Source organism: Candidatus Pelagibacter sp. PS_11 (genome assembly GCF_059417975.1).
The window spans coordinates 1,202,182-1,258,119 of the sequence record NZ_CM182075.1 but is presented as its reverse complement, the minus strand read 5'-3'; the positions used below and the strand labels follow the sequence as shown (position 1 = coordinate 1,258,119).

Here is a 55,938-nt window from a genome sequence, read left to right as displayed (position 1 = left end):
TTAAATATCTGCCATCAACCTTTTCAAAATTGGAAATCTTTCCTAAACAACCAACCTCATATAAATCGAACTTATCAGTATTTTTTTTTTGTTTTGGTTGAATTAAACCAATTAATTTATTAGTTTCCATACTATCTTTGACCATATCTAAGTACCTTGGTTCAAATATATTTAAAGGAACAGATGTTTTCGGAAAAAGTATAAAGTTTGATAATGGAAAAACAGGAATAATATTTGGCAGTTTATTCATTTATGTTTAATAGTATTTAAATAAGGTGTTTGCAACAATGAATAATCAAGATGTTAAAATAAAAAAAGCTTTTGAATTGTTTAATAATAAAAAATTTGAAGACTCTAAACTTATATTTTTAGATCTTATCAAAAATCAGCAATTCGATAAAAAAATATATTATATGCTTTATGAAATATATTTACAATTAAATGATAACAAAAATGCTAAAAAGTACTTAATAAGTTTTTTAAAATTTGATAATAAAAATTATGTTGCATTAAATCAGTTAGCAAATTTATACCTAAAAGAGGGTACCATTAAATTAGCAGAAGAAAATTATATAAAAGCTATAAATCTAAAAAAGGATTATTTAATAGCAATTACAAATCTAGCTGTTCTTTATCAAGGAATAGGAGATAAGGATAATGCAGAAAAGTATTATTTAGAAGGAATTAATCTATCACCTTACGATTTATCTATTTATTACAATTTAAGTAGAGTTAGTCTAAATTTAATAAATGATAAAAAAATTGAATTTATATCTAAAGTTCTTAAAAAAAAAAAATTAGAACCCTTTAATATGGCGGCTGGTTTTTTTTTATTAGCAGAAGATAATAAAAGAAAAAAAAATATTGAAGAAGAAATTAAAAGCTTAAAGTTGGCACACAAATATGCTTTTGAAGACAAAATAAATACTAATCAACAATCAAAAAATTATTGGTTTAACATTATACCAAAAAATTATAAAAATATTAACTTTCAATTTGAGAAAGATATTAATGAAAATTTAAAAAATTTAGAACCTATTTTTATTGTTGGACTTCCAAGATCAGGCTCAACAGTCGTAGAGGCGATCTTATCTTCAGGAAAAAAAAAAATTTCAAATCTTGGCGAAACTAATTTGATTAATTGGTCAGTTATTACCACCCCAAATAAAACAATGTCATTGCTGAATGCTAAATTAATTTGTAATAAACTTGAAATGAAATTAGATAATTTAGGAGTGTCTAATTTAAAAGATAATATTTTTATAGAAAAATCATTAGAAAATTTTTTTTATATTGAGTTAATTTTGAAAATTTTTCCTAAAGCTAAATTTATTAATACATATAGAAATGTATCAGATAATGTTTTTGCTATTTTTCAGCAGTTTTTATCAAAAATATCTTGGTCTCATTCTTTAGAAGATATTTTAGAGTATACAAACAATTATTTAACAGTAATCAATTTCTTTAAAAAAAAATATCCAAATAAAATACTTTCAGTAAAGCTTGAAGATTTGACTAGCAATAGAGAAGAATTAGCAAAAAATATTTATAAATTTTGTGGATTAGAATGGGATAAAAAAGCATTAGAGTTTTATAAAAGAAAAGATCTATTTTCTTCTACTGCAAGCAATCTTCAAATTAGAAATGGACTACATAACCATGATAAAAATAAGTATAAGCCGTATTATTACTTACTAAAAAATTTTAAAGATAAGTATGAATGGCTTAATCAATAATTAATTATTGCTTGAATTATAAAAAACGTCTATTTATAATATTTTATAAGCGGGTCTAGCTCATTGGTAGAGCGAATCGTTGCCAACGATTAGGTAGAGGGTTCGATTCCCTTGACCCGCTCCAAAATTTTAAAACATATTAATCAATGAGTGATTTACTTAATAAGAAATGTGTACCATGTGAGGGTGGAATTTTACCTTTTGATATTAGTGAAATTCATAAATATCAAAAAAAAGTTGATGGTTGGGATGTTAAAAAAAATACAAAAGAAATATATTTTTTAGAGAAAAATTTTATTTTTAAGAATTTTGTTAATAGTCAAAATTTTATAAATAAAGTTGGTGAAATATCGGAAAATGAAAATCATCATCCAGATATTTCTTTTGGTTGGGGATATGCTAAAATTGTAATTACTACTCACGCGATTGAAGGACTGTCAGAAAATGATTTTATTTTGGCAGCTAAAATTGATCAAATTTTTAATGTCTAAAATGTCTTGTTTTGGAGAAAACTAAAATAGTACTAGTTTGGTTTGCAAATTTTATTATCTCTTTATCTCTAATTGATCCAGAAGGCTGTATTACAGCTGAAACTCCTGATTGTACTAATTTTTCAATCCCATCAACAAATGGAAAAAATGCATCAGAGGCTGCCACAACATCTTCTTTTAAGTTTTGGAATTTATTCATTTTATCTATAGCAATTTGACAGCTATCAAGTCTACTAGGTTGCCCTGAGCCAATACCAACGGTTGCCTCTTGACTTGCAAGAACAATTGCATTTGATTTTACATATCTACAAACATTAAATGCAAAAATTAAATTTTTTAATTGAGATTTATTTGGTCTTAGTTTTGAAACAACTTTGAAATCTTTAGGTTCAAAAACTTTTAAATCCTCAGATTGTGTTAATATAGATTCATTTACAGAACTAAATCTTATTAAATCTTTCATCATAAATTCTGATGCATCAATAATTCTTATATTTTTTTTCTTTTTTAAAATTTTTAAAGCATCAGCTTGAAAACCATTAGCAATGATAACCTCTAAGAAAATTTTATTAAGCTCCAATGCTAGAGTTTTATTTATTTTGAAATTACAAGAAACTATTCCTCCAAAAGCGCTAACCGGATCAGAAGCAAGAGCCAATTTATAACTTTTCAAACTATTTTTATTAATTGAAACACCACAAGGATTAGCGTGTTTAACTATAACGGTTCCGGAGTTTTTTGGTAAAGATTTTGATATTGTTAATGCAGAAAAAATATCATTATAATTATTATAACTTAACTGCTTACCATGAATTTGTTTAATATTAAGATTTTGAGTTTTAGAATAAATTGCAGCTTCCTGATGTGGATTTTCACCATACCTTAATTTTTCAATTAAATTTCCATAAATAATTTTTTTTTTGGGAAAATTGTTTTTTTTAATTTTATTAAAATAGTTAGAAATTACAGCATCATAATAAGCTGTTTCAGAAAAGGCCTCTAAAGACATCTTTTCTCTAAATTCAATAGATGTTGATCCTTTATTATTTTCCAATTCATTAATTAAGGTTTCATATTGATCTGAGGATGTAATAACAGTAACATCGTTATAGTTTTTGGCAGCTGCCCTAACCATAGTGGGACCTCCAACATCAATATTCTCTATTATTTTTGAATGATTGGTTGTTCGATCTAAAGTTTTTTCAAAAGGATAAAAGTTAACAATAACAAGGTCAATTTCATCATATTGATTAGCTTTTAGTTCTTTAGTGTGAGATTTGTCGTTTCTTTTACTTAATATACCAGCATGAATTTTTGGGTGTAATGTTTTAACTCTTCCACCAAGAATTTCTGGTGAACCAGTATACTCTGAAACTTCTTGGCATTTAAATTTAAGTTTCTTTATTTCTTTAAAGGTGCCTCCAGAGCTAATTAATTCAATTTTGTATTTCGCTAAAACTTTTAAAAGACTGCCTAAATCTTTTTTATCAGATACTGAAATAAGAGCTTTTTTTATTTTTTTCATTATAATTTTGTGATTTCCCATCTTATAGTTTGATTTTCTTCATTAGTCATTCCTGAAATAAATATATTTTGATTATTTGTAAAAGAATTTTTTTCTCCAAAATATAACCCTTCTTCAATATTTATCTTAGAATTTTCTGAGCTAAATTTCCAACCTTCTCCATCAAGATCAATAAGTATTGATTTTTCATCTTGGGTTTTCATTAATCGAATATTTGGCTCCAAGTGAAATCTAATATCAAATTTTAAGTTTTTAATACCTTTGTTAGAAATAATTTTATCATAGCCAATGAATTTTAATTGTTCTGGGTAAAATTCTATTTCTCGATCATGAACAATACCATGTGGTTTTAAATAGCCATCATGAGAAGCATTAATTTTCCAATAATTTTTTTCAAATACTACTTTTTTTTTTAATATTCTTAATTCTTGATTAATTTTAGATTTTTTACCTCTTATTTTGCTAAAATTACAAGAGGACTTGTCATCTAAAATTAGTGTGCTATGGACTGCGCTTGACTTAGATATTTCATTTAATTGATGATCAATTTTTTGAAAATAACCACAATTACTAATTAATTTTTTACTATTTGATATAATCTCAAAAGATAAAGCACCAGCTTGATAATCTGAAGATAATTTTTTATTTGGGCTCGATCCAACATCCATTATTAAAGAATTTTTTTTACTATTAAGGACCACATAGCCACCCAGCTCATTATTTTGATTTTTAAAATTGTATCCAAGTCTTTTTAAATAAAGGTCAAAATTATGATTATTTGTTTTATGATTACCATTAAAGAGAAAATCTATTTTATTGTTTTGCCAAATAAAAGCGTAAGCCTGACCTAAATAATATATATTTTCATTTATAAAATCTGGTATTTCATTTTGAGATTCTTTGAACCATTCCCTAATTAATATAAAATATTTTAAGTAAAAACTTAACTGTCTAATATTCCTTGATTTTGGAAAGCCATCATTATCCAATGAATATTTGGCTAATTTTTTTAGTAAACTTAACCCAGTATTTAAATAATTATTATTTTGAGGGTACGATAGACCAGTTAAAATGATAGCTGTACACCCTATAATTTTATTATCGATTAATTCAGAGGTTTCAATTTCATTAATAAGGTGATTGATCTGCTTCTTTATAATGCCGTTAAACTTGTCTTTATAATCTAAATTACCATCTTCATAAGTAAGCCTAGAATTTGAAATCCAAGCTATTATTCTTTTTCCAATTATATCAATCTTCCAATTTTTAGAGTTGTATCTGTCATTTGTATTAATCCATTGATTAATGACATTTTGAGTATCTTTTTTTGAAGATCTAAGATCTAGGCTAAATAGCCAAAAAAAACTGTTTAAATTTTGTTGGTCTTTTTCTTTTAAATTTGGGTTATCCCAAATTTCATTTAACGAATAATTTTCTATGTTAATCTTTTTTTTATCGTATTTTATAAGGCCATCTAATAAGTTAGGGCTTGGCTGATATTCGAGTAACTCAATAGAAGAGGGTGTAATTTTTTTATTATATAGATAGGAGTTTAAATAAAAGTGACGAATTTTTTTTTTAATAAGTCTAAATGAATTGTTTAAAATCATTATTCTAACTTGATTTTAAAAGGTCTATATTTTTTTTTATATCTCCATTGTTATTTTTAAATATAGTTGTCCCAGAAACTAAAATATTTGCACCAGCTTCTATTGCTAGTTTATTATTGTCAAAATTGATCCCACCATCAATCTCGATATCAAAATCTATATTCTTTTGATCTCTTATTTTTTTTAATTCTTTAATTTTTTCTAAAACTTCTGGCATAAACTTTTGTCCTCCAAATCCAGGGTTTACACTCATAATTAGAACTAAATCTATCTCATTTAATAAGTCAGTTATTAAATTAATTTTACTTTCTGGATTTAAAGAAACCCCTACTTTTTTTCCTAAACTTTTAATATGGTCAATAGAGACTGCTAAATTTTCAGTTGCTTCTGGGTGTATAGTAATAATATCTGCACCTGCATCTGCATAATCTTTGATATACTTATGCACGGGTGAAATCATTAAATGAACATCAAATGGTAGTTTTGTGAATTTTCTTAATGATTTTATGATAGGTGGACCCATGGTTAAATTAGGAACAAAATGACCATCCATCACATCCACATGGATCATATCTGCACCACCTTCTTCAAGTCTTTTTATTTCATTTCCTAATTGACTAAAGTCAGCAGATAAAATTGAAGGGGATATTTGTATTTTTTTCATTGATTGCCAGCTCTACTAGTATCAATTTTTAAAATTTAATTGAATTAAATAATTGATAAATTTGTTTAGAAATTTCACTTTCTAGAGGAAATGATAACATTCCCATTACAGAATAACCTAAGACCCATGGCATAAAGTAAAATCTAATCATATAAAAGAACCATGCTACATATAATGGAACCAGAGGTCCTATAATGAAAGAAGGGGTTATTGGTTTAAAAATTTTTATTAGTGGATCGGTATATTTGACAAAAATTTTCATAAAAAAGAATTCTGAGTCTTCTTTTTGAAAAATATTCATCGCAACTCTTCCTATTAAAGTCCACATAATCATACCAAATAAGTAATCTATAAAATAAATTAAGGGATGGAAGTTTGCTGACATTTAATGACTTATATTAGAAATGAGATTAAATTAAAAGGGGCGAAATTAATCGCCCCTTAAAATTAAAGTTTATTAGTTCTACTTACCAGTAACAGTTTTACCACTTGGTATACGAACTTCATCAACCATTTTTTGAATTGCTTTATCTGGTTCTTGAGTCATTAAACTCACTACAACCATTGAAACAAAACTAACAGCTGCTCCGAAGATACCAAATGTTAGTTGAGTAAGTCCTAAGAACCCACTTCCACCATTTCTTACCCATACAAGGTACCAAATAGCAGAACCAAGACCTAAAACCATACCAGCAACAGCACCTTCTCTATTAGCTCTCTTCCACCATACACCAAGTACAAGTGGGAAGAACAATCCAGACATCGCAAAGTCAAAAGCCCAGATTACTGAACCTAAGATACCTTGGATCTCCATTGCCGCAATAGTTGCTCCAGCAAAACCAATTATTACAAGTAATACCCTTGCAACAAGAAGTCTTTTTGCAGTCTCTGCTTTTGGATCAATCATTTTGTAATAAACGTCATGAGAGATCGCATTTGCAATTGCTAGAATCAAACCATCAGCTGTTGACATGGCAGCAGCCATACCTCCAGCAGCAACCAGTCCTGAGATTACATATGGTAATCCAGCTATTTCTGGTGTTGCCAACACAACCGCTTTACCACCCATGAAAAACTCGTTTAACTCAAGAGTTCCATTGCCGTTAAAGTCACTGATGAACATCAAGTTTGCTTGATTCCAGTTTTGGAACCAATCTATTGATTGAACTTCAGCAAATGATTTACCAATAATACCTGTTGGTAGTGTTGGATCGATCAACGATAGTTTAGATAGTGTTGCTAACATTGGTGCAGAAGAATACAGAAGGAAGATAAAGAATAACGACCAACCAACTGATTTTCTAGCTGCTTTTACACTTGGAGTAGTAAAGTATCTCATCATCACGTGCGGTAATGAAGCTGTTCCCATCATCATCGCCAATGCTAATGAAATAAATGCCCAAGGCGTTGCATTTACTGCAGAGTGTGCTTTAGTTATTCCAGCTAACCCTTTAGGTACCGTTGCTAGATCAGCAGCAGAGTTTTTTACAAAACCAAACTGTTGTTCTAACTCACCAATTCTAGCTACTTCATCAGCTAACATAAAGTGAGGGAAGAAACCTGCACCCATTTTGTTACTGATCCAAAAAATTGGAAGCAAGTAAGCTATAATTAGTACGATATATTGTGCAACCTGTGTCCAAGTTACCGCTCTCATACCCCCTAACATTGAACAAAGTAAAATACTTATTAGTCCAATATATACAGCGTATTTAAAGTCGATATCTAGAGCAACAGATGCAATAGTACCTGTAGCGTTTATCTGTGCAGTCACATACGTAAATGAAGCAACAGTTAAAACTATTACCGCACATAGTCTCGCTAAATTACCACCGTATCTTGTACCTACAAAATCTGGAACTGTGTAACAGCCAAATTTTCTTAAGTATGGTGCTAATAAAGTTGCAACTAATATGTAACCACCAGTCCAACCGACAAGTAGAGCCATATATCCATAGCCTTTGAAGTAAATACCACCTGCCATTGCAACGAATGAGGCACCAGACATCCAGTCTGCTGCTGTCGCCATTCCATTGAATACAGTGGGCACTTGTCTTCCAGCCACGTAATATGCGTCTGCTTGAGCTGTTCTTGATAGATAACCGATCAATGCATAGATGAATATTGTAAAGGCTACAAAAGCAACACCTATTGCTTTAGCAGTCATACCCATCTGCTCACCAATTGCCATTAAGATTATGAAACCTATAAAACCTCCTGTATAGATTCCGTAAACTTTTGGCAAATTGTCTATAAATTTACCTTTAATCATTATTGATCTCCCCTTTCGTTGAAGCCAAATTCTTCATCGATTTTCTCTTGCCTATTAGCAAACCAGAAACATAAAATTACAAAAATTCCAAGAGATCCTTGACATGTAAACCAGTATGTCCATGGATAACCGAAAGGTCCTGTAACCTCATTCATTTCAGCTGCAAAAAGGAAGATGCCGATTGAGAAAACAAACCAAATAGCCAGTGTTACGAATAACAATGATCTAGTCTTTTCCCAGTGTTTTGTTGCGTTTGACATTTATACCTCTCTATTTTTAGTTATAACTACCCTAAACCATAACCATTCTGTAAGTTTTTAAAAGACTTAAAATTGTTCATATTAGGTGCTTATTTACTTACCTTTTTAAGGTATAATGACCATATATATGAATTTTTATGCAAAAATATAAACTCTCTTGGAAAGACATATCGTTTGATGATTTTAAAGTTTACTTGTTTGCCATGTTTAGGGCTTTTATTCCAAAGAAAAAAATTAAGAATTTAGATGAGCTTGAGCACTTTATTCAAACAAAATCTGCTTGGGTAACACAAGTAACTTTATATAGTTATTTAAAAACCAGGATGGGAACAAGGTATGTTCTTCATTTTGACAATGACGTGTTCATGGCATCTCTTGATATTGCTAGATGGAATATTTATTCTGTTGCTTTACAGGATCTGACATTATTTACGTTTTCTTATTTAAAAGTTAATTTTAATTATCAAAACATCAACCAGTCTAAAGAGATTTTTTCTAAAATTTTAGATGATGAGATTTCTAATAAGATGCCACTTGATATTATTGAGGAAGCAAAAAAAACTTTTAATGAAAGACTTCAAAATATAAACTGGGAAATTTATTATAAAGATTTACCCTTTAATCCTAGTGCTTTGTCATTATACAAATGGGCCCCAATAGCTGAAGAGCTTAAAACTTTAGATCGAAAAATCGTATTGAATTCTATGATATTGAAATGGGATATTATTAAAAAAGAATTTGAGAAATTAATAGAATTTTAAATATTCTTTCTATTATCCACCAAACTTTGCACAACACTTGGGTCTGCTAAAGTTGTTGTATCCCCTAATTGGTCATGTTCATTAGCTGCAATTTTTCTTAAAATTCTTCTCATAATTTTTCCAGACCTTGTTTTTGGAAGACCAGGTGAGAAATGAATAATGTCAGGTGTCGCTAGTGCACCGATTTGTTTTCTTACCCAAAGTTTTAAATCTCTCTCAAGATCTAGGTCAGCTATCTCCCCAACATTTAAAGTGACATAGCAGTATAAGCCATTACCTTTAATGTCATGTGGGTATCCAACTACAGCAGCTTCGGCAACCTTTGGATGAGCAACAAATGCACTCTCAATTTCAGCAGTTCCAAGGTTATGACCAGAGACAATAATCACATCATCTACACGACCAGTTATCCAGTAGTAGCCATCCTTGTCTCTTCTAGCCCCATCCCCAGTAAAGTATTTGCCATCAAATTGAGAAAAATAAGTATCAATAAATCTTTGATGATCACCGTACACAGTTCTCATTTGTCCAGGCCAAGATTGAGAAATGCACAGTCTTCCCTCACCAGCTCCTTTAATTTCTTTTCCGTCCTTATCGACTATTGAAGGTTTAATTCCATAGAATGGTTTAGTAGCCGACCCTGGTTTTAAATTTATAGCACCTGTTTGTGGACTAATTAATATTCCACCTGTCTCAGTTTGCCACCATGTATCAACTATTGGGCATTTAGAATTTCCTATTGTTTTATAATACCACATCCAAGCTTCAGGATTTATTGGCTCTCCAACAGTACCTAATAGTTTCAAAGATTTTCTTGAGGTTTTTTTAACAGGTTTATCTCCCTCTCTCATTAAAGCTCTAATAGCAGTGGGAGCTGTATAAAAAATATTAACTTTATATTTATCAATGATTTCCCACCATCTTGAGCTGTCAGGGTAGGTTGGAATTCCTTCAAACATTATTGTTGTGGCACCATTAGCAAGAGGACCATAAATTATATAACTATGGCCAGTAACCCAACCAATATCAGCTGTACACCAATAAATATCTTTTGGTTTGTAGTTAAAGACATATTGATGGGTCATAGATGCATAAACCATATAACCACCCGTTGTATGCAAAACCCCCTTTGGTTTTCCAGTAGAACCAGATGTGTAGAGAATAAACAAAGGATCTTCCGCATTCATTTCTTCTGGCTCACAATGTTTTGGAACATCTTTAATTAAATCGTCAAACCAAACATCTCTTCCTTTAACCCAATTAACTTTATTTCCAGTTCTTTTAACAACTATACATTTTTTAACATTAGGACAACTTCTTAAAGCCTCATCTGTAATTTGTTTTAATGGAATAGTTTTTCCACCTCTAACTCCTTCGTCAGCTGTAATAATATATTCTGACTCACAATCATTAACTCTGCCAGAAATAGAGTCTGCCGAAAAACCACCAAAAATAATAGAGTGAACCGCACCAATTCTAGCACAAGCAAGCATTGTTACTGCCAGTTCTGGAATCATAGTTAAATAAATTGTAACTCGATCACCTTTTTTAATTCCTAGTTTTCTTAAACCATTTGCAGCTTTAGAAACTTCATTATGTAATTGTTTGTACGAAATTTTTTTAGTATCTTTTGGATCATCACCCACCCAAATAATAGCAGTTTTATCTTTTTTATCTTTAAGGTGACGGTCTATACAATTGGCAGAAGCATTTAAAGTCCCATCTTCATACCATTTAATTCTAACTTCTTTTTTACTGTACTTAACGTCTTTAATTTTTTTATATGGTTTAATCCAAGTAATTCTTTTCCCCTCATTCTTCCAAAAGTCATTGTTATTTTTAATCGAGTCTGAGTATTTTTTTTGATATTTAGCTTTATTTACTAGAGCACTTTTTACCCACTCAGGTTTAGTTTTTATGATTAATTCTTTTTCTTCAATTTTTTTTAAAACCTTTTTCTTAAAAGGCTTTACTTTCTTTTTAGCCTTAGTTTTTTTAGAAACTTTTTTAACTTTTGATATTGATTTTTTTTTTGGCATATATTTCTAAATATTACTCATCTTGTTTAAAATTTTCCAGCTTTTAGAGTCTATGGGCATAACAGATAATCTGCTTTGTCTAATAAGTGATAAATGGCTAAGAGACTTAGTTTTTTTAACCTCTTCTAGAGTTACACTTTTCTTTAATTTTTCTTTAAACTTTACTTGAACAGCTACAAATCGTCCATCTTTGTCAGTTGCATCTAAAAAAGCTTCTTTAATAACCTCAACTATGCCAACAATTTCTTTGCCTATATTTGAGTGATAAAAAAAACAAAGGTCTCCTTTTTTCATTGCTCTTAAATTTTTTGCAGCTTGATAATTTCTTACTCCATCCCAAGGAGCACCTTTAGCGCCAGCTTTTTTTTGCTGATCAATTGACCAAACATCAGGTTCTGATTTCATTAACCAATACTGCATTACAATCTTACTCCAGCACCCTTCAAAAAAGCAGCATCTGCATCTAGAGGCCACCTAGGTTTTGCAGGACTATCTAATTCACTAAACTGTTTTAACTTAAATTTTTCTAATCCAACCATTGCAATCATTGCCGCATTATCTCCACACAAATTAATAGGTGGAAATATTGCTTCAAATTCCTCTTCTTTGCAAAGATTAGTTAGAACTTCTCTAATTCTCTTGTTTGCAGCAACACCACCTGCAACTACAAATTTATTTTTAATTGTTGTGTTCATTTTTTTAAATTCTTCAAAAGCAATTTTACTTTTCTTATATAGTATTTCTTCAATTGTTTTTTGAAAAGATGCTGCAAGATCATATTTTTCTTGTTCAGTTTTTATTTGTTTTGATATTTTTAAAACAGCAGTCTTTAAACCCGCAAATGATAAATTACACCCTCCTTTATGAAAAATCGGCTTTGGTAGCTCATATTTATTGGGATCACCTTTTTTTGCATACACTTCAATTTGTGGCCCACCTGGAAATTCTATTCCTAATAATTTTGCTGTTTTATCAAAGGCTTCACCTACAGCATCATCAATAGTTGTTCCTAATCTTTTATAATTTCCTAAGCCTTGCACACTTAAAAATTGAGTGTGACCTCCAGAGATTAAAAGTAATAAATAAGGATAATTTAATTCAGAATTTAGTTTTGGGCTTAATGCATGTCCTTCTAAATGATTAACAGCTATAAAAGGTTTATTTAGCGAGGAGGCCATTGCTTTTCCAAAACTTAAACCAACAGACAGACAGACCATAAGACCAGGTCCTGCTGTGGCTGCTATTGCATCCAGTTCTTCCATTTTTACTCCACTTTCATCAAATGCTTTTTTTGTGATTAAATCTATTTTTTCCATATGGGATCTTGCGGCAAGTTCTGGCACAACACCGCCAAACTCTTTATGAACATCCACCTGACTTGAAACAATACTTGATAAAATTGTTGGCATACCTTGCTCATTTTCAGTTATGATAGAGGCCGCTGTTTCATCACAGCTTGATTCAATTCCTAAGATTATGGGTTTTTTATTCATTAAATTAGTTTTTATTAATAATACATTCTCAATATAAGTATGAAGTATAAAGCAATTAAATGAAAAATAGAAAAATTATTATAGGCTCTAGAGGAAGCAAATTAGCACTAATCTATGCTGAAAAGGCTAGAGAAAAAATTCTCAAACATTCAAAAGATTTTGGAATTGAAGAAGTAATCATTAAAGAAATTGTAACTAAAGGTGATCAAGTTCAAGACAAAAGATTATCGGAAGTAGGGGGTAAGGGACTTTTCTCAAAAACTATAGAGGTTGAATTATTAGAAAAAAAAATAGATATAGCGGTACATGCATTAAAAGATATGCCTTCTGAAGAAACTAAAGGATTATTAACAGATTGTTTTTTAGAAAGAAATGATCCAAGAGAAATTTTAATCAGCAAAGACAATAAACATCTAAAAGATTTAACTTCAAATTCAATTATTGGAACATCCTCATATAGAAGAGAATTTCAGATTAAAAAAATAAGAGATGATCTTAATTGTAAATTAATTAGAGGAAACGTTGATACAAGAATAAGAAAACTTAATGAAAACTTATATGATGCAATTATCTTATCTTATGCTGGAATCAATTCTTTAGGATTAAATCAAAATATCTCTCAAACTTTTTCTACTTCAGAAATTATACCTTGTGCTGGACAAGGAGTTATTGCCTTGCAGTGTAGAGATAACGATGAAGATTTAATTGAATTATTAAAACAAGTTGATCATCAATCAACACATAGCGCAATAAAAGCTGAAAGAAATGTTTTAAAGGTTTTAGAAGGAGACTGTGAAACAGCAGTAGGAGCATTTGCAAACATTAAAGAGAATAAAATTAATCTTGAAGTAGAGCTTTTTTCGTTAGATGGAAGTAAAAGATTTTATTTAAAATCATCTGAAAGTGTAGATAAAGCAGAAAAATTGGGAATAGAGATGGGAAAAACTCTTAAAAAGATGTCTAATAATTCCTACAAAAAATAATATGCATATTTTATTCACAAGACCTCTAGAAGATTGTCATGAAATGATATTAAAATTTCAATCATTGGGTCATGAAATATCTCATTTACCTTTAATTAATATTGAAGGCTTAAAATACGAAGCACCAAACTATTTGGAGTTTAAAGCAATTATTTTTACCAGTACTAATGCTGTTAAATTTTTGGATATAAAGAACATTGATAAAAAATTAAAATGCTTTTGTGTTGGAAGTGCTACTGAAAAAAAAGCTAGAAGTTTTGGTTTTCAAAATGTTTTTGCAGCCGAAGGAAATGTTAGTAATCTTAAGGAATTAATCTTACAAAATTTTAAACCTTCTGATGGAAAGCTAATTTATATAAGTGGAGAAATAATCTCTAGTGATTTGGACAAAGAGCTTATTTCGAGTGGGTATACGATAGAACGATTAATTAATTACAGAGCTAACCCAATTGAAAAATACGATGAAAGCTTTATCGAAAAATTAAAATTAAAAATGCCTGAAATTACTTACATTTATTCGCAAAATAGTGCGATTAATTTTTTAAAAGTAATTAAAAGTTATCAGTTAGAAACCCTATGGATGAATACTAATTTAATGTGCATTGGAGAAAAAACCTCTTCAATTCTTAATGAAATAAAGTGGAAAAAAATTTTTCTTTTTAACCCTGGAGAAGAGGAATTTTTGCTATATAAAATTTAGCTATGGATATTTTTAACAATTTTAGTGACTTATTTTTTTCAGTTTGGTCAAAGGGAATTCACGGTATTGATATTTTTCAAATATTAATTGGAATTGGGATTTTTTTTATTTTTTTAATTTTTAGAGGAATTATCAGTAAAGTAATTATTAAAAGATTAGAAAGTATCTCTAAAAGAACAACCAATAAACTAGATGACACTTTCGTCCATGCAATGGTTGGGCCAGCAAGATTTCTTCCCATTGTTCTAGGTTTTTTTATTGCAAGTTATTACATGTCTTTTGGAGAAGATGGCAAAGTAGCTATTGATACAATTAATAGAACTTTAATAACTATTTTTATTTTTTGGGTGATACATCAAATTGTTGAACCCATCTCTTATATTTTAAGTGGTTTAGATAAAATGTTAACTAGAGAGTTAATTGGCTGGATTATTAAATCATTAAAAATTTTGATTTTCATTCTAGGTTTAGCGGCTGTTCTTGAACTTTGGGGAATAAAAATTGGACCAATTATTGCTGGACTGGGTTTATTTGGTGTTGCAGTTGCTTTAGGTGCGCAAGACTTATTTAAAAATTTAATATCAGGAATTTTAGTTTTAGTTGAAAAAAGATTTAAAATTGGAGATTGGATTTTAGTTGAAGGAACAATTGAAGGTATTGTTGAAAAAATTGGATTTAGATCAACAGTGATTAGAAAATTTGATAAATCTTTAGCAATAATTCCAAACTTTCAATTTGCTGAAAACTCAGTAGTTAATATTAGTGAAACAACCAATTGGAGAATAAGATGGTCCATTACTCTTCAATACGATACCACTGTTGCACAGTTAAAAAAAGTAAGAGAAGAAATAGAAAACTATATTAATAAAAGCGAGGACTTCAGTCAAAGTGTTGGTGTTGCGGTAAGAATTGAAAAGTTTTCTGATAGCTCAATAGATTTATTAGTTAGATGTTTTACGGCCAGCAACAGTTGGAGCGACTCTCTTTTAGTTAAAGAAAGATTAGCGATTGCAATTAAAGAAATAGTAGAAGGAAACAAAGCTTCATTTGCATTCCCAAGTCAGTCAATTTATATCGAGAAAAAATGATAGCAATTTTTTATTTGGTTCTTCAAATATTAAAGCTCTATTCTTATGTGGTAATTGCAAATGTAGTTACAAGTTGGCTTGTTGCATTTAATGTTTTAAATACTCAAAATAGATTTGTTTATTCTATTTTAGAGGTGACTTATCGATTAACAAATCCTGCACTTAATAAAATAAGAAGTTTTTTACCTAATTTAGGATCAATAGATATTTCACCAGTTATATTACTTTTATTGATTTGGTTTATAGAAATGTGTATGAAGTTGTACATCGCGCCAATGATTTTTTAGGGGAACATATGATTTTAATAGATGGAAAAAAAATAGCAGCTGAACTTAGAGAAGAATTAAGACAAGAGGTCGTAGAGCTAAAAGCTAAACACAATAAAATTCCCGGACTTACAGTCATTTTAATTGGAGAAATGGCCCCTAGTCAAATTTATGTTCGTATGAAAGAAAAAGCTGCGAACGAGGTAGGGTTAAAATCTGAAGTAATTAGATACCCTGAAGCTGTGGAAGAAAAAACAGTATTAGATAAAATTGAAGAATTAAATAAAGATGAAAGTATTTCAGGAATTTTAGTTCAACTACCTTTACCAAAACATATCGATAAGCAAAAAGTTATTGAAACTATTTTACCAGGAAAAGATGTTGATGGGTTTCACCCAATGAATGTTGGAAATCTTTCTTCAGGCTATGAAAGTTCAGTTCCTTGTACTCCTTTAGGATGTTATTTAATGATTAAAAAAATTGAACCAAATTTGAGTGGAAAAAAAGTGGTTATGATTGGCAGATCAAATCTAAACGGTAAGCCAATGGCACAGTTACTTTTAAAAGAAAATTGTACAGTAACAATTACTCATTCAAAAACTAAAGATTTAAAAGCTGAATGCTTGGAGGCAGATATTATTGTTGCGGCAGTCGGCATTCCAGAGCTTGTAAAAGCGGACTGGGTTAAAAAAGATGCAATTGTAATAGATGTTGGGATCAATAAAACTGAAAACGGCATAGTTGGAGATGTTGCATTTGAAGAAGTCTCAAAAGTTGCAAAAGCCTTAACCCCTGTACCAGGTGGAGTAGGACCAATGACTATTGCTTGTTTATTAAAAAATACTATTGAGTGCTTTAAAAGATCACAAAAATAAGTGTTAAAAAAAATATTCAAAAAACTTCATATACTTCACAGTATTTACATTAAGCATAAATTTTTTATTAAAAAAAAATCTTATGCAATGAATAATGAAGACACCGCCATTTTAAACTATTTTAAAGACAGAAAAAATGGTTTTTATGTAGATGTTGGCTGCTATCATCCTATACATAGAAATAATACTCACCTATTACATATGCAGAATTGGAGTGGAGTTAACATAGATACAAGTAAATTTTCTATTGACCTTTTTAATTTTATGAGACCAAAGGATCTTAACTATAATTGTGCAATTTCAGATAAAAATAAAAATATAAAACTATTTTATCAAAAAGAACTTAGTCAGTTAAGCACGATAGAAAAGGGTCAGGCAGAAAGTGTGTTCCAAGGCGAGATTAAAGAAAAAGAAATAGAAGCTTTTACTTTGGATGAAATATTGAGCAGAGATAAATATAAAGATTCTAAAATTGATCTTTTAGATATTGATGTAGAGGGGGCTGACCTAAAAGTTCTAAGGGGACTATCTTTTGATAAGTTTAAACCAGAATTAGTGTGTGTTGAAATTCACGCAAAAGAAATAGAAAAAAGTGATATCTATAATTTTTTAATTGATAAAAACTATAAATTATTATGGTCAGGAGTTTTTAGTCATATTTTTAAAAGATTGTAAAATTAAGAAAAGATAGATGAAAAAATTTTTAACTTTTCTAATTATAATTACAATTTATAACTCACCAATAATTACTATGGAAAAAAAACCTTATCATCATTTACCAGATGGAACTTTTAGAAATCCAGAAGGATCACCTGTTAGAACTAGTCAAGCGAAGTTTTCATATACACAATTCATTAAATTGAAAAAAAAAATAGATATGACTGTTCCAAAAGAACACGTTGTTGATAAAGAAAAAGTTTTATCTGATTTAGAAAAGTATAAAAATGAAGATTATATTGCTTGGATTGGTCATGCTACTTACTTAATTAAACTTGGAGATATAACAATTATAACTGACCCAGTGTTTTCAAAAAATGCGGGACCTTTAATTTTTGGCCCAGATAGATTTACTGAGCCTGCCTTAAATTTAAATGAAATTCCAAAGACAGATTTATTATTATTAACACATAATCATTATGATCATCAAGATATGGGCACCATTAGAAAGTATCCATTTAAAGATACAAAAGTTTTAACACCTCTAAATCTTGGAAAATACTTTACAACAAATAAATTTAACGATGTAAATGAAATGGATTGGTACGAAGAAATTAAAGTTAATGAAGATCTAAAAGTAACATTACTCCCAGCTGTCCATTGGTCTAAAAGAAGCCTAACGGATATGAATAAAACACTCTGGGGTAATTTCTTAATTGAATATAAGGGTAAAAAAATATTATTTGCTTGCGACACTGGTTATGGAAATATTTATAAAGAGTTAGGTGAAAAATATGGTCCAATTGATTTAACAATGATTAATATTGGAGCTTATGACTTTAAGCCGATGTTTGATAAATCAATTTATCACACAACACCAGAAGAAGCTTTAAATGTAGCACAAGATTTAAGAAGTAAAAAGGTTATGGGAACACACTGGGGAACTTTTGTTTTATCCCTGGAACCTATTATGGAACCACCAGTAAGATTTAAAGCTAGTGCAGAAAAGTATGGTTTTAAAAAAGAGGATGCTATTATCTTTAAAATTGGAGAGATAAATTCATTAAAAAATATATTATCTAATTAAGATTATTTTTTTTCCATTATCCATAAAGCATTTTCACTTAAGAAAAATATTTTACCATTAGACGGATGAACTTGAATATCTCTTATTCTTCCAACATTATCTTTAAATATAACATCTTCTTTCACATTAGTTGGATCATTAAATATTAGTTTTCTTAAAGATCTATCCTTTAAAGAAGTAACTAGTGCATGCCCATTCCACTCTTTAAACTCATTTCCTCTGTAAATTGTAATAGCACTTGTAGCTATTGAAGGTACCCAATATTGAATTGCTTTAGTAAAACCTGGCTTCCATTTTGGACCAATAGAAATTCCAGAATAATTTTTTCCACCCCAGCCTAAAATTTTCCATCCATAATTTTCTCCTTTTTTTGCCTCTCCAAACCAATCACCACCTCTTGCACCATGATTACTTAAATATATTTTTCCATCATAATTAGAGAGTGTTAAACCTTGTGGATTACGAACACCTATTTGATAAATTTCAGGCAACCAATCTGGTTTACCAGTAAACTTTGGGTTATCTTTGGGAATACGACCATCAGTATGAATTCTAATAATACTACCAGGATGTTTTGTGGGATCTTGGGCAATCATACCTTGGCCTCTTTCACCAGCTGATGCATAAATATAATTATCTTTAATCGCTAATCTTGAACCAAAATGATAACCAGAATCTATAGGAGGGTTTGCTTGAAAAATATTTTTAAAATTTAATTCTTGTTTGTTTAATTGTGCTTTTGCAATTGATGTGCTTGTTTTTAAATTTCCCCTATCTTCCGAATAAGAAATCCATAGAGCATTATCTTGGTAAATAATATCTAATAACCCACCTTGGCCGACTTCTAAAAAATTAAGATTATGTTTAATTTCTGTAACTTCTTTTGAAATAAGATTAATAATTTTAATTTTTCCACTTTTTTCAGTAATAATGATTTCATCATTGTTAATAAAGGATGATCCCCAAGGTTCATCTAACTCTATAATTTTAGTGAATGTATAATTATTGGAATAGCTTTTTGAAGCAAATAAAAGAAAAAAAATTAGTAATAAAAAATATTTTTTCACTTTAAGAAAGTTTTGATCTACCACCATCAACAGCTATTATCTGTCCAGTAATCCAAGAACTCTCTTCAGTAATTAAAAATTTTGCAAGCGCTGCAGAATCTTTTCCTTCACCCAATCTTTTAAGAGGATGAGCTTTAGCAATTCCATCTGCAATTGCAGGATTCTTTAACATTGGTTCTGCAATTTTAGATTTTGATAAACTGGGTGCAATACAATTCACTCTAATATGTGGAGCAAACTCAGCAGCTAGTGTAACAGTTAGTCCCTCAACTGCAGCTTTAGCAGAAGCAATAATTGTGTGATTAGTAAAACCTCTTTGAGCAGCAACAGTTGAAAATAAAACAACTGAGCCTTTGTTCTTTTTTAAACTTTCTTGAAATCCTTTTATTGCTTCAATAGCTGAATAAAGGTTTAGTTTCATACATTTATTCATATCTGCTTCTGTAACCATCCTTAATGGTTTTAAATCAATAGATCCTACACAGTAAGCGATACCCTTAATTTCACTAATGTCTGATTTTACTTTTTCTATAAATCCTTCTTCTAAAACGTCAGCAACCGTATAAGTGCAGCCTAATTTTTCTGCAATAGTTTTAACTTCATTTTCATTTCTTGCTATTAGATGAATATCATTTCCTGAATTTTTCAATTGTTCAGCTAAGCTGGAACCCACAGAACCTGTCGCACCAAAAATAAGATATTTTTCTGACATATAATTTTTATTTAGTTATATTTAACTATGAAATTGTTTTTTATACTTGGCAATCAATTATTTCCATTAAAATACGTAGACCGCTTCAAAAAGGACCACTCTTTTTACATGGCAGAAGACTATGGACTATGCACTTATGAAAAGCATCATAAGCAAAAGATCTTGCTATTTCTATCTTCTATGAGGTCTTATGCAGATATGCTTAAAGCAAATAAATACAAACTTGAATATTCTAAAATTGAGGACGAAGATTTTAAAGATACTTATTTTAAGAAATTAAAAATTATTATTGATCAAAAAAAAATTACTGAAATTTCAAGTTTTGAGGTTGAGGATAAATTTTTTGAAAAGAAAATTTCACAATTCTTAAAAAAAGAAAAAATTAACTGGAATATTGTTCAAACTCCAATGTTTTTAAACTCAAGAGATGAGTTTAAAAATTATTTAGCAAAATCAAAAAAACCTTTTATGGCAACATTTTACAAAGAAGTTCGTAAAAAATCTGGAATATTAATGGGAGCAGATGGAAACCCTATTGGGGGCAAATGGAGTTTTGATGAAGATAACAGAAATAAATTACCAAAAGACATGTCAATACCAAAATTTCCAAAAATTAACGAAACTAATCATACTAAAAAATTAAAACCAATTATTGAAAAACTGTTTAAAGATCATCCTGGTAGCACAAATGATTTTTGGTTAGCAACAGAATACAATGATGTGGTCAAACTTTTAGATTTTTTTATTAAAGAAAAATCAAATTTATTTGGCGATTATGAAGATGCTGTTAATCAAAAAGACAATATTTTATTTCATAGCGCATTAAGCCCGTACATTAATTTAGGATTGATAACCCCTGAAATTATCATTCAAAAAATTTTAGAATTTCATAAAAAACACAAAATTAGAATGAACTCACTTGAAGGTTATATTCGTCAAATAATAGGCTGGAGAGAGTTCATGCGTGGAATTTATCAAGGTTACTCTGATGAAATGGAAACAAAAAATTTTTTCAACCATGAAAGAAAAATGAAAAAGTCTTGGTATGAAGGCACAACAGGTTTGCCCCCATTGGATCATGCAATTAAAAATGCCGTTAATCATGGCTGGTCTCACCATATTGAAAGATTGATGATTTTATCAAATATAATGAACCTTTGTGAAGTGAAACCAACAATTGTTTATAAGTGGTTTATGGAAATGTTTGTAGATTCTTCTGATTGGGTGATGGTTCCTAATGTTTATGGAATGGGCTTATTTAGTGATGGAGGTATTTTTGCAACGAAACCATACATTTGTGGATCAAGTTATTTTATGAAAATGATGGATTTTAAAAAAGGGGAATGGTGTAATACGATGGATGGTCTTTATTGGAGGTTTATAGATAAAAATAGAAAATTTTTTTTAAAGAACCCTAGATTGTCTATGATGGTTTATGTTTTTGATAAAATGAAAGATGAAAGAAAGAAAATGATTTTATCTGAAGCTGACAAGTTTATTAAATTAAATACAAATTAAAAATGTTAAAAAGTTTATTTATTATCTTTTTTTATCAACTTCTAGGTGAAGCTATTCAAAAATTTTTTGCAATAAATATTCCAGGGCCTGTTATTGGTTTAATTTTATTATTATTATCGTTCATTTTATTTTCTAAAAATATTAAACAATCCAAGAGAATAATTAAAGAAATTTCTTTAACTAGTCATCAGATTATAAGCCACTTATCATTATTATTTGTTCCAATAGGTGTTGGGGTTGTGATGCATATAAATTATCTAGGAGATAACTTATTCAAAATTTTTAGTATTATAATTATTGGTACACTCACTACTTTAGTATTCACAGCATTTGTTATGGAAAAAATAATTAACCTAGAAAAGAAAAATGGCAAGAGAAGATAAACTATATAAAATTTGGGTATATTTGCAGGCAGAACCTCTTTTCTGGATCACCCTAACATTAGGAGCATATTTAGTAGGTGATTATTTATATAAAAAATCTAAGTTAAATCCATTGGTAAACCCTGTTGCAATAAGTATCTTAATTGTTTCCTCAGTTTTATTATTCTTAGATGTCTCCTATGATAGATATTTTGAGGGTGCAAAATTTATTCACTTCATGTTAGGTCCAGCAACAGTTGCTTTGGCTATACCAATTTATGAAAAAAGAAATTTGATTACAAAAGAAGTTAAACCAATTATTTTTTCAATTTGTCTTGGAATACCTTTTGCAATTTTAATTACTTTTTATTTGGGAAAATTTTTTGGATTAAGTAATGAGATGATTTTAACAATGATACCTAGAAATGTGACAGCTCCTATTGCAATGGGTATCTCAGAGCTTATTGGAGGAATACCGTCTTTAACTGCAATAATTACAATAATTACTGGTATAATTGGTGCTTCATTAGGAACTTTTTTATTAAATGTTTTCAAATTAAAAGACATGAGTGCTAGAGGTTTTGCGTTTGGTTTAGCAAGTCATGGTATTGGAACAGCAAGAGCAATGAGTAAAAATAAAACAGCGGGCGTATTTGCTGCTCTAGCGATGGGCCTAAGTGGCATTGCAACTTCACTTTTTGTTTTAATTATAATTAAGTTTCTTATTTAATTTGTGAAAAAAGAAAATTTACCTTCAAAAATTTGTCTTACTTGTAAAAGACCTTTTACATGGCGTAAGAAATGGAAGTTAAATTGGGATAAAGTAAAGTATTGTTCTAAGAAGTGCTCTAAGTGATTTACTTATCCTTATTTACTATATCTTTTTTAGCTGCAACCATTTTACCATTTTCATCTGAGCTCACATTGGCAGGATTAATTGCAACATCAAATTTTGATAATTTATTATTGTTAATTGTTGCTAGTTTTGGGAATATTTTGGGATCAGTTGTTAACTGGGTCTTGGGATTTTATTCAAGAAATCTAAGTACAAAAAAGTGGTTTCCGTTTAAAGACAAACAAATAGAAAACTCTTCAAAATGGTTTAATAAATTTGGTAAATGGTCATTATTATTTGCTTGGGTTCCAATAATAGGTGATCCACTGACTTTAGTTGCAGGTTTATTAAGAGTTAGATTTTTAGATTTTATTATTTTAGTGGCAATTGGAAAAGTAAGTAGGTACGTCTTAATTTATTATTTGTTTTAATATTTGCTGAATTTATCCAGGTAACTATGCTAGAAAAGTGAATGCTTGAAATATTTATTCAAACTTTCTTTTTATATTTTATTGTTATTGATCCACTAGGAAATACACCTTTATTCTTAGCAGTAACTCAGAATATGAGCAGCCAACAAAGAGTTAAAACTGCATTGAGTGCAACAATAATTGCATCAATTATATTGCTATTCTTTGCATTTCTTGGAAGCACTTTATTAAATTATTTGAATATATCTTTTCCAGCATTTACAATTGGTGGTGGCATCATTTTATTAATAATTTCCATGGAAATGTTGTTTGATAAAAGACAACAACGAAAAGAAGATGACATTGATTTTAATTCTGAAAATGTAAGTGTATTTCCTTTGGCAACACCCATTATAGCAGGACCAGCTGCAATCACATCTGTTATTGTTTCTGTTTCAGATATGGGAAGTAATTTTACAAACCAATCTGTTGGAATGATTGCTTTAGCTTCAGTTTTGCTTTTAACTTTTATATTTTTTTTTACTGCTTCAAAATTTTCTCAGATAATAAACAAAAAAGTTATTAGTGTAATTTCAAGAGTAATAGCAATTATTCTAGTTGGATTAAGTGTTCAGTATATTTTAGATGGAATAAAAACCTTTCTAGCTTAAAATATTGTTCAGTAGACTATTTAAAATACTATAAATATAGAAATGAATAATAAATTTTTTGAATGGACAGGGGTTTTTACAGCAATTCTTTATTCTATGTTTGTAGCCTTAAACATTGGAATAGAGTTTTTAGGATTTTGTTTGTTACTGTTGTCTGCCATTTTAATTGGTATCTGGGCATATAGAGGAGGTCACAAGGGAATACTTGTGTTGCAATTTTTTTATGCAACAGCAGGTATAATTGGAATGATACGTTGGTTTTAATTAAAATTAGCAATAATTTTTGGAATATAATTTTTAAAATTAAAAAAACCCTTATTACAATATTGCCAAGAAAACTGATCCAACTTTCTATATAAAAATTTTATATTTTTTAATTGATTATTTTGAATAAAATTTAAATTTTCACCAACGGTTGGATAAAGCGCATAAACTTCTTCGGTAATATTTTTTAAATCATTAATGTTAATAGTTTCACAATTTATTGATTTTTGTTTCAATCTTATTTTATGATCCTCTAAAAGATTTGCTTTAAATTTCAACACCTTTTCACTTAATTTGATAGTTCTATCTGTATTATTTGAGACTAACAAAATTTTTTTAAACTTATGTTCTTTAAAATCAGACAATTCAAATGTCATATTATTTTCAAATATTAATAAAGTTTTATCTTCCAAAATCTCAGAATTTTTAAAGCTTTTGTTAATAACAGAATATATCTTATCATTGGATATAGGTTTGGCATTTTCATTTAGTTTTATGTTTTTAAATCTATTATTTGTAAATTTATTTATATTCCATTCACTTACGAGGTAATGCTTGCCTTGAGTTTGAATGCCAGCAACCCATCTCCAACCAAGGGTATTTGATGCAGAATCCCCATCATATAGATGTTGCATAAAAAACTCAGCTCCCAACTGCCATGGTAATTCTAGTGTAAAAATCCAAATGCTAGCAAACCACATTCTTGTGTGGTTATGAAGATAATTTCTTTCTTTAAGTTCAATTACCCATTGATTAAAACAATCTACATTTGTTTTTCCCTCAATTGCATCCAAATAACTTTGATTGTTTTTAAATTCTTTTTTAATTTTATCTAATTCTATTAAGTAATCTGACCAAACATCAGGTCTTAATTCTAGCCAACCTTTCCAATAAACACGCCAAAGAACTTCCTGAATAAATTTTTCATTTTTTGCAAATGAAAACTTTTTAAGAGATTTATTAATTACTTCTAATTCATTAATTATTCCGTGAGTTATATAGGGGGATAAACAAGAAACATTAGATCTATTACTAGGCCCAAAATCAAAATTTCTTAGTTTTGAATAATCTGAAAGATTTTGTTCAACAAAAGTATTTAATTTATCAACGGCTTTAGCCCTTGAGGCTTCAAAAATCATTTTAAACTATTTAGATTTTCTTTTCTTTAGACCCAATTTATCACTGTGTCTTAATCTTAAAATAACTATTGCAGATGCAATTAGAACTATAGCTATAGCTTCATAGACTAATGCTGATGGATCCATTTCTTTTCCTTGTAATATAATAAATCGTGCGAGAGCTGTGATGGCAATTAAAAGAGGCAAAGTTATACTGATTGATTGCTGATTCCAAAAAACACGAACCATTGCTAAGACTTCTAAATAAAGAAACATTAAAAGTAAATCTGCTAGCATTACAGATTGATTTAGAAACATATTATTAATTTCCATACCAACTGCAATTACGGTGCTCACTAAAATAATGCACATTAGAGCTAGTTGTAAATTTTTTGCTATTTTATCCATTACTTATCTTTACTAAATGGTAGCCATTTTTCAAACACAGATTTTACTGGTCCATCATATGGAATTGAATAAGAGCTAGGGTTTGGACTTGTTAAAATTTCTATTCCTTTAGAAAATACAAAGATGAATACAATTACAAAAACAATAACCATAATCTTAAATGGATCAAAGTTTTTAGTTTTGAATACACTGCTAGATTGCGCCTCTGCTTTATGAAAATGTTTGAATGTCATATAAACTGCAAATATCAATCCAATATGAGCAACGTATAAACCGGCCCAACCAAATGCAAAAGTTGTATAAGAAAATATGTATAAACTAAAAACAGTTGTCCAAACGAAACTCAGAACTAATAAAATTTGTAATCTAACAGATCTTGGTAAAGATCTTAGATCATTTTTGCTATCATCAAATAAAATGTTAGCAGCATCTTTCATCCAATTTTTTAGAGCTTCCATATAGCTAGAATAGATATTTATATGTTAAAGGCAAAGGATAAAGTGTCCTTTAATTTTTAGCTTAAATTGGACTTTATTACACTTTCTAAATTTGCAGAGCTTTGGGCGCCTGAAATAAAATCTGTTCCTATTTCAAAGAAGGGTACTCCATTAATTTCTTTCTCTCTTGCGACTGAAATATATGAATTAACTTCTTCAATATTTTTTAAATTAAAAAAATTATTGATTGTATCTCCATTAATATTAAATTCTTTGCCAATATTAATTAAGATTTCTTTATCTCCAATATCAAGACCTTCAATAAAGTATGATTGATATATTTTTTCTTTAATTTCGTTGTGTACATTAGATTGTTCGGCTAATTTTATTAATAAGTGAGAAAATACAGTATTGGGTGTTTTCTTTATCTTATCTAGATTAAAATTAAGATTTTCTTTATTCGCCTCTTCTGTCATTCGATCATACATTGGTTGAGCAAAATCTTTTCCACCAAACTTTATTTCTAAGTACTTGTTTCTTTCAATTCCTTCTTTAGGCATGTCAGTATTTAGTTGAAATGGAACATGCTCTATCTCAAACTTAGTTTCAGGAAAATTTTTTAATGCTTTATTTAATCTTGTTTGACCAATAAAACACCACCCACAAATTGTGTCAGCAAATACTTTTATTTTCATTAATTTATGAACGAAGCTTTTGTTTATGAAAGTTAATAAATCTTTCTACATTTGATTTATTAAAGGTTTTATTTTCTTCAAAAGAAACTTTTTTCATTGAGTAAGCATTACTTTTTGTCTGTCTAGACATTATAGTGATATTGCCTTTGTATAATTTAAGCTTAACAGAGCCATTAACTTTATTCTTTTTAAGATCGACAATTTTTTGAAGTTTAAATCTTGCTTTTGAGTACCAGTAACCATTGTAAATAAGTTCAGCATATTTAGGCATAATTTCATCTTTTTTATGCATAGTTTCTTTGTCCAAAGTAACAGACTCAATTGCTCTGTGCGCTGACATTAAAAGTGTTCCACCAGGCGTTTCATAAACACCTCTAGATTTAATCCCAATAAATCTGTTTTCAACTAAATCAACTCTACCTATTCCATTTTTGCCGGCAACATTATTAAGTTTTTCTAATAAATTTCCAGGCGATAGTTTTTTACCATTAACAGTTATGGGGTCTCCATTTTTAAATCCTATAGTTACAAATGAAGCTTTGTTAGGTGCTTTTTCAGGAGATACTGTTCTTTGAAAAAGAAACTCAGGAGCTGAATTTTTTGGGTTTTCTAAAACCTTACCCTCAGTTGATGTGTGGTATAAATTATCATCAATAGAGAAAGGAGGAGCACCTTTTTTATCTGTTGGAATTGGAATATTGTTTTTTTTTGCATATTTAATTAAATCTGTTCTAGAGTTTAATTTCCATATTCTCCATGGTGCAATAATTTTTACTTTTGGACCAAAGTAATGATATCCTAATTCAAATCTCACTTGATCATTTCCTTTGCCAGTTGAACCATGAGAAACTGCATAAGCTCCAAATTTTTTAGCGGCAGCAATTTGACGTTTTGCAATTAAAGGTCTTGCAATTGAAGTACCCAATAAATAAACACCTTCATAAATTGCATGCCCTCTAATCATTGGAAAGACATAGTCTTTTACAAATGTATCTTTTAAATCTTCAATAATGATATTTTTAACACCTAGTCTTTTGGCATTTTTTATAATTTTTTTTCTATCAATTTCTTGCCCAACATCTGCAGTATAACAAATAACTTCTGCATCATAATTTTCTTGAAGCCATTTTAAAATAATAGAAGTGTCTAGTCCGCCAGAATATGCGAGTACAATTTTCTTTTTAGATTTCATTTAATTAACTGCAGCTAGTTTTTGCAGCATTATAGGCTTTAGTAAATCCTAACAATGAATAGTGATCTCTAGTTTGAGAGCCTTTTTGATTATAACCTGTGATCATTATTCTTGATCCTCTCTTCATGGTCTTAATCATTTTATTTTCAAGTTTGTTATCAGCAATCCAAGCAAATCCCTCTTGAGCAATATCAAATTTGTATTTAGATTTACCTGACTCAGCTGTAATAGAATTTTTGTTGTTAAATTCATAGCCACCTGTAATGCTTATTTCATTACTCACTTTTTCACTTGGTCTAAATGAAACAAACATTCTTGCTTCTCTAGGGTTAGATTTTGGGGCCTGCAACACAGGAACTGATTGAGCAAAACAAACTTTTCCTGTTTGTTCAGTTATAATAATTGCTTCCCAGTCTTTAAATTTACCAACTTTTTTTACTTCTTGTGAATTTACGCTAACAGCAAATAAGCTTACAAGAATTAGAATTATAAAATTTTTAATTATGGACATGGGTTAGGGTAAATTTTTTGTACTTCATTTATTTCTTTAATTACGTCTTCACTTAAATCTATACCTATACTTTCTATATTAGTTTTCAACTGTTCCATTGTCGTTGCACCAATGATAACCGATGTTACAAACGGCTGAATTTCTAAAAATTTTAAAGACATTTGAGCTAAATCCAAATTGTGTTTCTTTGATATTTCATAATATAATTCAATAGCTTTTTCAGCATTTTGATTATTATATCTAGACCAAAAATCACCATCTCTTTCCATTCTAGAATTTTTTGGCAATTGTTTATTTCTGTATTTTCCAGATAAATAACCACACGCAAGAGGAGAGTAAGCTAGCAATCCTGCTTGCTCCCTAATAGACATTTCTGCAAGTCCAATTTCATAAGTTCTATTTAATAAATTATAAGGATTTTGAACTGAAAGCATTCTTGGTAAATTTTTATCTTTTGAAAGCTCTAAATATTTAGATAATCCCCACGGTGTTTCATTCGATACACCAACGTATTTAATTTTTCCTTGATCAATAAATTTTTTTAAATTTCCTAGAATATCTTCAAACCTAGTCCACTCATTGCTATCATCATGTTCATAACCTAGTTTGCCAAAAAAATTTGTTTTTCTTTCTGGCCAATGTAATTGGTACAAATCAATACAATCAGTTTTTAATCTTTTTAAACTTCCCTCAAGTGCTTCTGTAATATTCTTTTCTCCAAATTGATTTCCACCACCTCTTACATACTCTCTCATTGGGCCACAAACTTTTGAAGCTAAAATTACTTTGTCCCTCTTTTTTGTTTTTTCAAACCAATTACCAATAATAGTCTCAGTATGACCAAACGTTTCTTGTCTTGGTGGAACAGAATAAATTTCCGCAGTATCCCAAAAGTTTACACCCTGATCTAAAGCATAATCCATCTGCTCAAAACCTTCATTTTGGGTATTTTGTTCACCCCAAGTCATAGTACCGAGACAAATAGTGCTTACTTTTAAATCTGTATTTCCTAATTTTTTATAATTCATAATTATTTAACCTTATTAAGACATCTTGAAATAATAGTAAAAGGCTATTATATATGTGTTATGGAATTCAATAAGCAAAACATATTAAATAAAGTAAAAGAAGCTCAGCAATCAACAGTGGTAATGGATGAGGGCTTAAGAGCCTACATGCTAAAAGTTTACAACTACATGGCTTCTGGTATTTTGTTAACAGGACTTATATCTTTAATATTTTTTAAGCTATCTGTAGTAACAGATGCTAATGGATCAATTACAGCATTAACAAGCTTAGGAAATACGATATTTCTTTCAGGCTTTAAATGGATTGTAATGCTTGCTCCACTTGGAGTAGTTTTTTACATGAGTGCTAGAATTAATAAAATGACAGCTTCAGCTGCTCAAACAACTTTTTGGGTTTTTGCGTCTTTAATGGGGTTATCATTATCTTCAATATTCCTAGTTTATACTGGAGCGAGTATCACTAGAGTATTCTTTATTACTTCTATTACTTTTGGTGCAATGAGTTTGTATGGTTACACAACTAAAAGAGATCTTACAAAATTAGGATCATTTTTAATGATGGGCTTAATTGGTATTATCGTAGCATCAGTAGTTAATATGTTTTTAAAATCTTCGATGATGGACTTTATAATTTCAATTCTAGGTGTTTTAATTTTTGTAGGTCTTACTGCTTATGACACTCAAAAGATTAAAAATATGTACGTATCAAGTGATACGGGTGAGTTGATGGGTAAAAAAGCTGTAATGGGTGCTTTAACTCTTTACCTAGACTTTATAAATTTGTTTATAATGTTGTTAAGATTATTTGGTCAAAGACGATAGTCTTTTTATTTCTTAAGGTTTTTCCAATTAGTATTTTTAAGTAAAACTTCTAGATCAAAGGAATTTTTTAAAACTTTCCCATTAGAGTCTGTAATTAAATACTTTAAATTTTTATTATTGGGTTTAAAGTTTTTACAAATTTTATACAAAGCATTCTCTGCTGCATTTTTAAAGACACTAAAACTAACCTGCCTGTTAGAAATGTTTAGACCATAGTCTTTCCATGATCCTTCAGAGACCATTTTTGCATATAGATCTAAAATGATTTTAAGTTCATTTTTTTCAAAAAATTGTCTTTCTTCTATTTGTTGGTGAGGATTATTTACGACTAGCTTTAAGTTTCTATTCATCAAGCTTGTATTTATTAATCAATGATATTTGAAATGCTGTAAAGACAAGGGTTATTGGTAACATTCCCCATACCTTAAAATTAACCCAAAACTCTTCTGTTTGCGTTCTCCAGACACATTCATTAAGGATTGCAAGAAAGAAGAAAAAGTACATCCATCTTTTGTTTAATAATTCCCAACCCATATCAGTTAGAGCAATTGATTTACCCATAATTTTTTTAAGGACAGGTTCTTTTGTAAAATATTTTCCAAAATATAAAGCAAGGGCAAATAAAATATTAATGATCGTTGGCTTTACATAGATAAAAACTGGATCATTAAAATAAATTGTTAGACCCCCAAAAAATGTAATTAAGATACCACTTATTAATGGCATCATAGGTATTTTTTTTTCAAAAAACCAAACAACTGCTAGTGCAATTAATGTTGCAACTATAAGTGGAGGAATCGCAACTGCTAGATTCTTATCATTATTATAATAATAATAAAAAAAAATGGCTAAAGGCCCAAAGTCTGTTGCAAATTTAAGAAAAGATTTATTCACTTGACAGATATTAACATAATAAAAAAAATATAAATGTTTTTTATTGATTTTTATTTTTAAACCCCCATATTAATAGCAATGGCAATTCAAAAAGCAAAATTTTCAATAGGAGACATTGTAAAACATAAACACTTTGAGTTCAGAGGTGTAATTTATGATGTTGATTTCGAATTTAATAATTCTGAAGAATGGTATCAATCTATTCCAAAGAATGTTCGTCCTAGAAAAGATCAGCCTTTTTATCATTTGTTAGCCGAAAATGATGAAATTACATATGAAGCATATGTTTCAGAACAAAATCTATTAATGGACGATTCAGAAGATCCAATTAAACATCCTTTAATTGAAGAGATTTTTTCTGGCAAAAGAGGCTCTAGCTACTTTAAGCCCTCTAATTAATTCTTTTTTTAAACACAATTAATTCAAATCTTCGACATATATATTTGCTATCTATACTTATGTTCTGATCAAGAGTGTTAAATAACGTTTTTATCATTATTGACTCCCTCTGCATTCTTGATCAGGATGATCTTCCATAAAAAAAATTAAATTATCTTTTTTTTAATATATATAATTTAAAAATGTTTAAATATTTTGAACCTAATAAAATTTTTGCAATAACCTCTAAAGCACCAAAGTATGTTCTATTTTTATTTATTATTGTCCTAACAATTGGTTTAACAGAAGCGCTTATACTTTCACCTGAAGATTATAAACAAAGTGATGTAGTAAGAATTATGTATGTTCATGTGCCAGCTGCATGGATATCACTTGGAATATTTACAAGTTTAGCTTTTTTGTCTGTTGGAAGTTTTGTTTTTAAAAATAAAAATTTTGCATTAATTGGTAAAAGTTTAGCACCTTCTGGATTCATTTTTAATATTATAGCATTAGTAACAGGATCAATTTGGGGAAAACCAACTTGGGGTACTTGGTGGGCTTGGGATGCAAGAATAACTTCTATGTTAATTTTAGCCTTGTTTTATGGAATGTATTTATTGGCTTGGAGAATTTATGAGGACAAAGAACAAGTAATAAAGGTTACGTCTTTAATTGCAATTTTAGGAGTGGTAAATGTTCCCATCATTAAATTTTCCGTAGACTGGTGGAACACGTTACATCAACCAGCTTCAATTAATATTTTATCAACCAACACAGCAATTCACCCATCAATGTTAGTCCCATTGGGTATTATGACTGCGGCATTTGCTCTTTTTTCATTACTCATTTTTTTGATGAAATATAATACCGAACTGATAAAAGTTAAGAATAAAGGATTAGATAGATTATGATAAATGAAATAATTTCAATGAATGGATATGGAGCTTACGTTTGGTCAGCTTTTTCATTTACATTGATTAGTTTTACAGCCCTGTACTTTGTAACTAAATTACAACTTTCAAAAGAGCAAAAAAGATTTGCTTCTAAATTTGGTTATCTAAATGTTGAGAAAGCTAGAGCTGCAAGATCACAAAATATTAATAGAGAAATATTATCCAATACATCAAATATTTAACTAATAAACCATGTATGGTAAAAAGGTTAAATTACGATTTATATTCTTAGCTTTAATCTTAGCCTCAGTAATTTTAACAGTTTTTTTAGTTTTACAATCATTAAAAGAAAACGTTGTATATTTTCAGTCTCCGTCTGAAATAAAATCTTTAATAGAATTAAATAAAAAAAAAATAAGAGTGGGTGGGATGGTTAAAGAACAATCAATTTTTATAGATTCTGATAAAGTTAATTTTGTTATTACTGACTTTCAAAATGAAATTAATGTTGTCTATACAGGGGCAGTCCCCAATTTATTTGCCGAAGGAAAAGGAGTAGTTGCTGAAGGTTTTTTAAAAGATAAGAATTATTTTACAGCTACTAAAATTTTAGCAAAACATGATGAAAATTATATGCCCCCAGAAGTTAAAGAAGCCTTAGGAGATAAATAAATTGCTAGCTAATCAGATAGGTTATTATTCTTTAATTTTAGGGTTGTTACTTTCGGTATTGCTTTGTGGAGTTTCGATTAAAGACTTTAATAAAACTAATAAGCAAATTAACCAAACTATATTATCTCTATCATTTCTACAGTTAGTTTTTGTAATTGTGAGTTTTTTGAGTTTGATTATATCTTTTATAAATTCAGATTTTAGTAATGAGACAGTTTTTAATAATTCTCACACAACTAAACCATTATTCTATAAAATCTCAGGAACTTGGGGAAACCATGAAGGAAGTTTATTGTTATGGTTGTTAGTATTAACTTTGTTTATTTTTTTGTTTTTAATTAAATCAAGAGAGCAGCCTAAAAAATATAGAATTTTAACTTTATTATTTCAGCAAATAATAATTATTGGGTTTTTCTTATTTGTATTAATGACATCTAATCCTTTTAATTATTTATTTCCAATTCCCAATGAAGGTCTTGGTCTTAACCCAATTTTACAAGATCCAGCTTTGGCAATTCATCCCCCAATTTTATATTTAGGGTATGTTGGTACCTCTATAATATTTTCATCATCCCTTGCTGCAGTTACACAAAATTATGTCACCAAAGAATGGGGGCAGCATATTAAAAAATGGGTTTTAGTTTCTTGGATTTTTCTAACTATTGGAATTATGCTTGGATCAATTTGGGCATATTACGAACTAGGATGGGGAGGTTTTTGGTTTTGGGACCCAGTTGAAAATGTTTCTTTAATGCCATGGCTAACACTAACAGCATTGTTGCATTGCATTGTAGTGTTAGAAAGAAGAGCATCACTAACATCTTGGGTGGTTATACTGTCTATTACAACATTTACCCTAAGTATGTGTGGAACTTTTTTAGTAAGATCCGGAATATTAAATTCTGTACATACATTTGCTAATGACCCTGCAAGAGGTATTTTTATATTAATATTTCTATTTGCACTAATTGTCTTATCGTTAGGAATATTTTTTATATTTCACAAAGAAAATAATAAAAGCTCAAATAATTTTTTTTGGCTTAGTAGAGAAACTTCTATCTTAATAAACAATTGGTTTATGATGTATTTTTTAGCTGTTGTTTTAATAGGTACGGTATATCCAATTTTTCTAGATGTAATATCTAGTGAAAAAATATCAGTAGGGCCTCCTTTTTATCATAAATTAATTGTTCCTTTTTTAATACCATTTCTATTATTCATGTCTCTTGGACCAAGACTTAAATGGATTAAATCAAAAATTGAAAATAAGAACTCACTTATTATCACATTTATAATTTCAGTAATGTTAACCTTTTTTATTATAAAAAATTTAACTGCTGACTTACTTTTTTATACAGTTTTAATTTCAGCTGCTTTTTTTCTTTTCTTTACAACTTTAAAAGAATTATTTATTAAAAAATTTAATAATATTTCTCAAACTGTTTCACACTTTGGTTTTAGTTTATTAATATTAAGCATTCTATTTAATAGTATTTTATCCTCAGAAATTATAACCAACATAAAAATTGGTGAAAGATATGATTATAATAAAGGTGAAATTTTTTTTAAAAAGATAGAGGAAAGAAAAGAAAGTAATTTTAACTCCATCATTGCCTCTTTTGAAATAAAAGACAAAAATGGCAAAACTATAGAATTAAAACCTGAGATTAGAATTTATAATCAGCCTATAATTATTACTAGTGAGGCAGATATAAGAACAACACTATTAGAGGATAAGTTTTTAGTAATGAACCTTGTAAAGGGTAATGAATATTTTAATATTAGATATCAAATAAAACCATTTATGGTTTGGATATGGGTATCAGTTTTATTGTTAAGTCTTGGTGGATTAATGAGTTTATTTAAAAAGGAGATATGAAAAATAAGTTTAGCTTATTTGTTGTAGTTATTTTTTTAAGCTTTTGTTTTGTTATTTTTTATAAAGGATTAAATACTCCAAATAACTACACACCCAAGGTTAATGAGAAAAAAAATATCCCAACCTTTAAAGCAAAAGACTTTTATTCAAACAATTATGTAAATTCAGAGAAAATTTTTGAAGAGAACATCTTTTATATTGTAAATATTTGGGCTTCCTGGTGTGTACCTTGTAGAACAGAACACCCCTTATTAATGCAACTAAGTAAAAACCAATCAATTAAACTAATTGGATTAAATTATAGGGACAATTTTAATAATGCAAAAAAATTTATCAATGACCTTGGCAATCCATATTCAAGAATTTTAATTGATAAAGATGGAACTCTAGGAGTTGAATTTGGAGCTTATGGAGTTCCAGAAACTTTTTTAATAGATAAAAATAAAAATATAATCAAAAAATTTATTGGTCCAATCAATCAAGAAATTGTTAATGAAATTAAATTAATTATTAAATGAAAGTATTAAAAATATTTATAATCTTATTTGTAGTTGCAAACTTTTCAGAGTTAAAATCAGCTGAAACAAATGATATTTTAAAAAATAAAATTTTAAAGAATATTCGTTGTTTAATTTGTCAAGGTCAGTCAGTATATGATTCTGAATCTGAGTTTGCTTCTAGTATTAAATTAATTGTTGATAGAAAAATTAACGAAGGATTAAAAGAAAAACAAATATATCAATTTTTAAGAGAAAAGTATGGTGATTGGGTGATTTTTGATCCTCAATTAAACAAAAACACTTATGTTTTATGGTTATTACCATTATTGTTATTTTTCTTTGGTGGTGCGATACTGTATAAAAAAATTCAAAAAAAAAATGAAAAATAACTTTTATATTAAAATTTTATCAGCAGTAATTTTAACACTATTTTCTTTGACTGTTAGTGCTGAGGAAAATGTTAGTGAGCATCAATATAATTTTTATACTGGCAATTTTGATTTCAGTGATGATAAACAAAAAGCTATCCTTGTTGGGTTTCAACACCAAAATGAAAATTTAGAAAGAAATACTTTCCTTGGAAATGCATCTCCTATTACGGGAGGATTTATAACTGAAAACTCAGCTGCTTATGTGTATACAGGCGTTGAATGGAACTACGCAATGGGAGACAAAATTAAATTTACTCCAAGTTTTGCTCCAGGATTTTACCATGAAGGTGATGGTAAGGACTTAGGTCATGCTTTAGAGTTTAAAACTGAGGTGCAATTGTCTTATGCAATTTCAGAAAGTACAAATTTCGGAATGTCATATAATCATATATCAAATGCAAGTTTAGGAGATAAAAATCCTGGTGCCAATAGTTATATGTTTAATCTTCTTAAGAATTTTTAATTTTAGTTATGAACTTAAAGAATTGTCATAATTTTAATGACTTTCGAAAATTAGCAAAAAAAAGATTACCTTCTCCAATTTTTCATTACATTGATGGCGGTGCAGATGATGAAAAAACCTTAAAAAGAAATACAGATTCTTTCGATGATTGTGATTTAATTCCAAATATTCTTGCTAGTGTTGGTAAACCAGATCTTTCAACGACTGTTTTTGGAAAAAAAATTGATATGCCAATCTTTCTTTCACCAACTGCAATGCAAAGACTCTACCATCATGAAGGTGACAAAGCCTCAGCAAGAGCTGCTGAAAAATTTGGGACCTTTTATAGTATGTCTACAATGGCCAATAATACTATTGAAGAAGTTGCTGATATTTCAAATGGACCAAAGTTATTTCAATTATATGTTCACAAAGATCAATCAATTACTGACGATCTAATAGATAGATGCAAAGTGTCTGGTTTTAATGGCATGTGTTTGACAGTTGATACATTAGTTGCTGGAAACAGAGAAAGAGATCACAGAACTGGTTTTACTACTCCTCCAAAATTGACACTTCAAAGCCTAATGAGTTTTGCCATGCGACCTGAATGGGTATTTAATTATTTTACTCATAAAAAATTTGAATTATCTAATGTTAAAAATAAAACAGATAAAGGAACCAATATTTCAAAATCAGTCATCGAATATATTAATGAACAATATGATCCGGCCATGAATTGGAAGGATGCAGAATATTGTGTAAAAAGATGGAACGGCCCATTTGCTCTTAAAGGTGTAATGTCGGTTGAAGATGCAAAAAGGGCAATAGATATTGGCTGTACAGCAATAATGATTTCAAATCATGGGGGTAGACAATTAGATGGTTCAAGATCACCTTTTGATCAAGTGAATGCAATTAGAGAAGCTGTTGGAGATAAATTAGAAATTATATTAGATGGTGGAGTAAGACGTGGAACTCATGTTTTAAAGGCTTTAGCAGCTGGTGCAACAGCATGCAGCTTTGGGAAAATGTTTTTATTTGCTTTAAGTGCTGGGGGTCAACCAGGTGTGGAACGTCTATTGCAAAACATGCATGATGAAATCAATAGAAATATGGTATTAATGGGTTGTAAGACCTTGAAAGAATTAGACGCGTCAAAATTAATTTATAGAAAATAGTTTTTACTTATCAAAATTATATATATAAAAAATAAATTAAATTATAAATTATTAACACTAGAATTTAATTATTATGAAATTAGCAAAAAATTTACAAAGACTAGGAACAGAATCTGCATTTAGTGTTTTAGCTGAAGCAAAAAAATTAGAAGCACAAGGCAAACCAATGATCCACTTAGGTTTAGGTCAGCCTGATTTTAAGACACCCCAACACGTAGTAGATGCTGCAAAAAAAGCATTAGATGAAGGTCATCATGGATATGTTTTATCAAATGGAATTTTAGAGTGCAGACAAGCTGTTACTAGAAAAATTAAAAAACTTTACAATAAGGATATTGATCCTGAAAGAGTATTGATAATGCCAGGTGGGAAACCAACAATGTATTATGCTATACAATGTTTTGGTGAATCAGGTGCGGAAATTATACATCCAACACCAGCATTCCCAATATATGAATCAATGATTAATTATACAGGTTCAACAGCAGTTCCTTATGACTTAACAGAAGATAAAGATTTAAAATTTGATCCAGAAAAAATTCTATCTTTAATTACAGATAAAACTAGATTGCTAATATTAATTAACCCGAATAATCCAACGGGAAGTTTTGTTGAAAAATCTGCAATAGATGTTTTAGCAGAAGGGTTAAAGAAACATCCTCATGTAGCAATCCTTAGCGATGAAATTTATAGTAGACAAATTTATGATGGAAAGGAAATGCCAACATTTTTTAATTACCCCGATCTGCAAGATAGATTAATCGTTTTAGATGGTTGGAGCAAAGCTTATGCAATGACAGGTTGGAGAATGGGATGGAGTGTGTGGCCAGAAGAATTAATACCACATGTAAACAGACTAATTATTAATAGTGTTTCATGTGTTAATGCTCCCTCACAATTTGCAGGAATTGCAGCTTTAGATGGACCAGATGATGCGATCCATGAAATGATGGTAAAATTTGATCAAAGAAGGAAATTGATTCACGAGGGTTTAAATAGTTTACCAGGTGTGGAATGCAGTTTACCAGGAGGAGCCTTTTATGCATTTCCTAAAGTTATTGGAACAGGAATGAATGGTTCAGAATTTGCAAAAAAATGCATGCATGAAGCAGGGGTAGCAATAGTTCCAGGAACAGCTTTTGGTAAAACTTGCCAAGATTACGTAAGATTTAGCTATGCAGCTTCACAAGACAACATATCTAACGCATTGGAAAATATCAAAAAAATGCTAGGCTAAGACTAATGAGTGAATTAGTTCTGCCAAAGATTGACAAAGCAACGATTAATAAAAAAGAATATATTTTTAAAAATCTTGCAAAAATTATCAATCCAGAAAATGTTTTAAGTCATGTAGATGATATTAAACCATATGAAACTGATGCATTAGCAGCTTACACTCAGACACCATTGGCTGTTGTGATGCCAGAAAATACTGAAGAAGTAAGTAACATTTTAAAGTTTTGTCACAAAGAAAATATTAAAGTTGTACCAAGAGGGGCCGGCACTGGTCTTTCAGGAGGAGCCCTACCTTTAAATGATGCAATTTTATTAAGTCTTGGAAAATTTAATAAAATTATAGAAATTGATTTTGAAAATAAATGTGTAGTAACCCAACCTGGTGTAACAAATTTAGGAATAACACATGCTGTACAGCATAAAAATTTTTACTATGCGCCAGATCCATCAAGTCAGCTTGCATGCTCAATAGGAGGCAATGTTGCTGAAAATTCTGGAGGCGTCCATTCTCTAAAATATGGAACAACAACTAATAATATTTTAGGTGTTGAAATGGTAATGATGGATGGAACAGTTTGTAGAGTTGGTGGAAAAACTCTTGATCAAGAAGGGTATGATCTAATGGGATTAATTTGTGGTTCAGAAGGATTATTAGGAGTGATTACTGAAGTCACAGTAAAAATTTTAAAAAATCCTCAAGTCGTTAAAGCAGCGCTAATAGGCTTTCCAACAATTGAAGAAGGTGGAAACGCAGCATCAGAAATAATTTCAAGTGGAATTGTTCCAGCAGGTATGGAAATAATGGATAAAGCTTTGATAGAAGCAACAGATAATTTTAGTAAAGCAGGTTACCCACGTGATGCGGAACTTTTATTGATTGTAGAATTAGATGGAACCGAATCTGAGGTAGATGAATTATTAAAACAAGTCAGAAGTATTTGTGAAAAAAATAATTGCTCAAGTTTAAAATTGAGTAAAAATGAAAAAGAAAGACTATCATTTTGGGCAGGTAGAAAAGCAGCATTTCCAGCATGTGGAGCTATGGCACCAGATTATTATTGTATGGACGGATCCATACCAAGAGGAAAACTTGCGGAAGCTTTACTTGAAATAAAAAGACTTTCTGAAAAATACAAATTACCTGTAGCAAATTGTTTTCATGCAGGAGATGGAAATTTACATCCATTAATAATGTTTGATGGAAGTGATAAAGAACAACTGCGAAAAACAGAGGAATTTGGAGCTGAGATACTAAAGACGTGCGTTAGATTAGGGGGAGTGATCACTGGAGAGCATGGGGTAGGAGTAGAAAAAAGAGAACTAATGTGTGAGATGTTTAATAATACAGATATTCAACAACAATTAGATATTAAAAAATCGCTTGATGAAAAAAATTTACTAAACCCAGGAAAAGTTTATCCAATATTAAGAAAATGTGCAGAGGAAGGAAGGGTACATGTCCACAGAAATGAAGAAAAATTCCCAGATCTTCCAAGATTCTAATAATACTTATTATCCAGAAGATGAGCTGCAAGTTTCAAATCTAGTTCAGGAACTTTACAAAAAAAACCAACCAACAGAAATAATTGGCACAGGTTCAAAAAATTTTATTGGTAACAACATTCAATCTGCAAAAAAACTATCTATGTCTAAGTTGTCAGGTGTAATTGAGTATTTGCCTGAAGAACTATATATTAAGGTTAAAGCTAACACGCCATTAGAGTTAGTTGAAAAGGAGTTAGAAAAAAACAATCAAGAACTAGCTTTTGAGCCTATTGATTTTGGATTTATTGAAAATGGAAAATCAAATAAGGGCACCATTGCAGGCCATTTAGCTTGTAACTTTGCTGGCTCTCGAAGATTTAAAGTAGGAAGTTTAAGAGATCACATATTAGGTTTTAGAGGTGTGAATGGTAAAGGAGATATAATTAAATCAGGTGGGACAGTTGTAAAAAATGTTACAGGTTATGACCTATCAAAACTAGTAACAGGATCTTTTGGAACTTTAGTTGCTTTAACTGAAATAACATTGAAGGTTCTACCTAAAAAAAAATTATCTAATACAATTACTATACATACTGATGATAAAAAATTAGTTAAAGATTTATTCGAAAAAATTTCTGGCTCAAGTAGCGAAGTCTCTGGAGCTGTTTATATTCCTGAAGAACCCAAAGATGAAAATTATGACCAAAACAAAGAGATGGTCTTTAAATTTAATGACTTAAAATACAAAGGTTCATTTTTAGCACTAAGAATAGAAGGAGATAAAATTTCAATAGATGAAAAATTAAAAGCTTTAACAAATGAACTGGAGCTTAGTAAGCTGAATACAACAGTTTTAGATGTTCATCAATCAACACCTTTTTGGAAAAAAATAAATAATCTTGAAATATTCAAATCAACAAAGAATAACCTTTTAAGAGTAGTAGTGCCTCCTTCGAAAGGCCCTAAGTTGATGCAATTCTTAGGCAATAAGTATAAATATTACATTGATTGGTGTGGCTCATTATATTGGATAGAGGTTCAATCAAAAAAGAACTCTAAGGTTAGCGATATTAAAAAATTGACCAAAGAATTAGGTGGTTATTTAACTATCATAAAGACATCGGATGAATATGATTACGAAGAAACAATTTTTACAGTAGACGATACAAGACTTTTAATATCAGAAAAGATCAAAAAAAGTTTTGATCCTAAAAGAATTTTTAATCCTGGAAAAATGTATAGAGGAATTTAATGCAAACAAACTTTACTGAAAAACAATTAAAAGACAGTGACAACGCTGCAACAGAAAAAATTTTTAAAAAGTGTGTTCATTGTGGTTTTTGTAATGCAACTTGTCCAACCCATCAAATATTTGGTGACGAATTAGATGGACCGCGAGGAAGAATTTATTTGATTAAAGATATGTTGGAAAATCAAAAAAAGCCAACAGCAAAAACTGTAAAACATATAGATAGATGTTTGTCTTGCTATAGCTGCATGACCACTTGTCCTGCTGGAGTAAATTATATGCACATCATTGATCATGGTAAAAAATATATTGAAAAAAACTATGAAAGATCTTTTTTTGATAGAACAATTAGAAATTTTTTATCAGTAGTGTTACCAAACACAGGATACTTTAGATTAGCAAGTTATATGGTTAAATTAGCTAAACCTTTTAAATTTTTAATGCCATTAAAAATAAAAGATATGATGAATTTGATGCCGACAAGTTTTCCAAAAAAAACTATAAAACAAAAAGAAATTTATTCTGTAAGTGGGAAAAATAAAATTGCAAGAGTTGCTCTTTTAACTGGATGTGTTCAAAAAGAAATTTCTCCTCAAATTAATGAGGCAACAATCAGACTTTTAAATAGACATGGAGTTGAAGTGGTTGTGCCTAAAAAGATCAGATGTTGTGGATCATTAAATCATCATTTGGGAAAAGAAGATGACGCGCACCAAGATTTTAGAAATAATATTAATACTTGGTATGACGAACATCAAAAAGGAAATTTAGACGCTATTTTATCAAATACTTCTGGCTGTGGAACTACCATGAAAGACTATGGTTTCATTTTTAAAGATGATGAAGAAATGAAAAAGAAAGCAAAAGTGATTTCTGATTTAACCAAAGATGTTTCTGAATATTTAGATACTAATTTAAAATTAAATTTTAAAGTAAAAGATAAGAAGTATAAAATTGCTTATCATTCTGCATGTTCAATGCAACATGGACAAAAAGTACACAGTCAACCCATGTCATTACTTTCAAAAACAAATAATGAAATTATGGAAATTCCAGAAGGCCACATCTGTTGTGGATCTGCTGGAACTTATAATATTTTGCAAACTGAAATTGCTAAAGAACTATTAAGTAAAAAAGTAAAAAATATTGAAAGTTTGAAACCAGATTTTATATCAACTGGAAATATTGGTTGTATTACTCAAATTTCTAATGGAACGAAAACTCCAATTTTACATACCATTGAGATATTAGATTGGTATACTGGTGGCCCAAAACCAAAAATATTACAAAAAAACTAACTATGAAAAAAATTCTAATTACACGAAGATTGTTAAAAGAATCTGAAGACAAAGCTTCAAAAATATTTGATGCAAAGTTTAACAGCAATGATGAATTATATTCTCAATCAAAGCTTATCGAATTAAGTGAAGGTCATGATGCAGTATTAACTTCTTTAACTGATAAAATGGATGAAGAGACCATAAACAAACTTCCAGACAGTATTAAGGTAATTTCTAATTTTGCAGTTGGATTTGGAAACATTGATTTAGAAGCAGCAAAAAAAAGAGGAATAGCTGTAACTAATACACCAGAAGTTTTATCTGATGCCACAGCTGAGATTGGAATTTTATTAATTCTTGGAGCATGTAGAAGAGTTCCAGAGGGTGTTCAGGCTGCAAAAGAAAGTAGCTGGAAATGGTCTGCAGATTATTTGATAGGAAAACAGTTAACTGGTACGAGGCTTGGAATTTTAGGAATGGGGAGAATAGGTCAAAAGATTGCAAAAATTGCAAAATCTTTAGGAATGATTATTCACTATCACAACAGATCAAAACTAAGTGACGAAAAAGAACAAGGTGCCATTTATCATGATAGCATTAAAAGTCTTTTTGGAGTTTCAGATGTATTGTCAATTTGTTGCCCCGCAACAAAAGAAACAGAAAATTTAATTAATAAAGAAACATTAGAATATTTTCCAACAGGTGCGGTTATAACAAATGTGGCTCGTGGAGACATTGTTGAAGATGAAGCTTTAATAGATGCATTAAACAGAAGAAAAATTTATGCAGCAGGACTTGATGTTTATAAGGGTGAACCAAATTTAAATCCAGGCTATCTGAAGATTAAAAGTGTTTTTATTTTGCCTCACCTTGGAAGTGCCACTAAGCACACAAGAATTGCTATGGCCAATCTAGCAATAGATAATATTGATGAATTTTTCATAACAGGAAACTGTAAAAATAAAGTAAATTAATTTTTTGTTATCAAGTTAATTTAATACAATTTTAAGTTGTACTGTTATTGTCGCAAGAAGATTTTTCATCATAAAACATAATTTTATAGAGCCGTTCAAAGTATACTATTCTTTAGACTCTGATCATGAATGTGATTAAGATATCGCCAGTTAATTAACAAATAATCAAAGGAGAAATAATGATTAAAGAAAAAAAATCATTGAAGAGCTCAAATTCTTCAAGACGTAAGTTCTTTAAGACTGCTGCTAAAGCAGGTGCTGTAGCCGCAACAGCTGTTGCAATGCCTAATATAGCAACTGCAGACGGACACGTTACATTAAAGATGCAAGCAGCTTGGCCTTCAGGCGCAAACATTTTTTTTGAAATGGCGCAAGACTACTGTAACATGGTTAGCGATATGTCAGGTGGATCACTTAAAATTGATCTTCAGCCTGTAAACGCAATTGTTAAAACTTCAGAAATCGGAGCGGCGGTAAGCGATGGAATCGTTGATATGGGTCACTGGGTGACTGCGTATTGGTACGGTAAAAACGCTGCAGCTTCACTTTTTGGAACTGGTCCTTCATACGGAATGTCATCTCAAGAAGTTATGGGATGGATGGAGTATGGTGGAGGAAGAAAATTATATGAAGAAGCAGTAGCTAGTGTTGGATATAACTACACTGGATTCTTTCATATGCCTATGCCAGCACAACCTTTTGGTTGGTTCAAAAAGAATGTAACTAAAGTATCTGATGTTAAAGGTATGAAGTATAGAACAGTTGGTCTAGCGACTAACGTTTTAACTGCTATGGGAATGGTCGTAAGACAATTACCAGGTGGTGAGATCCAACCAGCAATGAAAACTGGTTTGATTGATGCTGCTGAGTTTAACAACCCAACATCAGACTCACAGTTTGGAATGCAAGATGTCTCTAAACACTATCACTTAGGAAGTTTCCATCAATCTCAAGAGATGTTTGAAATTCCTATGAACACTAAGAGACTGAAAAGCCTTTCACCTGCTCATCAAGCTATCTTGAAGAACGCTGCTTATGCTGCTAACTCAGATAACTACTTCAAAGCACTTGTTAGATACTCTGACAGTTTAGCTGATTTGATGAACACACATAAGGTTAACGTTTATCAAACATCTGATGCCATTTTAGCTGAACAGTTAAAAGGTTGGGATAAAGTTGTTGGAGAATTCTCTGGAAAAGATGCATTCTTCAAAAAAGTGGTAGACTCTCAAAAAGCATACGCTAAGAAAGTAATGAAGTACTTGCTGATGAATCAGCCTAATTACAAACTAGCTTATGAAAATGAGTTTGGACCAATTGGAAAAGTTAAAATCTAATTAACTTTTTAATAATTTAAGAAGGGGGTTTCGGCCCCCTTTTTTTATAGTACAGTTTTTAACAAAATTAGAGTATCCTATCCAAATCATGATGAGAGCCTACATAAAATTAGCTGACACGTTAAGCACTTCGATAGGTAAGGCTTTTTCTTGGTGTATAGTTATTTTGATGGGTGGAACTTGTTATGAAGTTATGATGGCCTATGTATTTAATAAGCCAACACTTTGGAATTTTGACTTTAGCATGCAGATGTATGGTGCAATATTAATGATGTCAGGTGCTTATTGTTTAGCAACTGAATCTCATGTTAGAGGAGATGTAATTTACAGATTATTTAAACCAAGAACACAAGGCTATATTGATTTAGTACTTTATTTTATTTTCTTTTTTCCTGGTGTCGTGTCTTTAGCATTTTATGGCTATGAATATGCTGCACTTGCTTGGAAGATAAAAGAAACTAGTTGGAGTAGCCCAGCACAAATTAATATTTATATGGTAAAATCCTTAATACCAGCTGCGGGAGTATTTTTAGTTATTCAGGGAATAGCCGAAGTATTTAGAGCAATTATTTGTATTAAAACTGGACATTGGCCAGCAAGAATGGTTGTTGCAGAAGAAACAGAACAAATTTTAATGAGAACAGCGCAGGACGAGGATCAAAAAGATGTTATTTAGTTTAACAAATCCAGAAGTTGCCATCTTCATGATGGGGTTATTTTTATTTGCCGTGCTATTAGGTTTTCCAATTGCCTTCACCTTAATGGCTATGGGAATAGGTTTTGGATATTATGCTTATTACGATCCTGCTTTAATGGATCACATATTTGATAATAGGATATTTTCTTTATTTGTAAAAAATACTTACACCGTTATGGACAATAACGTGCTCACCGCCGTCCCACTATTTTTGTTTATGGGGTATCTAGTTGAAAGAGCTGGAATTGTATCAAAATTATTTTTTGCAATAAGACTTGCAGCTCACAGATTGCCAGCTTCAATGGCAGTAGCTGCTCTAATAACATGTACTTTATTTTCTACAGCCACAGGAATTATTGGTGCCGTTGTAACCCTAATGGGTCTACTTGCTTGGCCTGCAATGGTTAAAGCAGGATATGATAAAAAATTTGCTTCAGGAGTAATTTGTGCGGGTGGATGTTTGGGTATTTTAATTCCACCTAGTATCATGTTAATTGTTTATTCAGTAATAGCTCAGTTATCTCCTTTGAGATTATTTGCTGCAGCAATTTTTCCAGGACTTTTACTTGCAGGACTTTATATAGTTTATGCAGTAGGTAGAGCTTGGCTCCAACCATCAATTGCACCTAAGCCAAGAGCAGAAGATATTCCGCCACGAGCTGAAATTTTAAAAGAAGTATTAGTTTCTTTTGTTCCTCTTTTTGGATTAATTATGCTAGTTCTTGGAACAATCTTAGCAGGTATAGCAACGCCAGCAGAGGCAGCAGCAGCAGGAGCATTTGGTGCTATATTGTTATCTTGGTTTTACAAAACACTTAAATGGCAAAGTTTTAAAGAATCTGTTTTTCTAACAGCAAAAACTACAGCGATGATTATGTGGTTATTCATTGGTTCTTGGACTTTTTCGTCTGTATTTTCTTATCTAGGTGGTCATGAAATTTTTGAACATTTTTTTACATCAATTGAAATATCAACTTGGCAATTTTTAATTATTACTCAAGTAATAATTTTTCTTTTAGGATGGCCATTAGAATGGACTGAAATTCTAATTATATTTGTTCCAATATTTTTACCCTTACTTGAGGTGTTTGATGTTAATCCATATTTCTTTGCAATGTTAATCGCTCTAAATTTACAAACATCATTTTTAACACCTCCTATGGCCATGTCTGCTTATTACTTAAAGGGCGTTCAAAAGAAAAATGTTGAATTGATGGAAATATTTGCCGGAATTATGCCTTTTTTAGGAATAGTAATATTTGCTATGTTTCTTATGTATATGTTTCCAGGTATTGCTTTGTGGCTACCAGAAACGTTATTTGCAAACTAAATAATTTAAAATGTTAAATATATTTACTTTAACAACTAATAAATTAGTTGAGCACTTAAAATCGGGTCAGATTTCTTCAGTAGAGGTTTGTAATCAATATATTGAGAGAATTGAAAAATTTGAAAAAGATGTAAAGGCGTGGGAATATTTTGATAAAAAAAAGCTTTTAGAAAAAGCTGCTGAAGCAGATGAGTATAGAAAATCAGGAAAACCTCTTGGGTCTTTGCACGGTCTACCAATAGCAGTTAAAGATATAATAGGTACTTTTGAAATGCCTACAGAATGTGGCTCTCCTGTCAGAAAAAAAATGCCAAGCTCACAAGATTCTGAAGTTGTTAATCTACTTAAGATTGAGGGAGCAATAGTAATGGGAAAGACTGTAACTACTGAACTTGCATATTTTCACCCAGGCAAAACTACTAACCCACATGATAATTCAAGAACACCTGGAGGATCATCAAGTGGTTCAGCAGCTGTCATTGCAGCACATATGGCACCATTATCAATTGGATCACAAACTAACGGCTCAATTATTAGACCTGCTTCTTACTGTGGAGTTGTTGGTTATAAGCCCTCTTATGGGTTGATTTCACGAAGTGGAGTTATGAGACAATCTGATAAATTAGATCACATCGGAGTGTTCGGAAAAACGGTAGAAGATGTTGCCCTATTTGCAAAATCATTAATAAAAAAAGATTTATACGATCCATCAACTATTCATTATGCGGCAGATGAAATGTTAACTGTTTGTAAAAAAGGACCACTTTATGAGCCAAAATTTATTTTTTATAAAACAAAAAACTGGAAAAATATTGATAAAGAGTCACAAAAATCTTTTGAGTTCTTTATAAAAACTTTTAAAAAAAATATTGAAGTATTCGATACCCCTTCCTATTTTGATGATATTCCAAAATACCATAAAATAATTCATGAAACAGATATGGCAAATAATTTTCAAGGTTATTATAAAAAATCAAAAAAACATCTTTCTAAAGAAATGGTCAGTGCAATTGAAAGAGGACTAAAATACTCAGCAAAAGAATATGCTGAAGCAATAGACTTTATGAAAAGAAGCTACGAGTCCTATAAAGAGGTTTTTGAAGATTATCATGGGGTGTTAACTCCATCATCAGCAGGGGTTGCACCTAAGGGTCTCAAGAGCACTGGAAGCCCTGAATTTTGTACTATTTGGACTTATATGGGTCTACCATCTATTTCATTACCTTTACTTGTTGGAGAAAATAATTTACCATTAGGTATACAGCTAATTGGAGACAAGCTAGATGATTTAAGATTTCTAGGTGTAGCTAACTGGCTAGAAAAAAATTGTAAAAAATATGCTAAATAAAATAACAACTCTAATCGGGTCAGGCCTTGCAACATTATTTCTTATTGGCCTTGCAACAACTTTAACTAGATCTTCGATGATAGGATTTTGGGATATATTGCCAGTGTTTATTTTAATGGCAGTAGCAATTTTTATGATGTTCTACGAAGCTTTTTTCGACAAGAATTAAATCTTCTTTTAAGTGAATAATTCTAAAAATAGCTATTTACCTTTCTTATTATTATTTATTCAACCAATTTTTATGGCTAGCAACTTAATCGTTGCAAGAGGTGGGGTTGAGTATGTTCCTCCAATATCTTTAGCTTTTTGGAGATGGACTGCAGTTTTTTTAATATTACTACCATTCACCTACAGTTCTCTTAAAAAAAACTTTAAATTTGTAAAACAAGAATATAAAAGAATATTTTTCATTGGATCGATGGGTTGTGGAGTTTGTGGAGCTTTTCCATTTTTAGCTGGTCAAACAACAACGGTTACCAACATGGGAATTATATATTCCTCTTCTCCAATTTTTATAATCATAATCTCAAGTTTATTTTTTAAGGAAAAAATCAATCTTCTTAGGATTATTGGACTAGTTTCATGTTTAATAGGTGTTTTTGCCATTATTATTAAAGGTGATTTATCTTTATTAATTAGTCTTAAATTCACAATTGGTGACCTCTGGATGCTAGCTTCTGCAATAGGTTGGGCTCTTTATTCTATCTATCTATTTTATTGGAAAACTAATCTAAAAATTTTTGATAGATTTACTTTGATTGCATTTTTTGGAGTGGTTAGCTTGCTCCCATTTTATCTAATCGAAGAGGCTTTTTTTGTAAGAACTATATTTAATGCTGATTTTTTTATGTGGGTTTTATTTGCAGCTATTTCACCGGGAATTATAGCTTTTACCTTGTACACAATGGCGCAAAAAAAACTTGGGGCATCTATAACTGGTTTCACTCTTTACATTTTTACAGTTTATAGTGCCATTTATGGAGTTTTATTCTTTAAAGAGCAGCTCGAGTATTATCATTACATAGGGACAGCCCTTGTTTTTGGTGGGGTATATATAGTTAAGAGAAAAGTTTAAATAAATTAAGCCACAATCTAAACAAATAATTTACAAATTTCATATTTATACAATAAGTATGAAAAAAATTGTTAGGACTTTATTTATTATAATCTTTGTAGCTAATTTTACTTATGCGGATGAAAAAGATTATTCTGCGGATAATTTTTTTCATATAGGTCAGATGAATTCACATGATGAAAATTTTAGTCTTTATTTTAAAACTAGAGAAAAACCTATTTTAGCACGAGGGGAAGAATCTAATTATATAACTGATTTTCCTCAGGATCTTTATATCTATAACTATAAAACAAAAACTTCACTTTCTCTAATTTCATACGAGTGGTTTCCTTCAAAGGCTAAATTTTTTTTAGAAGAGTATGATTTTCCAGTGTTCCCAGAAGATTTTGCTTATTATTTATTAAAAGATAATAATACACTAGTTATGATTAGTGCTATTAAAAATATTAATAAAAATTTTCAATTCGATATTACTAATAAAAAGTTAAATCAATATCCTTCTAGTGGAAAATTTGAATTTATAATTTCATCGATCGCAAAAAACTGTGGTCACTCACAATTAAAAGAAAATTATAAATGTAATTATTATAAACCTTTAATCTCGAATAATTTAATCAATTAATTTGAGTAAATGCTTCTGCAAATTTTTCTGCATTAAAAATTTGTAAATCATCTTCTTTTTCACCAAGTCCAAGAGCGATTATTGGAAGTTTATATTTTTTAGCAAGGGCTAATAAAATTCCTCCTTTTGCAGTACCATCTAATTTTGTCATTATCAAACCAGTAAGAGGTATAATTTTGTTAAACTCTTCAACTTGACTGATAACATTTTGGCCAGAGGTTGCGTCAAGCACTAGGATTACGTCGTGAGGAGCATCTGGATCTATTTTTTTTGTTACATGGGCAATTTTTTTATATTCTTCCATTAAATTTTTTTTATTTTGTAATCTCCCTGCCGTATCGATCAAAACATGGTTAAAATCGTTCTTTAATGCTTCTTCTATTGCCTTGTAGGCAACTGATGCTGGGTCAGATCCTTGAGTAGATTTTGTAATTTGCACATCAATTTTAATAGCCCAACTTTCTAATTGTTCTATAGCAGCTGCTCTAAACGTATCACAGGCAGAAAACATAACTTTGTTACCATTAGATTTTAAAATTTTACCAACTTTTCCAATAGTTGTTGTTTTTCCAACCCCGTTAACTCCCGATACTAGGACTGCATTAAGTTTTTCTTTTTTATTAAAAAAATTCTCATTTTCCAAAGGTTTCATTAAAGTAATTATATAGTTTCTAAGAATAAAGTTTACCTCATGCATAATATCTTTTTTTGGGTCAATCTTTTCTTGAGCAATAATTTTTTTAATTTCTTCAGCTGCAGCAAGACCGACATCTGATTGAATCAAATATTCTTCAATTTGATCTAATGTTTTGTCATCTATTTCTTTTTTTACAATTATATCTCTTAAACCAGATGTAAATGCAGAAGCACTTTTCTTAAAACCAATTTTAAATTTATCAAAAATTCCCATTATAACTTAATGTTGATATTTTTAATATCAGACACAGGTCCTTTCATATGAATGCTATTTCTTTCATCAATAGAAATTGTTAAACTACCTAATGCAAACTCTATATCTGTAGTTTTTTCTACCAGATTATTAATGTTAGCTGCAACAGCTGTTGCACAAGCTGCCGTACCACAAGCCTTGGTAAGTCCAGCTCCTCTTTCCCAAACTTTTACTTTTATTAAATTTCTATTTATAACTTTGGCTAGGGTCACATTACATTTTTCAGGAAATAGAGGATGATTTTCAATTTTCGGACCAATATTTTTTAAGTCAAATGCTTCAATATCATCTACAAAAAAAATTATGTGCGGATTGCCTACATTTATGGCTATTCCACCAATATGTTTGGTATTATTTCTATCTATAATTTCAATTTTTAAGTCTTGAGTATCTAGCTGCTTACTTAATGGAATCTCTTGCCAATTAATTTTTGGTATACCAATTTCAGTCTCGACTAAATTATTTCCTAAAATTTTTGATTTTAGTGAGCCAGAAGTTGTTAAGAGCGTTATTTCTTTTTTACCACTTTCTTTTGATAGAAGATCTGCCACACACCTAGTGCCATTTCCACAAGCGCCAGATATGCTTCCATCTGAATTAAAAAATTCTATATTTGCATCTATTTCTTTATTTTTCTTAATTAGGATGAGTTGATCGCATCCAATAAAACTACGATCACATATCTTAATTATTTGATCTTTATCTAAATTAAAATCTTGGCTTCTTTGATCAATAATTACAAAATCATTGCCTAAACCATCCATTTTAAATGCTTTAATATCCATATACAGATATTTAACTTATTTATTGACTTTTTGAACCTCTATTATAGGTTGATTTCGTTTCCACAAAAACGTTAAATTTGTGGTGTCTTTGGAAACAAAGAGATCAACACTAGTCAGCGATATTCGCCCACTAGTGCGAAACTGCTGTGCGTAATAAATATGTTTGAAAACTTAACAAATAAATTCGAAGAAATTTTTTCTTCTTTAAAAAAAGCACCTTCACTTGATGAAAAGCAAGTAGATGAGGGTTTAAGGGCTATTAGGCAGGCCCTCTTAGAAGCTGATGTCTCTTTAGATGTAGCTAAAGATTTTATAACAAAAGTTAAACCTAAAGTATTAGGTCAAGAGATAATCAGATCAACTTCACCAGGAGATATGGTTGTTAAAATTGTTTATGATGAACTAGTAAGCCTTTTAGGCGAAAGTAACACAGATATTAATTTAAATGCAGTTCCGCCAGTTCCAATGATGCTAGTTGGTCTTCAAGGTTCTGGTAAAACTACAACAACAGCAAAATTAGCCAAATACTTAGAAAAAAATAAAAAGAAAAAGATAATGATGGTTAGCCTTGATGTTTACAGGCCTGCTGCCCAAGAACAATTAAGGTCTTTAGGAGAACAAAATAATATTTTAACACTCCCTATAATTGAAGGACAATTACCAGCAGACATTTGTAGAAGAGCAGTTAGTGCTGCAAGCTTAAATGGAGCAGAAATTATATTGTTTGATACAGCTGGTAGAACTCAAATTGACCTTCAGATGATGAGCGAAATTAAACAAATAGAGAGTATAATCAATCCAACTGAAACATTTTTAGTTGCAGATTCTTTAACAGGGCAAGTTGCTGCAGAAGTTGCAAAAGAATTTAAAAATACGGTAAACTTAACAGGTATTGTTTTAACTAGAGCCGATGGTGATGCAAGAGGTGGTGCAGCTCTTAGTATGAAATATGTTTCTCAAGTGCCAATTAAGTTTTTAGGGGTAGGAGAAAAAATAGAAAACTTAGAAGTTTTTCATCCAGATAGAATAGCAAATAGAATACTAGGAATGGGAGATATTGTTTCCCTTGTAGAAAAAGCAGCAGAAGATCTTGGTGAAGAAAATTTAAAAAAAGCTGAAGAAAATTTGAAAAAAGGACAATTTTCTATGGAGGACTATCTATCCCAACTAAGACAAATGAAAAAAATGGGTGGTATAGAAGGAATAATGTCATTTATGCCAGGTGTTTCAAAGATGAAGTCACAGATGGATGCTGCGGGAATTGATGAAAGTATTATTACTCAAAACGAAGCAATAATTTTGTCTATGACCAAAAAGGAAAGAGGGAATCCTAAAATCATAGATGGTTCTAGGAAAAAAAGAATTGCTAATGGCTCTGGAACAGATGCGGCCACTATCAATAAATTGCTTAAGCAATTTAAAATGATGTCTGAAATGATGAAGAAGATGTCAAAAGGAAACCTGAAGGGTATGTCTGATAAAGGAATACCTCCAGAGCTACTAAATCAACTTAAATAAAAAAAGGAAAAAAAATGATAAAAATAAGACTATCAAGAGGTGGAACAAAGAAAAGACCAGTATATAAAGTAGTTATAGCTGACAGTCGTCGTGCAAGAGATGGAAGATTTATTGAGAAGGTAGGATTCTTTAATCCACTTTTACCAAAAGATAAAAAAGAAAGAGTAGGACTAGAAGCAGAAAGAATTAAATATTGGTTAGGTCAAGGTGCTCAACCAACTACTAGAGTTGCAAGAATTTTAGGTGAAAATGGTATTATAGCAATGCCTGCAAACGGTAGTAATCCAAGTAAAGCTATTCCTAAAAAAGAAAGAAAAAAAGAAGGAGACGAAGCAGCACCAGCAGCAGCTCCTAAAGCAGAAGCAGCACCAGCAGCAGAAGCTCCAAAGGAAGAAGCTCCTAAAGCAGAAGCAGCACCAGCAGCAGAAGCTCCAAAGGAAGAAGCTCCTAAAGCAGAAGCAGCACCAGCAGCAGAAGCTCCAAAGGAAGAAGCTCCTAAAGCAGAAGCAGCACCAGCAGCAGAAGCTCCAAAGGAAGAAGCTAAATAGTTGGATTCATGTGGCAAGCTCAGATATTCACACTCTATCCTGATTTTTTTCCTGGCCCTTTAAATAAAGGGCTATATGGAAAAGCTTTAACAAATAAAATTTGGGATTTAAAAGTTGTAAATTTTAGAGAGGCTGCTGAGGACAAACATAAAACAGTAGATGACACCCCTTTTGGAGGTGGATCTGGAATGTTGTTGAAAGCTGACATTTTAGCAAAATCTCTTGATGAAAATAAAAAAGAAGGAGAAAGAATTTTTTATTTATCGCCAAAAGGAAAAAAGCTTGATCAGAAATTAGCACTAGAACTGTCTAAAGAAAAATCTATTAGTTTAATTTGTGGTCATTTTGAAGGTGTTGATGAAAGGTTGTTATCTACAAGGAATATAGAAGAACTTAGCATAGGAGATTTTATTTTATCTGGAGGTGAAACAGCAGCATTTGTTGTACTAGATAGTGTTCTAAGATTACTTCCAGGTGTCTTGGGAAATGAACAATCAAAGAATGATGAGAGTTTTGAGAAAGGACTTTTGGAGTATCCTCAATACACAAAACCTCAAATTTGGGAGGAAAAAAGCGTTCCAGAAGTGCTATTATCAGGAGATCACAACAAAATTAAAGACTGGCGTTTATCACAATCAGAGGCTATAACACGCGTCCGAAGACCAGATTTATGGGAAAAATATAAGAAAAATTAATTTGATAAATACTAATATGAAAACAATTGAAGAAATAAATCAACTAAACGTTAAAAAAATACTATCTGAGAAGAAAATCCCAGATTTTTTTCCAGGAGATGTAATAAAAGTTGGTGTTAGAATTACAGAGGGTAAAAAAGATAGAATTCAATATTTTGAAGGTGTGTGTATAGCTAGAAAAAACAGAGATATAAATTCTTCATTCACAGTTAGAAAAATTTCATTTGGTGAAGGTGTTGAAAGAACATTTCCACTATATGGTACTGTTATAGATACAATTACAGTTATCCGTCATGGTAAAGTTAGAAGAGCAAAATTATATTACCTAAGAGATAGAACAGGTAAATCAGCTAGAATTGCAGAAAAAATTAGAAAAAAAATTGGTATAGAAGTTGATGTTAAACCAGAAATGGTAACAGAAGAAACTTTAGCACCAGTAGCTGCAGAAGCAGAAAAACAAACAGAAGTTCAAGCAGAACCTGTAAAACAAGCAGAAGTTCAAGCAGAACCAAAAATAGAAAAATCAGAAGAAAAAAAATAATTTTTTTTTCAATGCCTTTAACTCTTTACGATAAAATTTGGAATGATCATTTAGTAGATCAACAAGATGATGGTACAGCACTATTATTTGTTGATCGACATTTAGTACATGAGGTAACAAGCCCACAAGCTTTTGAAGGATTAAGAAATGCAAATAGAAAAGTAAGACAACCAAGTCTTACCCTAGCTGTTGCAGATCATAATGTTCCAACTACTGATAGATCTAAGGGTATTGCTGATGCAGAGTCAAAAATTCAAGTAGATACCTTGGAAAACAATTGTAAAGAGTTTGGAATTCAATATTTAGGAATGAATGATAAACGACAAGGTATAGTTCATATTATTGGACCAGAGCAAGGATTTACACAACCAGGGACAGTAATTGTTTGTGGAGATAGTCATACAGCAACCCATGGAGCATTTGGAGCCCTAGCTTTTGG

67 protein-coding genes and 1 tRNA gene (2 of these 68 cut by a window edge) are annotated in these 55,938 nt (G+C 30.2%); 45 read left to right on the top strand and 23 right to left on the bottom strand.

Annotation, left to right across the window (positions count from 1 at the left end):
* On the bottom strand, window positions 1–250 hold the 5' end (the start) of the coding sequence (locus AC5SLT_RS06640; protein ID WP_271766961.1) for an LON peptidase substrate-binding domain-containing protein. Its footprint begins 383 nt before the window's first position; only the first 250 of its 633 coding nucleotides appear in the window; its start codon is at window positions 248–250; its stop codon lies beyond the left edge, outside the window.
* 37 nt (window positions 251–287) lie between these two features.
* On the opposite strand from AC5SLT_RS06640, the gene AC5SLT_RS06635 reads away from it, so the two are divergent.
* The 3 genes from AC5SLT_RS06635 (at window position 288) to AC5SLT_RS06625 (ending at window position 2,227) form a co-directional block, all read left to right on the top strand.
* Window positions 288–1,736: a tetratricopeptide repeat-containing sulfotransferase family protein gene (locus AC5SLT_RS06635; protein ID WP_494591798.1), complete on the top strand. Its 1,449-nt coding sequence runs from the start codon at window positions 288–290 to the stop codon at window positions 1,734–1,736.
* A gap of 49 nt (window positions 1,737–1,785) precedes the next feature.
* Window positions 1,786–1,860 (top strand) — tRNA-Gly (locus AC5SLT_RS06630).
* A gap of 22 nt (window positions 1,861–1,882) precedes the next feature.
* Complete coding sequence (locus tag AC5SLT_RS06625) at window positions 1,883–2,227, top strand: 4a-hydroxytetrahydrobiopterin dehydratase (RefSeq protein ID WP_271623099.1); 345 nt, start codon at window positions 1,883–1,885, stop codon at window positions 2,225–2,227.
* On the opposite strand, the gene purH is transcribed toward AC5SLT_RS06625, so the two are convergent.
* From purH to AC5SLT_RS06595, 6 genes are all read right to left on the bottom strand, one after another.
* The gene (gene purH / locus AC5SLT_RS06620; RefSeq protein WP_494591796.1) at window positions 2,217–3,773 is read right to left on the bottom strand and encodes a bifunctional phosphoribosylaminoimidazolecarboxamide formyltransferase/IMP cyclohydrolase; all 1,557 of its coding nucleotides are present in this window, start codon (window positions 3,771–3,773) and stop codon (window positions 2,217–2,219) included. The genes AC5SLT_RS06625 and purH overlap by 11 nt on opposite strands.
* On the bottom strand, window positions 3,752–5,362 hold the full coding sequence (locus AC5SLT_RS06615) for a heparinase II/III family protein (RefSeq protein ID WP_494591794.1): 1,611 nt from the start codon (window positions 5,360–5,362) through the stop codon (window positions 3,752–3,754). Before AC5SLT_RS06615 ends, purH begins: the two co-directional genes overlap by 22 nt.
* Before the next feature lie 4 nt (window positions 5,363–5,366).
* A complete protein-coding gene (rpe, locus tag AC5SLT_RS06610; RefSeq protein ID WP_018413669.1) occupies window positions 5,367–6,026 on the bottom strand; it encodes a ribulose-phosphate 3-epimerase in 660 nt (219 codons plus the stop codon).
* A gap of 28 nt (window positions 6,027–6,054) precedes the next feature.
* Window positions 6,055–6,411: a hypothetical protein gene (locus AC5SLT_RS06605; RefSeq protein WP_006997590.1), complete on the bottom strand. Its 357-nt coding sequence runs from the start codon at window positions 6,409–6,411 to the stop codon at window positions 6,055–6,057.
* 78 nt (window positions 6,412–6,489) lie between these two features.
* Window positions 6,490–8,298 carry a sodium:solute symporter family protein gene (locus AC5SLT_RS06600; RefSeq protein ID WP_271616271.1) on the bottom strand — a complete coding sequence of 603 codons (1,809 nt, stop codon included), beginning with the start codon at window positions 8,296–8,298 and terminating at the stop codon, window positions 6,490–6,492.
* Window positions 8,298–8,558 (bottom strand): DUF4212 domain-containing protein, encoded by a 261-nt coding sequence (locus AC5SLT_RS06595; RefSeq protein ID WP_006997592.1) that lies wholly within the window; start codon window positions 8,556–8,558, stop codon window positions 8,298–8,300. Before AC5SLT_RS06595 ends, AC5SLT_RS06600 begins: the two co-directional genes overlap by 1 nt.
* 137 nt (window positions 8,559–8,695) lie before the next feature.
* Between AC5SLT_RS06595 and AC5SLT_RS06590 the strand changes: the two genes are divergently transcribed.
* Window positions 8,696–9,319 (top strand): esterase, encoded by a 624-nt coding sequence (locus AC5SLT_RS06590; protein WP_271626005.1) that lies wholly within the window; start codon window positions 8,696–8,698, stop codon window positions 9,317–9,319.
* On the opposite strand, the gene acs is transcribed toward AC5SLT_RS06590, so the two are convergent.
* The 3 genes from acs to tsaD are packed head-to-tail and all read right to left on the bottom strand — an operon-like array spanning window position 9,316 to window position 12,851.
* Window positions 9,316–11,358 carry an acetate--CoA ligase gene (gene acs, locus AC5SLT_RS06585; RefSeq protein ID WP_494591791.1) on the bottom strand — a complete coding sequence of 681 codons (2,043 nt, stop codon included), beginning with the start codon at window positions 11,356–11,358 and terminating at the stop codon, window positions 9,316–9,318. The genes AC5SLT_RS06590 and acs overlap by 4 nt on opposite strands.
* A gap of 6 nt (window positions 11,359–11,364) precedes the next feature.
* Window positions 11,365–11,778 (bottom strand): EVE domain-containing protein, encoded by a 414-nt coding sequence (locus AC5SLT_RS06580; RefSeq protein WP_494591789.1) that lies wholly within the window; start codon window positions 11,776–11,778, stop codon window positions 11,365–11,367.
* Window positions 11,778–12,851, bottom strand: a complete 1,074-nt coding sequence (tsaD, locus tag AC5SLT_RS06575; RefSeq protein WP_006997597.1) for a tRNA (adenosine(37)-N6)-threonylcarbamoyltransferase complex transferase subunit TsaD — start codon at window positions 12,849–12,851, stop codon at window positions 11,778–11,780. The genes AC5SLT_RS06580 and tsaD overlap by 1 nt, the downstream gene beginning before the upstream one ends.
* Before the next feature lie 59 nt (window positions 12,852–12,910).
* On the opposite strand from tsaD, the gene hemC reads away from it, so the two are divergent.
* From hemC to AC5SLT_RS06540, 7 genes are all read left to right on the top strand, one after another.
* Window positions 12,911–13,834, top strand: coding sequence for a hydroxymethylbilane synthase (gene hemC / locus AC5SLT_RS06570; protein WP_494591788.1), 924 nt, complete (start codon window positions 12,911–12,913; stop codon window positions 13,832–13,834).
* A gap of 1 nt (window position 13,835) precedes the next feature.
* On the top strand, window positions 13,836–14,534 hold the full coding sequence (locus AC5SLT_RS06565) for a uroporphyrinogen-III synthase (RefSeq protein WP_494591786.1): 699 nt from the start codon (window positions 13,836–13,838) through the stop codon (window positions 14,532–14,534).
* 2 nt (window positions 14,535–14,536) lie between these two features.
* Window positions 14,537–15,622, top strand: a complete 1,086-nt coding sequence (locus tag AC5SLT_RS06560; RefSeq protein WP_006997600.1) for a mechanosensitive ion channel family protein — start codon at window positions 14,537–14,539, stop codon at window positions 15,620–15,622.
* On the top strand, window positions 15,619–15,909 hold the full coding sequence (locus tag AC5SLT_RS06555; protein WP_494577989.1) for a YggT family protein: 291 nt from the start codon (window positions 15,619–15,621) through the stop codon (window positions 15,907–15,909). The genes AC5SLT_RS06560 and AC5SLT_RS06555 overlap by 4 nt, the downstream gene beginning before the upstream one ends.
* Before the next feature lie 8 nt (window positions 15,910–15,917).
* Window positions 15,918–16,763: a bifunctional 5,10-methylenetetrahydrofolate dehydrogenase/5,10-methenyltetrahydrofolate cyclohydrolase gene (locus tag AC5SLT_RS06550; RefSeq protein WP_494591785.1), complete on the top strand. Its 846-nt coding sequence runs from the start codon at window positions 15,918–15,920 to the stop codon at window positions 16,761–16,763.
* A gap of 87 nt (window positions 16,764–16,850) precedes the next feature.
* Window positions 16,851–17,438 (top strand): FkbM family methyltransferase, encoded by a 588-nt coding sequence (locus AC5SLT_RS06545; RefSeq protein WP_494591783.1) that lies wholly within the window; start codon window positions 16,851–16,853, stop codon window positions 17,436–17,438.
* Between the two features lie 16 nt (window positions 17,439–17,454).
* Window positions 17,455–18,507, top strand: coding sequence for an MBL fold metallo-hydrolase (locus AC5SLT_RS06540; RefSeq protein ID WP_494591781.1), 1,053 nt, complete (start codon window positions 17,455–17,457; stop codon window positions 18,505–18,507).
* A gap of 2 nt (window positions 18,508–18,509) precedes the next feature.
* Here the strand turns inward: AC5SLT_RS06540 and AC5SLT_RS06535 are convergent, their stop codons facing one another.
* Both AC5SLT_RS06535 and AC5SLT_RS06530 read right to left on the bottom strand, forming a co-directional pair.
* The gene (locus AC5SLT_RS06535; protein ID WP_494591779.1) at window positions 18,510–19,601 is read right to left on the bottom strand and encodes a PQQ-dependent sugar dehydrogenase; all 1,092 of its coding nucleotides are present in this window, start codon (window positions 19,599–19,601) and stop codon (window positions 18,510–18,512) included.
* Window positions 19,576–20,286 carry an SDR family NAD(P)-dependent oxidoreductase gene (locus AC5SLT_RS06530; protein ID WP_271486105.1) on the bottom strand — a complete coding sequence of 237 codons (711 nt, stop codon included), beginning with the start codon at window positions 20,284–20,286 and terminating at the stop codon, window positions 19,576–19,578. The genes AC5SLT_RS06535 and AC5SLT_RS06530 overlap by 26 nt, the downstream gene beginning before the upstream one ends.
* Before the next feature lie 27 nt (window positions 20,287–20,313).
* Here AC5SLT_RS06530 and AC5SLT_RS06525 point away from each other — a divergent pair, with 27 nt between their 5' ends.
* The 7 genes from AC5SLT_RS06525 to AC5SLT_RS06495 are packed head-to-tail and all read left to right on the top strand — an operon-like array spanning window position 20,314 to window position 24,346.
* On the top strand, window positions 20,314–21,804 hold the full coding sequence (locus AC5SLT_RS06525) for a cryptochrome/photolyase family protein (RefSeq protein ID WP_494591777.1): 1,491 nt from the start codon (window positions 20,314–20,316) through the stop codon (window positions 21,802–21,804).
* Window positions 21,805–21,806: 2 nt separating this feature from the next.
* Window positions 21,807–22,187 (top strand): CidA/LrgA family protein, encoded by a 381-nt coding sequence (locus tag AC5SLT_RS06520; RefSeq protein WP_494573080.1) that lies wholly within the window; start codon window positions 21,807–21,809, stop codon window positions 22,185–22,187.
* Window positions 22,171–22,896: an LrgB family protein gene (locus tag AC5SLT_RS06515; RefSeq protein ID WP_494573079.1), complete on the top strand. Its 726-nt coding sequence runs from the start codon at window positions 22,171–22,173 to the stop codon at window positions 22,894–22,896. The genes AC5SLT_RS06520 and AC5SLT_RS06515 overlap by 17 nt, the downstream gene beginning before the upstream one ends.
* A gap of 3 nt (window positions 22,897–22,899) precedes the next feature.
* Window positions 22,900–23,022, top strand: a complete 123-nt coding sequence (locus AC5SLT_RS06510) for a DUF2256 domain-containing protein (RefSeq protein WP_415323288.1) — start codon at window positions 22,900–22,902, stop codon at window positions 23,020–23,022.
* On the top strand, window positions 23,019–23,432 hold the full coding sequence (locus AC5SLT_RS06505; RefSeq protein WP_494591775.1) for a YqaA family protein: 414 nt from the start codon (window positions 23,019–23,021) through the stop codon (window positions 23,430–23,432). The genes AC5SLT_RS06510 and AC5SLT_RS06505 overlap by 4 nt, the downstream gene beginning before the upstream one ends.
* Window positions 23,433–23,473: 41 nt before the next feature.
* Window positions 23,474–24,082, top strand: a complete 609-nt coding sequence (locus AC5SLT_RS06500) for a MarC family protein (RefSeq protein WP_011281614.1) — start codon at window positions 23,474–23,476, stop codon at window positions 24,080–24,082.
* A 42-nt stretch (window positions 24,083–24,124) separates the two neighbouring features.
* On the top strand, window positions 24,125–24,346 hold the full coding sequence (locus AC5SLT_RS06495) for a hypothetical protein (RefSeq protein ID WP_494573077.1): 222 nt from the start codon (window positions 24,125–24,127) through the stop codon (window positions 24,344–24,346).
* Here AC5SLT_RS06495 and AC5SLT_RS06490 read toward each other — a convergent pair.
* The 7 genes from AC5SLT_RS06490 to AC5SLT_RS06460 are packed head-to-tail and all read right to left on the bottom strand — an operon-like array spanning window position 24,343 to window position 29,735.
* The gene (locus AC5SLT_RS06490; protein WP_494591773.1) at window positions 24,343–25,485 is read right to left on the bottom strand and encodes an FAD-binding domain-containing protein; all 1,143 of its coding nucleotides are present in this window, start codon (window positions 25,483–25,485) and stop codon (window positions 24,343–24,345) included. The genes AC5SLT_RS06495 and AC5SLT_RS06490 overlap by 4 nt on opposite strands.
* 6 nt (window positions 25,486–25,491) lie before the next feature.
* Window positions 25,492–25,872 carry a phosphate-starvation-inducible PsiE family protein gene (locus AC5SLT_RS06485; protein ID WP_027306873.1) on the bottom strand — a complete coding sequence of 127 codons (381 nt, stop codon included), beginning with the start codon at window positions 25,870–25,872 and terminating at the stop codon, window positions 25,492–25,494.
* Window positions 25,872–26,330, bottom strand: a complete 459-nt coding sequence (locus AC5SLT_RS06480; protein WP_011281609.1) for a membrane protein — start codon at window positions 26,328–26,330, stop codon at window positions 25,872–25,874. Before AC5SLT_RS06480 ends, AC5SLT_RS06485 begins: the two co-directional genes overlap by 1 nt.
* A 56-nt stretch (window positions 26,331–26,386) precedes the next feature.
* Entirely contained in the window at window positions 26,387–27,004 is a 618-nt protein-coding gene (locus AC5SLT_RS06475) for a DsbA family oxidoreductase (protein WP_020168916.1), read from the bottom strand.
* 4 nt (window positions 27,005–27,008) lie between these two features.
* Window positions 27,009–28,196: an argininosuccinate synthase gene (locus AC5SLT_RS06470; protein WP_018413648.1), complete on the bottom strand. Its 1,188-nt coding sequence runs from the start codon at window positions 28,194–28,196 to the stop codon at window positions 27,009–27,011.
* A gap of 4 nt (window positions 28,197–28,200) precedes the next feature.
* A complete protein-coding gene (locus tag AC5SLT_RS06465; protein WP_494591771.1) occupies window positions 28,201–28,707 on the bottom strand; it encodes an invasion associated locus B family protein in 507 nt (168 codons plus the stop codon).
* Entirely contained in the window at window positions 28,698–29,735 is a 1,038-nt protein-coding gene (locus AC5SLT_RS06460; protein ID WP_011281605.1) for an aldo/keto reductase, read from the bottom strand. The genes AC5SLT_RS06465 and AC5SLT_RS06460 overlap by 10 nt, the downstream gene beginning before the upstream one ends.
* A gap of 60 nt (window positions 29,736–29,795) precedes the next feature.
* On the opposite strand from AC5SLT_RS06460, the gene AC5SLT_RS06455 reads away from it, so the two are divergent.
* Entirely contained in the window at window positions 29,796–30,557 is a 762-nt protein-coding gene (locus tag AC5SLT_RS06455) for a Bax inhibitor-1/YccA family protein (protein ID WP_494591769.1), read from the top strand.
* A 5-nt stretch (window positions 30,558–30,562) separates the two neighbouring features.
* Here the strand turns inward: AC5SLT_RS06455 and AC5SLT_RS06450 are convergent, their stop codons facing one another.
* Both AC5SLT_RS06450 and AC5SLT_RS06445 read right to left on the bottom strand, forming a co-directional pair.
* Complete coding sequence (locus tag AC5SLT_RS06450) at window positions 30,563–30,907, bottom strand: DUF2794 domain-containing protein (RefSeq protein WP_494591767.1); 345 nt, start codon at window positions 30,905–30,907, stop codon at window positions 30,563–30,565.
* Entirely contained in the window at window positions 30,900–31,451 is a 552-nt protein-coding gene (locus AC5SLT_RS06445; protein ID WP_020168912.1) for a septation protein A, read from the bottom strand. Before AC5SLT_RS06445 ends, AC5SLT_RS06450 begins: the two co-directional genes overlap by 8 nt.
* 78 nt (window positions 31,452–31,529) lie before the next feature.
* Here AC5SLT_RS06445 and hspQ point away from each other — a divergent pair, with 78 nt between their 5' ends.
* From hspQ to AC5SLT_RS06340, 21 genes are all read left to right on the top strand, one after another.
* Window positions 31,530–31,850 (top strand): heat shock protein HspQ, encoded by a 321-nt coding sequence (hspQ, locus tag AC5SLT_RS06440; RefSeq protein ID WP_006997624.1) that lies wholly within the window; start codon window positions 31,530–31,532, stop codon window positions 31,848–31,850.
* Between the two features lie 182 nt (window positions 31,851–32,032).
* The gene (gene ccmC / locus AC5SLT_RS06435; RefSeq protein ID WP_494591765.1) at window positions 32,033–32,743 is read left to right on the top strand and encodes a heme ABC transporter permease CcmC; all 711 of its coding nucleotides are present in this window, start codon (window positions 32,033–32,035) and stop codon (window positions 32,741–32,743) included.
* Window positions 32,740–32,967 carry a heme exporter protein CcmD gene (locus AC5SLT_RS06430; RefSeq protein WP_494591763.1) on the top strand — a complete coding sequence of 76 codons (228 nt, stop codon included), beginning with the start codon at window positions 32,740–32,742 and terminating at the stop codon, window positions 32,965–32,967. Before ccmC ends, AC5SLT_RS06430 begins: the two co-directional genes overlap by 4 nt.
* A gap of 10 nt (window positions 32,968–32,977) precedes the next feature.
* A complete protein-coding gene (gene ccmE, locus AC5SLT_RS06425) occupies window positions 32,978–33,397 on the top strand; it encodes a cytochrome c maturation protein CcmE (protein WP_271481648.1) in 420 nt (139 codons plus the stop codon).
* Window position 33,398: 1 nt separating this feature from the next.
* Entirely contained in the window at window positions 33,399–35,276 is a 1,878-nt protein-coding gene (locus AC5SLT_RS06420; protein ID WP_494591762.1) for a heme lyase CcmF/NrfE family subunit, read from the top strand.
* Window positions 35,273–35,794, top strand: a complete 522-nt coding sequence (locus AC5SLT_RS06415; RefSeq protein WP_494577976.1) for a DsbE family thiol:disulfide interchange protein — start codon at window positions 35,273–35,275, stop codon at window positions 35,792–35,794. The genes AC5SLT_RS06420 and AC5SLT_RS06415 overlap by 4 nt, the downstream gene beginning before the upstream one ends.
* Window positions 35,791–36,165 carry a cytochrome c-type biogenesis protein gene (locus tag AC5SLT_RS06410; protein ID WP_271486052.1) on the top strand — a complete coding sequence of 125 codons (375 nt, stop codon included), beginning with the start codon at window positions 35,791–35,793 and terminating at the stop codon, window positions 36,163–36,165. Before AC5SLT_RS06415 ends, AC5SLT_RS06410 begins: the two co-directional genes overlap by 4 nt.
* Entirely contained in the window at window positions 36,155–36,670 is a 516-nt protein-coding gene (locus AC5SLT_RS06405; RefSeq protein ID WP_271486049.1) for an acyloxyacyl hydrolase, read from the top strand. The genes AC5SLT_RS06410 and AC5SLT_RS06405 overlap by 11 nt, the downstream gene beginning before the upstream one ends.
* An 8-nt stretch (window positions 36,671–36,678) precedes the next feature.
* Window positions 36,679–37,830: an alpha-hydroxy acid oxidase gene (locus AC5SLT_RS06400; protein ID WP_494591761.1), complete on the top strand. Its 1,152-nt coding sequence runs from the start codon at window positions 36,679–36,681 to the stop codon at window positions 37,828–37,830.
* A gap of 73 nt (window positions 37,831–37,903) precedes the next feature.
* Window positions 37,904–39,067: a pyridoxal phosphate-dependent aminotransferase gene (locus AC5SLT_RS06395; protein ID WP_494591759.1), complete on the top strand. Its 1,164-nt coding sequence runs from the start codon at window positions 37,904–37,906 to the stop codon at window positions 39,065–39,067.
* Window positions 39,068–39,072: 5 nt separating this feature from the next.
* Entirely contained in the window at window positions 39,073–40,569 is a 1,497-nt protein-coding gene (locus tag AC5SLT_RS06390; protein ID WP_494591758.1) for an FAD-linked oxidase C-terminal domain-containing protein, read from the top strand.
* A complete protein-coding gene (locus AC5SLT_RS06385) occupies window positions 40,535–41,803 on the top strand; it encodes an FAD-binding protein (RefSeq protein ID WP_494591757.1) in 1,269 nt (422 codons plus the stop codon). Before AC5SLT_RS06390 ends, AC5SLT_RS06385 begins: the two co-directional genes overlap by 35 nt.
* Window positions 41,803–43,098 (top strand): glycolate oxidase subunit GlcF, encoded by a 1,296-nt coding sequence (glcF, locus tag AC5SLT_RS06380; protein WP_271626899.1) that lies wholly within the window; start codon window positions 41,803–41,805, stop codon window positions 43,096–43,098. The genes AC5SLT_RS06385 and glcF overlap by 1 nt, the downstream gene beginning before the upstream one ends.
* A gap of 2 nt (window positions 43,099–43,100) precedes the next feature.
* Window positions 43,101–44,054, top strand: a complete 954-nt coding sequence (locus AC5SLT_RS06375; protein ID WP_494591756.1) for a 2-hydroxyacid dehydrogenase — start codon at window positions 43,101–43,103, stop codon at window positions 44,052–44,054.
* Window positions 44,055–44,233: 179 nt separating this feature from the next.
* Window positions 44,234–45,391, top strand: a complete 1,158-nt coding sequence (locus AC5SLT_RS06370; RefSeq protein WP_494579688.1) for a TRAP transporter substrate-binding protein — start codon at window positions 44,234–44,236, stop codon at window positions 45,389–45,391.
* A 91-nt stretch (window positions 45,392–45,482) separates the two neighbouring features.
* Window positions 45,483–46,067, top strand: a complete 585-nt coding sequence (locus tag AC5SLT_RS06365) for a TRAP transporter small permease subunit (protein WP_011281580.1) — start codon at window positions 45,483–45,485, stop codon at window positions 46,065–46,067.
* The gene (locus AC5SLT_RS06360; protein WP_271564573.1) at window positions 46,057–47,418 is read left to right on the top strand and encodes a TRAP transporter large permease; all 1,362 of its coding nucleotides are present in this window, start codon (window positions 46,057–46,059) and stop codon (window positions 47,416–47,418) included. The genes AC5SLT_RS06365 and AC5SLT_RS06360 overlap by 11 nt, the downstream gene beginning before the upstream one ends.
* 10 nt (window positions 47,419–47,428) lie before the next feature.
* Window positions 47,429–48,766 carry an amidase gene (locus AC5SLT_RS06355; RefSeq protein WP_006997647.1) on the top strand — a complete coding sequence of 446 codons (1,338 nt, stop codon included), beginning with the start codon at window positions 47,429–47,431 and terminating at the stop codon, window positions 48,764–48,766.
* Window positions 48,756–48,935, top strand: coding sequence for a hypothetical protein (locus tag AC5SLT_RS06350; protein WP_011281579.1), 180 nt, complete (start codon window positions 48,756–48,758; stop codon window positions 48,933–48,935). The genes AC5SLT_RS06355 and AC5SLT_RS06350 overlap by 11 nt, the downstream gene beginning before the upstream one ends.
* A gap of 12 nt (window positions 48,936–48,947) precedes the next feature.
* Complete coding sequence (locus AC5SLT_RS06345; protein ID WP_494591755.1) at window positions 48,948–49,841, top strand: DMT family transporter; 894 nt, start codon at window positions 48,948–48,950, stop codon at window positions 49,839–49,841.
* Window positions 49,842–49,899: 58 nt separating this feature from the next.
* Entirely contained in the window at window positions 49,900–50,463 is a 564-nt protein-coding gene (locus tag AC5SLT_RS06340) for a hypothetical protein (RefSeq protein ID WP_494591754.1), read from the top strand.
* Here AC5SLT_RS06340 and ftsY read toward each other — a convergent pair.
* Together ftsY and dapF are read right to left on the bottom strand one after the other, a co-directional pair.
* Window positions 50,456–51,373 (bottom strand): signal recognition particle-docking protein FtsY, encoded by a 918-nt coding sequence (gene ftsY, locus AC5SLT_RS06335; protein ID WP_494591753.1) that lies wholly within the window; start codon window positions 51,371–51,373, stop codon window positions 50,456–50,458. The genes AC5SLT_RS06340 and ftsY overlap by 8 nt on opposite strands.
* Window positions 51,373–52,197, bottom strand: coding sequence for a diaminopimelate epimerase (gene dapF / locus AC5SLT_RS06330; protein ID WP_494591752.1), 825 nt, complete (start codon window positions 52,195–52,197; stop codon window positions 51,373–51,375). The genes ftsY and dapF overlap by 1 nt, the downstream gene beginning before the upstream one ends.
* A 159-nt stretch (window positions 52,198–52,356) precedes the next feature.
* Here dapF and ffh point away from each other — a divergent pair, with 159 nt between their 5' ends.
* The 5 genes in view from ffh to leuC are tightly spaced (at most 16 nt apart) and all read left to right on the top strand, a layout consistent with a single transcriptional unit that may run on beyond the window.
* On the top strand, window positions 52,357–53,715 hold the full coding sequence (gene ffh, locus AC5SLT_RS06325; RefSeq protein WP_494591751.1) for a signal recognition particle protein: 1,359 nt from the start codon (window positions 52,357–52,359) through the stop codon (window positions 53,713–53,715).
* Between the two features lie 14 nt (window positions 53,716–53,729).
* The gene (gene rpsP / locus AC5SLT_RS06320) at window positions 53,730–54,263 is read left to right on the top strand and encodes a 30S ribosomal protein S16 (RefSeq protein ID WP_011281575.1); all 534 of its coding nucleotides are present in this window, start codon (window positions 53,730–53,732) and stop codon (window positions 54,261–54,263) included.
* A gap of 8 nt (window positions 54,264–54,271) precedes the next feature.
* Complete coding sequence (gene trmD, locus AC5SLT_RS06315) at window positions 54,272–54,958, top strand: tRNA (guanosine(37)-N1)-methyltransferase TrmD (protein ID WP_494591750.1); 687 nt, start codon at window positions 54,272–54,274, stop codon at window positions 54,956–54,958.
* 16 nt (window positions 54,959–54,974) lie between these two features.
* Entirely contained in the window at window positions 54,975–55,499 is a 525-nt protein-coding gene (gene rplS / locus AC5SLT_RS06310; protein WP_018413625.1) for a 50S ribosomal protein L19, read from the top strand.
* Between the two features lie 11 nt (window positions 55,500–55,510).
* Window positions 55,511–55,938, top strand: the start of a protein-coding gene (leuC, locus tag AC5SLT_RS06305; protein ID WP_494591749.1) for a 3-isopropylmalate dehydratase large subunit. It continues 976 nt past the right edge of the window; only the first 428 of its 1,404 coding nucleotides appear in the window; it begins with the start codon at window positions 55,511–55,513; its stop codon lies off the right edge, out of view.

Coding starts and splice junctions, on each gene's coding strand:
- AC5SLT_RS06635 (WP_494591798.1), top strand. CDS start 288: ATGAATAATCAAGATGTTAAAATAAAAAAAGCTTTTGAATTGTTTAAT.
- AC5SLT_RS06625 (WP_271623099.1), top strand. CDS start 1,883: ATGAGTGATTTACTTAATAAGAAATGTGTACCATGTGAGGGTGGAATT.
- purH (WP_494591796.1), bottom strand. CDS start 3,773: ATGGGAAATCACAAAATTATAATGAAAAAAATAAAAAAAGCTCTTATT.
- AC5SLT_RS06615 (WP_494591794.1), bottom strand. CDS start 5,362: ATGATTTTAAACAATTCATTTAGACTTATTAAAAAAAAAATTCGTCAC.
- rpe (WP_018413669.1), bottom strand. CDS start 6,026: ATGAAAAAAATACAAATATCCCCTTCAATTTTATCTGCTGACTTTAGT.
- AC5SLT_RS06605 (WP_006997590.1), bottom strand. CDS start 6,411: ATGTCAGCAAACTTCCATCCCTTAATTTATTTTATAGATTACTTATTT.
- AC5SLT_RS06600 (WP_271616271.1), bottom strand. CDS start 8,298: ATGATTAAAGGTAAATTTATAGACAATTTGCCAAAAGTTTACGGAATC.
- AC5SLT_RS06595 (WP_006997592.1), bottom strand. CDS start 8,558: ATGTCAAACGCAACAAAACACTGGGAAAAGACTAGATCATTGTTATTC.
- AC5SLT_RS06590 (WP_271626005.1), top strand. CDS start 8,696: ATGCAAAAATATAAACTCTCTTGGAAAGACATATCGTTTGATGATTTT.
- acs (WP_494591791.1), bottom strand. CDS start 11,358: ATGCCAAAAAAAAAATCAATATCAAAAGTTAAAAAAGTTTCTAAAAAA.
- AC5SLT_RS06580 (WP_494591789.1), bottom strand. CDS start 11,778: ATGCAGTATTGGTTAATGAAATCAGAACCTGATGTTTGGTCAATTGAT.
- tsaD (WP_006997597.1), bottom strand. CDS start 12,851: ATGAATAAAAAACCCATAATCTTAGGAATTGAATCAAGCTGTGATGAA.
- hemC (WP_494591788.1), top strand. CDS start 12,911: ATGAAAAATAGAAAAATTATTATAGGCTCTAGAGGAAGCAAATTAGCA.
- AC5SLT_RS06565 (WP_494591786.1), top strand. CDS start 13,836: ATGCATATTTTATTCACAAGACCTCTAGAAGATTGTCATGAAATGATA.
- AC5SLT_RS06560 (WP_006997600.1), top strand. CDS start 14,537: ATGGATATTTTTAACAATTTTAGTGACTTATTTTTTTCAGTTTGGTCA.
- AC5SLT_RS06555 (WP_494577989.1), top strand. CDS start 15,619: ATGATAGCAATTTTTTATTTGGTTCTTCAAATATTAAAGCTCTATTCT.
- AC5SLT_RS06550 (WP_494591785.1), top strand. CDS start 15,918: ATGATTTTAATAGATGGAAAAAAAATAGCAGCTGAACTTAGAGAAGAA.
- AC5SLT_RS06545 (WP_494591783.1), top strand. CDS start 16,851: ATGAATAATGAAGACACCGCCATTTTAAACTATTTTAAAGACAGAAAA.
- AC5SLT_RS06540 (WP_494591781.1), top strand. CDS start 17,455: ATGAAAAAATTTTTAACTTTTCTAATTATAATTACAATTTATAACTCA.
- AC5SLT_RS06535 (WP_494591779.1), bottom strand. CDS start 19,601: ATGGTGGTAGATCAAAACTTTCTTAAAGTGAAAAAATATTTTTTATTA.
- AC5SLT_RS06530 (WP_271486105.1), bottom strand. CDS start 20,286: ATGTCAGAAAAATATCTTATTTTTGGTGCGACAGGTTCTGTGGGTTCC.
- AC5SLT_RS06525 (WP_494591777.1), top strand. CDS start 20,314: ATGAAATTGTTTTTTATACTTGGCAATCAATTATTTCCATTAAAATAC.
- AC5SLT_RS06520 (WP_494573080.1), top strand. CDS start 21,807: ATGTTAAAAAGTTTATTTATTATCTTTTTTTATCAACTTCTAGGTGAA.
- AC5SLT_RS06515 (WP_494573079.1), top strand. CDS start 22,171: ATGGCAAGAGAAGATAAACTATATAAAATTTGGGTATATTTGCAGGCA.
- AC5SLT_RS06500 (WP_011281614.1), top strand. CDS start 23,474: ATGCTTGAAATATTTATTCAAACTTTCTTTTTATATTTTATTGTTATT.
- AC5SLT_RS06495 (WP_494573077.1), top strand. CDS start 24,125: ATGAATAATAAATTTTTTGAATGGACAGGGGTTTTTACAGCAATTCTT.
- AC5SLT_RS06490 (WP_494591773.1), bottom strand. CDS start 25,485: ATGATTTTTGAAGCCTCAAGGGCTAAAGCCGTTGATAAATTAAATACT.
- AC5SLT_RS06485 (WP_027306873.1), bottom strand. CDS start 25,872: ATGGATAAAATAGCAAAAAATTTACAACTAGCTCTAATGTGCATTATT.
- AC5SLT_RS06480 (WP_011281609.1), bottom strand. CDS start 26,330: ATGGAAGCTCTAAAAAATTGGATGAAAGATGCTGCTAACATTTTATTT.
- AC5SLT_RS06475 (WP_020168916.1), bottom strand. CDS start 27,004: ATGAAAATAAAAGTATTTGCTGACACAATTTGTGGGTGGTGTTTTATT.
- AC5SLT_RS06470 (WP_018413648.1), bottom strand. CDS start 28,196: ATGAAATCTAAAAAGAAAATTGTACTCGCATATTCTGGCGGACTAGAC.
- AC5SLT_RS06465 (WP_494591771.1), bottom strand. CDS start 28,707: ATGTCCATAATTAAAAATTTTATAATTCTAATTCTTGTAAGCTTATTT.
- AC5SLT_RS06460 (WP_011281605.1), bottom strand. CDS start 29,735: ATGAATTATAAAAAATTAGGAAATACAGATTTAAAAGTAAGCACTATT.
- AC5SLT_RS06455 (WP_494591769.1), top strand. CDS start 29,796: ATGGAATTCAATAAGCAAAACATATTAAATAAAGTAAAAGAAGCTCAG.
- AC5SLT_RS06450 (WP_494591767.1), bottom strand. CDS start 30,907: ATGAATAGAAACTTAAAGCTAGTCGTAAATAATCCTCACCAACAAATA.
- hspQ (WP_006997624.1), top strand. CDS start 31,530: ATGGCAATTCAAAAAGCAAAATTTTCAATAGGAGACATTGTAAAACAT.
- ccmC (WP_494591765.1), top strand. CDS start 32,033: ATGTTTAAATATTTTGAACCTAATAAAATTTTTGCAATAACCTCTAAA.
- AC5SLT_RS06430 (WP_494591763.1), top strand. CDS start 32,740: ATGATAAATGAAATAATTTCAATGAATGGATATGGAGCTTACGTTTGG.
- ccmE (WP_271481648.1), top strand. CDS start 32,978: ATGTATGGTAAAAAGGTTAAATTACGATTTATATTCTTAGCTTTAATC.
- AC5SLT_RS06415 (WP_494577976.1), top strand. CDS start 35,273: ATGAAAAATAAGTTTAGCTTATTTGTTGTAGTTATTTTTTTAAGCTTT.
- AC5SLT_RS06410 (WP_271486052.1), top strand. CDS start 35,791: ATGAAAGTATTAAAAATATTTATAATCTTATTTGTAGTTGCAAACTTT.
- AC5SLT_RS06405 (WP_271486049.1), top strand. CDS start 36,155: ATGAAAAATAACTTTTATATTAAAATTTTATCAGCAGTAATTTTAACA.
- AC5SLT_RS06400 (WP_494591761.1), top strand. CDS start 36,679: ATGAACTTAAAGAATTGTCATAATTTTAATGACTTTCGAAAATTAGCA.
- AC5SLT_RS06395 (WP_494591759.1), top strand. CDS start 37,904: ATGAAATTAGCAAAAAATTTACAAAGACTAGGAACAGAATCTGCATTT.
- AC5SLT_RS06390 (WP_494591758.1), top strand. CDS start 39,073: ATGAGTGAATTAGTTCTGCCAAAGATTGACAAAGCAACGATTAATAAA.
- AC5SLT_RS06385 (WP_494591757.1), top strand. CDS start 40,535: ATGAAGAAAAATTCCCAGATCTTCCAAGATTCTAATAATACTTATTAT.
- glcF (WP_271626899.1), top strand. CDS start 41,803: ATGCAAACAAACTTTACTGAAAAACAATTAAAAGACAGTGACAACGCT.
- AC5SLT_RS06375 (WP_494591756.1), top strand. CDS start 43,101: ATGAAAAAAATTCTAATTACACGAAGATTGTTAAAAGAATCTGAAGAC.
- AC5SLT_RS06370 (WP_494579688.1), top strand. CDS start 44,234: ATGATTAAAGAAAAAAAATCATTGAAGAGCTCAAATTCTTCAAGACGT.
- AC5SLT_RS06365 (WP_011281580.1), top strand. CDS start 45,483: ATGAGAGCCTACATAAAATTAGCTGACACGTTAAGCACTTCGATAGGT.
- AC5SLT_RS06360 (WP_271564573.1), top strand. CDS start 46,057: ATGTTATTTAGTTTAACAAATCCAGAAGTTGCCATCTTCATGATGGGG.
- AC5SLT_RS06355 (WP_006997647.1), top strand. CDS start 47,429: ATGTTAAATATATTTACTTTAACAACTAATAAATTAGTTGAGCACTTA.
- AC5SLT_RS06350 (WP_011281579.1), top strand. CDS start 48,756: ATGCTAAATAAAATAACAACTCTAATCGGGTCAGGCCTTGCAACATTA.
- AC5SLT_RS06340 (WP_494591754.1), top strand. CDS start 49,900: ATGAAAAAAATTGTTAGGACTTTATTTATTATAATCTTTGTAGCTAAT.
- ftsY (WP_494591753.1), bottom strand. CDS start 51,373: ATGGGAATTTTTGATAAATTTAAAATTGGTTTTAAGAAAAGTGCTTCT.
- dapF (WP_494591752.1), bottom strand. CDS start 52,197: ATGGATATTAAAGCATTTAAAATGGATGGTTTAGGCAATGATTTTGTA.
- ffh (WP_494591751.1), top strand. CDS start 52,357: ATGTTTGAAAACTTAACAAATAAATTCGAAGAAATTTTTTCTTCTTTA.
- rpsP (WP_011281575.1), top strand. CDS start 53,730: ATGATAAAAATAAGACTATCAAGAGGTGGAACAAAGAAAAGACCAGTA.
- trmD (WP_494591750.1), top strand. CDS start 54,272: ATGTGGCAAGCTCAGATATTCACACTCTATCCTGATTTTTTTCCTGGC.
- rplS (WP_018413625.1), top strand. CDS start 54,975: ATGAAAACAATTGAAGAAATAAATCAACTAAACGTTAAAAAAATACTA.